This window comes from Pedobacter sp. CG_S7, from assembly GCF_040544395.1.
Classification (GTDB): domain Bacteria; phylum Bacteroidota; class Bacteroidia; order Sphingobacteriales; family Sphingobacteriaceae; genus Pedobacter.
Genome location: NZ_JBEONS010000003.1, coordinates 1 through 57,671, shown reverse-complemented (window position 1 = coordinate 57,671; position 57,671 = coordinate 1). Strand labels below are relative to the sequence as shown.

The 57,671-nt window shown below is 37.6% G+C and carries 58 protein-coding genes (1 of these 58 running past the window's edge); 24 read left to right on the top strand and 34 right to left on the bottom strand.

Features of this window, described 5'->3' with window-relative positions; genetic code table 11:
- From AAKU52_RS03190 to AAKU52_RS03130, 13 genes are all read right to left on the bottom strand, one after another.
- Window positions 1-692 carry the 5' portion of an O-antigen translocase gene (locus AAKU52_RS03190; protein WP_354330154.1) on the bottom strand. 565 nt of this gene lie to the left of the window's left edge, so only the first 692 of its 1,257 coding nucleotides appear in the window; it begins with the start codon at window positions 690-692; the stop codon falls past the left edge of the window.
- Between the two features lie 9 nt (window positions 693-701).
- Window positions 702-1,799, bottom strand: a complete 1,098-nt coding sequence (locus AAKU52_RS03185) for a DegT/DnrJ/EryC1/StrS family aminotransferase (RefSeq protein WP_354330152.1) — start codon at window positions 1,797-1,799, stop codon at window positions 702-704.
- Complete coding sequence (locus AAKU52_RS03180) at window positions 1,796-2,269, bottom strand: acyltransferase (RefSeq protein WP_354330150.1); 474 nt, start codon at window positions 2,267-2,269, stop codon at window positions 1,796-1,798. The genes AAKU52_RS03185 and AAKU52_RS03180 overlap by 4 nt, the downstream gene beginning before the upstream one ends.
- A 7-nt stretch (window positions 2,270-2,276) precedes the next feature.
- Window positions 2,277-3,200 carry a DegT/DnrJ/EryC1/StrS family aminotransferase gene (locus AAKU52_RS03175; RefSeq protein ID WP_354330148.1) on the bottom strand — a complete coding sequence of 308 codons (924 nt, stop codon included), beginning with the start codon at window positions 3,198-3,200 and terminating at the stop codon, window positions 2,277-2,279.
- Window positions 3,201-4,130 (bottom strand): GNAT family N-acetyltransferase, encoded by a 930-nt coding sequence (locus AAKU52_RS03170; protein WP_354330146.1) that lies wholly within the window; start codon window positions 4,128-4,130, stop codon window positions 3,201-3,203.
- The gene (locus AAKU52_RS03165; RefSeq protein ID WP_354330144.1) at window positions 4,117-4,545 is read right to left on the bottom strand and encodes a sugar 3,4-ketoisomerase; all 429 of its coding nucleotides are present in this window, start codon (window positions 4,543-4,545) and stop codon (window positions 4,117-4,119) included. The genes AAKU52_RS03170 and AAKU52_RS03165 overlap by 14 nt, the downstream gene beginning before the upstream one ends.
- Window positions 4,532-4,945, bottom strand: coding sequence for a sugar 3,4-ketoisomerase (locus AAKU52_RS03160; protein WP_354330141.1), 414 nt, complete (start codon window positions 4,943-4,945; stop codon window positions 4,532-4,534). The genes AAKU52_RS03165 and AAKU52_RS03160 overlap by 14 nt, the downstream gene beginning before the upstream one ends.
- 6 nt (window positions 4,946-4,951) lie before the next feature.
- Window positions 4,952-6,052, bottom strand: coding sequence for a Wzz/FepE/Etk N-terminal domain-containing protein (locus AAKU52_RS03155; RefSeq protein WP_354330139.1), 1,101 nt, complete (start codon window positions 6,050-6,052; stop codon window positions 4,952-4,954).
- A gap of 35 nt (window positions 6,053-6,087) precedes the next feature.
- The gene (locus AAKU52_RS03150; RefSeq protein WP_354330137.1) at window positions 6,088-8,622 is read right to left on the bottom strand and encodes an SLBB domain-containing protein; all 2,535 of its coding nucleotides are present in this window, start codon (window positions 8,620-8,622) and stop codon (window positions 6,088-6,090) included.
- A 21-nt stretch (window positions 8,623-8,643) separates the two neighbouring features.
- Window positions 8,644-9,780: a GDP-mannose 4,6-dehydratase gene (gene gmd, locus AAKU52_RS03145; protein WP_354330135.1), complete on the bottom strand. Its 1,137-nt coding sequence runs from the start codon at window positions 9,778-9,780 to the stop codon at window positions 8,644-8,646.
- Window positions 9,781-9,822: 42 nt separating this feature from the next.
- Window positions 9,823-10,680, bottom strand: a complete 858-nt coding sequence (gene rfbD / locus AAKU52_RS03140) for a dTDP-4-dehydrorhamnose reductase (RefSeq protein WP_354330133.1) — start codon at window positions 10,678-10,680, stop codon at window positions 9,823-9,825.
- Entirely contained in the window at window positions 10,681-11,376 is a 696-nt protein-coding gene (locus tag AAKU52_RS03135) for a hypothetical protein (RefSeq protein WP_354330131.1), read from the bottom strand.
- 76 nt (window positions 11,377-11,452) lie between these two features.
- Window positions 11,453-11,857, bottom strand: coding sequence for a hypothetical protein (locus AAKU52_RS03130; protein ID WP_354330129.1), 405 nt, complete (start codon window positions 11,855-11,857; stop codon window positions 11,453-11,455).
- 207 nt (window positions 11,858-12,064) lie between these two features.
- Between AAKU52_RS03130 and AAKU52_RS03125 the strand changes: the two genes are divergently transcribed.
- Window positions 12,065-13,840 carry an aminopeptidase P family N-terminal domain-containing protein gene (locus AAKU52_RS03125; RefSeq protein WP_354330127.1) on the top strand — a complete coding sequence of 592 codons (1,776 nt, stop codon included), beginning with the start codon at window positions 12,065-12,067 and terminating at the stop codon, window positions 13,838-13,840.
- Here AAKU52_RS03125 and AAKU52_RS03120 read toward each other — a convergent pair.
- Both AAKU52_RS03120 and AAKU52_RS03115 read right to left on the bottom strand, forming a co-directional pair.
- A complete protein-coding gene (locus tag AAKU52_RS03120; protein ID WP_354330124.1) occupies window positions 13,837-15,075 on the bottom strand; it encodes an anhydro-N-acetylmuramic acid kinase in 1,239 nt (412 codons plus the stop codon). The two genes, AAKU52_RS03125 and AAKU52_RS03120, sit on opposite strands and share 4 nt — an antisense overlap.
- A 99-nt stretch (window positions 15,076-15,174) precedes the next feature.
- Window positions 15,175-15,711: a DUF6702 family protein gene (locus AAKU52_RS03115; RefSeq protein WP_354330122.1), complete on the bottom strand. Its 537-nt coding sequence runs from the start codon at window positions 15,709-15,711 to the stop codon at window positions 15,175-15,177.
- Window positions 15,712-15,817: 106 nt separating this feature from the next.
- Between AAKU52_RS03115 and AAKU52_RS03110 the strand changes: the two genes are divergently transcribed.
- The gene (locus tag AAKU52_RS03110) at window positions 15,818-18,181 is read left to right on the top strand and encodes a M1 family metallopeptidase (RefSeq protein ID WP_354330120.1); all 2,364 of its coding nucleotides are present in this window, start codon (window positions 15,818-15,820) and stop codon (window positions 18,179-18,181) included.
- A gap of 73 nt (window positions 18,182-18,254) precedes the next feature.
- On the opposite strand, the gene AAKU52_RS03105 is transcribed toward AAKU52_RS03110, so the two are convergent.
- From AAKU52_RS03105 to uvrB, 15 genes are all read right to left on the bottom strand, one after another.
- Entirely contained in the window at window positions 18,255-19,130 is an 876-nt protein-coding gene (locus AAKU52_RS03105; protein ID WP_354330118.1) for an ATP-grasp domain-containing protein, read from the bottom strand.
- Window positions 19,131-19,132: 2 nt separating this feature from the next.
- The gene (rfbA, locus tag AAKU52_RS03100; protein WP_354330116.1) at window positions 19,133-19,993 is read right to left on the bottom strand and encodes a glucose-1-phosphate thymidylyltransferase RfbA; all 861 of its coding nucleotides are present in this window, start codon (window positions 19,991-19,993) and stop codon (window positions 19,133-19,135) included.
- A gap of 58 nt (window positions 19,994-20,051) precedes the next feature.
- Window positions 20,052-20,615, bottom strand: coding sequence for a DUF3109 family protein (locus AAKU52_RS03095; RefSeq protein ID WP_354330114.1), 564 nt, complete (start codon window positions 20,613-20,615; stop codon window positions 20,052-20,054).
- A 4-nt stretch (window positions 20,616-20,619) separates the two neighbouring features.
- Window positions 20,620-21,399 (bottom strand): DUF3108 domain-containing protein, encoded by a 780-nt coding sequence (locus AAKU52_RS03090; RefSeq protein WP_354330389.1) that lies wholly within the window; start codon window positions 21,397-21,399, stop codon window positions 20,620-20,622.
- Window positions 21,400-21,431: 32 nt separating this feature from the next.
- Window positions 21,432-21,947: a DUF2480 family protein gene (locus AAKU52_RS03085; protein ID WP_354330112.1), complete on the bottom strand. Its 516-nt coding sequence runs from the start codon at window positions 21,945-21,947 to the stop codon at window positions 21,432-21,434.
- A gap of 63 nt (window positions 21,948-22,010) precedes the next feature.
- The gene (locus AAKU52_RS03080) at window positions 22,011-24,107 is read right to left on the bottom strand and encodes a peptidylprolyl isomerase (protein WP_354330110.1); all 2,097 of its coding nucleotides are present in this window, start codon (window positions 24,105-24,107) and stop codon (window positions 22,011-22,013) included.
- Between the two features lie 120 nt (window positions 24,108-24,227).
- The gene (locus AAKU52_RS03075) at window positions 24,228-24,803 is read right to left on the bottom strand and encodes an LPS export ABC transporter periplasmic protein LptC (RefSeq protein ID WP_354330108.1); all 576 of its coding nucleotides are present in this window, start codon (window positions 24,801-24,803) and stop codon (window positions 24,228-24,230) included.
- The gene (gene bamG, locus AAKU52_RS03070) at window positions 24,804-26,132 is read right to left on the bottom strand and encodes a BamG family beta-barrel-assembly machinery protein (RefSeq protein WP_354330106.1); all 1,329 of its coding nucleotides are present in this window, start codon (window positions 26,130-26,132) and stop codon (window positions 24,804-24,806) included.
- Window positions 26,116-26,871 (bottom strand): type III pantothenate kinase, encoded by a 756-nt coding sequence (locus AAKU52_RS03065; RefSeq protein WP_354330105.1) that lies wholly within the window; start codon window positions 26,869-26,871, stop codon window positions 26,116-26,118. Before AAKU52_RS03065 ends, bamG begins: the two co-directional genes overlap by 17 nt.
- 92 nt (window positions 26,872-26,963) lie before the next feature.
- A complete protein-coding gene (locus AAKU52_RS03060; protein WP_354330103.1) occupies window positions 26,964-27,875 on the bottom strand; it encodes a DUF6427 family protein in 912 nt (303 codons plus the stop codon).
- 102 nt (window positions 27,876-27,977) lie between these two features.
- Window positions 27,978-28,964, bottom strand: a complete 987-nt coding sequence (locus tag AAKU52_RS03055) for a glycosyltransferase family protein (RefSeq protein ID WP_354330101.1) — start codon at window positions 28,962-28,964, stop codon at window positions 27,978-27,980.
- A gap of 89 nt (window positions 28,965-29,053) precedes the next feature.
- Entirely contained in the window at window positions 29,054-31,537 is a 2,484-nt protein-coding gene (locus tag AAKU52_RS03050) for a putative glycosyltransferase family protein (protein ID WP_354330099.1), read from the bottom strand.
- Between the two features lie 85 nt (window positions 31,538-31,622).
- Complete coding sequence (locus AAKU52_RS03045; RefSeq protein WP_354330097.1) at window positions 31,623-31,874, bottom strand: DUF4834 domain-containing protein; 252 nt, start codon at window positions 31,872-31,874, stop codon at window positions 31,623-31,625.
- A 79-nt stretch (window positions 31,875-31,953) separates the two neighbouring features.
- Window positions 31,954-32,157 (bottom strand): YwbE family protein, encoded by a 204-nt coding sequence (locus AAKU52_RS03040; RefSeq protein ID WP_354330094.1) that lies wholly within the window; start codon window positions 32,155-32,157, stop codon window positions 31,954-31,956.
- An 11-nt stretch (window positions 32,158-32,168) separates the two neighbouring features.
- Window positions 32,169-34,205, bottom strand: a complete 2,037-nt coding sequence (uvrB, locus tag AAKU52_RS03035; RefSeq protein ID WP_354330092.1) for an excinuclease ABC subunit UvrB — start codon at window positions 34,203-34,205, stop codon at window positions 32,169-32,171.
- 123 nt (window positions 34,206-34,328) lie between these two features.
- Between uvrB and AAKU52_RS03030 the strand changes: the two genes are divergently transcribed.
- From AAKU52_RS03030 to AAKU52_RS03000, 7 genes are read left to right on the top strand one after another with little or no spacing between them, the layout of a single operon-like run.
- On the top strand, window positions 34,329-35,456 hold the full coding sequence (locus AAKU52_RS03030; protein WP_354330090.1) for a DUF7033 domain-containing protein: 1,128 nt from the start codon (window positions 34,329-34,331) through the stop codon (window positions 35,454-35,456).
- The gene (upp, locus tag AAKU52_RS03025; RefSeq protein ID WP_354330088.1) at window positions 35,437-36,081 is read left to right on the top strand and encodes a uracil phosphoribosyltransferase; all 645 of its coding nucleotides are present in this window, start codon (window positions 35,437-35,439) and stop codon (window positions 36,079-36,081) included. Before AAKU52_RS03030 ends, upp begins: the two co-directional genes overlap by 20 nt.
- 2 nt (window positions 36,082-36,083) lie before the next feature.
- Window positions 36,084-36,773 (top strand): YjjG family noncanonical pyrimidine nucleotidase, encoded by a 690-nt coding sequence (locus AAKU52_RS03020; RefSeq protein ID WP_354330086.1) that lies wholly within the window; start codon window positions 36,084-36,086, stop codon window positions 36,771-36,773.
- A 22-nt stretch (window positions 36,774-36,795) separates the two neighbouring features.
- Window positions 36,796-37,308, top strand: coding sequence for a DinB family protein (locus tag AAKU52_RS03015; RefSeq protein WP_354330084.1), 513 nt, complete (start codon window positions 36,796-36,798; stop codon window positions 37,306-37,308).
- Between the two features lie 17 nt (window positions 37,309-37,325).
- On the top strand, window positions 37,326-38,645 hold the full coding sequence (locus AAKU52_RS03010) for a flippase (protein ID WP_354330081.1): 1,320 nt from the start codon (window positions 37,326-37,328) through the stop codon (window positions 38,643-38,645).
- A 26-nt stretch (window positions 38,646-38,671) separates the two neighbouring features.
- Window positions 38,672-39,289 (top strand): FkbM family methyltransferase, encoded by a 618-nt coding sequence (locus AAKU52_RS03005; protein WP_354330079.1) that lies wholly within the window; start codon window positions 38,672-38,674, stop codon window positions 39,287-39,289.
- A 19-nt stretch (window positions 39,290-39,308) separates the two neighbouring features.
- The gene (locus AAKU52_RS03000) at window positions 39,309-40,211 is read left to right on the top strand and encodes a glycosyltransferase family protein (protein ID WP_354330077.1); all 903 of its coding nucleotides are present in this window, start codon (window positions 39,309-39,311) and stop codon (window positions 40,209-40,211) included.
- Here AAKU52_RS03000 and AAKU52_RS02995 read toward each other — a convergent pair.
- Entirely contained in the window at window positions 40,208-40,963 is a 756-nt protein-coding gene (locus AAKU52_RS02995) for a class I SAM-dependent methyltransferase (protein ID WP_354330075.1), read from the bottom strand. The two genes, AAKU52_RS03000 and AAKU52_RS02995, sit on opposite strands and share 4 nt — an antisense overlap.
- A 264-nt stretch (window positions 40,964-41,227) precedes the next feature.
- Between AAKU52_RS02995 and AAKU52_RS02990 the strand changes: the two genes are divergently transcribed.
- The 3 genes from AAKU52_RS02990 (at window position 41,228) to AAKU52_RS02980 (ending at window position 44,351) form a co-directional block, all read left to right on the top strand.
- Window positions 41,228-42,499, top strand: coding sequence for a glycosyltransferase (locus tag AAKU52_RS02990; protein WP_354330073.1), 1,272 nt, complete (start codon window positions 41,228-41,230; stop codon window positions 42,497-42,499).
- A 10-nt stretch (window positions 42,500-42,509) separates the two neighbouring features.
- The gene (locus AAKU52_RS02985; RefSeq protein WP_354330071.1) at window positions 42,510-43,259 is read left to right on the top strand and encodes a glycosyltransferase family 2 protein; all 750 of its coding nucleotides are present in this window, start codon (window positions 42,510-42,512) and stop codon (window positions 43,257-43,259) included.
- A 327-nt stretch (window positions 43,260-43,586) separates the two neighbouring features.
- Window positions 43,587-44,351 carry an Eco47II family restriction endonuclease gene (locus AAKU52_RS02980; RefSeq protein WP_354330070.1) on the top strand — a complete coding sequence of 255 codons (765 nt, stop codon included), beginning with the start codon at window positions 43,587-43,589 and terminating at the stop codon, window positions 44,349-44,351.
- On the opposite strand, the gene AAKU52_RS02975 is transcribed toward AAKU52_RS02980, so the two are convergent.
- Window positions 44,352-45,593, bottom strand: coding sequence for a DNA cytosine methyltransferase (locus AAKU52_RS02975; protein ID WP_354330069.1), 1,242 nt, complete (start codon window positions 45,591-45,593; stop codon window positions 44,352-44,354).
- 96 nt (window positions 45,594-45,689) lie between these two features.
- Between AAKU52_RS02975 and AAKU52_RS02970 the strand changes: the two genes are divergently transcribed.
- Together AAKU52_RS02970 and AAKU52_RS02965 are read left to right on the top strand one after the other, a co-directional pair.
- Complete coding sequence (locus AAKU52_RS02970; protein ID WP_354330067.1) at window positions 45,690-45,968, top strand: hypothetical protein; 279 nt, start codon at window positions 45,690-45,692, stop codon at window positions 45,966-45,968.
- 187 nt (window positions 45,969-46,155) lie between these two features.
- A complete protein-coding gene (locus tag AAKU52_RS02965) occupies window positions 46,156-46,713 on the top strand; it encodes a type 1 glutamine amidotransferase domain-containing protein (RefSeq protein ID WP_354330066.1) in 558 nt (185 codons plus the stop codon).
- Window positions 46,714-46,801: 88 nt separating this feature from the next.
- On the opposite strand, the gene AAKU52_RS02960 is transcribed toward AAKU52_RS02965, so the two are convergent.
- Both AAKU52_RS02960 and AAKU52_RS02955 read right to left on the bottom strand, forming a co-directional pair.
- Window positions 46,802-47,518 (bottom strand): 3-ketoacyl-ACP reductase, encoded by a 717-nt coding sequence (locus AAKU52_RS02960; RefSeq protein WP_354330064.1) that lies wholly within the window; start codon window positions 47,516-47,518, stop codon window positions 46,802-46,804.
- Between the two features lie 452 nt (window positions 47,519-47,970).
- Complete coding sequence (locus tag AAKU52_RS02955) at window positions 47,971-48,897, bottom strand: LysR family transcriptional regulator (RefSeq protein ID WP_354330062.1); 927 nt, start codon at window positions 48,895-48,897, stop codon at window positions 47,971-47,973.
- A 33-nt stretch (window positions 48,898-48,930) separates the two neighbouring features.
- On the opposite strand from AAKU52_RS02955, the gene AAKU52_RS02950 reads away from it, so the two are divergent.
- The 10 genes from AAKU52_RS02950 to AAKU52_RS02910 form a co-directional block, all read left to right on the top strand.
- The gene (locus tag AAKU52_RS02950) at window positions 48,931-49,086 is read left to right on the top strand and encodes a hypothetical protein (RefSeq protein WP_354330061.1); all 156 of its coding nucleotides are present in this window, start codon (window positions 48,931-48,933) and stop codon (window positions 49,084-49,086) included.
- A gap of 40 nt (window positions 49,087-49,126) precedes the next feature.
- Window positions 49,127-49,417, top strand: a complete 291-nt coding sequence (locus AAKU52_RS02945) for a hypothetical protein (protein ID WP_354330059.1) — start codon at window positions 49,127-49,129, stop codon at window positions 49,415-49,417.
- Window positions 49,418-49,426: 9 nt separating this feature from the next.
- Complete coding sequence (locus tag AAKU52_RS17515) at window positions 49,427-49,840, top strand: hypothetical protein (protein ID WP_502931012.1); 414 nt, start codon at window positions 49,427-49,429, stop codon at window positions 49,838-49,840.
- Window positions 49,801-50,289: a DUF6671 family protein gene (locus tag AAKU52_RS17510; protein ID WP_502931011.1), complete on the top strand. Its 489-nt coding sequence runs from the start codon at window positions 49,801-49,803 to the stop codon at window positions 50,287-50,289. The genes AAKU52_RS17515 and AAKU52_RS17510 overlap by 40 nt, the downstream gene beginning before the upstream one ends.
- Before the next feature lie 344 nt (window positions 50,290-50,633).
- Window positions 50,634-50,912: a hypothetical protein gene (locus AAKU52_RS02935; protein ID WP_354330058.1), complete on the top strand. Its 279-nt coding sequence runs from the start codon at window positions 50,634-50,636 to the stop codon at window positions 50,910-50,912.
- A 16-nt stretch (window positions 50,913-50,928) separates the two neighbouring features.
- Entirely contained in the window at window positions 50,929-51,849 is a 921-nt protein-coding gene (locus tag AAKU52_RS02930) for an L-threonylcarbamoyladenylate synthase (protein ID WP_354330057.1), read from the top strand.
- Window positions 51,850-53,202, top strand: a complete 1,353-nt coding sequence (locus tag AAKU52_RS02925) for a dihydroorotase (RefSeq protein ID WP_354330055.1) — start codon at window positions 51,850-51,852, stop codon at window positions 53,200-53,202.
- A 144-nt stretch (window positions 53,203-53,346) separates the two neighbouring features.
- Window positions 53,347-54,774, top strand: coding sequence for a proton-conducting transporter transmembrane domain-containing protein (locus AAKU52_RS02920; RefSeq protein WP_354330053.1), 1,428 nt, complete (start codon window positions 53,347-53,349; stop codon window positions 54,772-54,774).
- Window positions 54,771-57,095: a DUF2309 domain-containing protein gene (locus tag AAKU52_RS02915; protein ID WP_354330051.1), complete on the top strand. Its 2,325-nt coding sequence runs from the start codon at window positions 54,771-54,773 to the stop codon at window positions 57,093-57,095. Before AAKU52_RS02920 ends, AAKU52_RS02915 begins: the two co-directional genes overlap by 4 nt.
- A 212-nt stretch (window positions 57,096-57,307) precedes the next feature.
- On the top strand, window positions 57,308-57,671 hold a 364-nt coding region (locus tag AAKU52_RS02910), incomplete at its 3' end, for a group II intron maturase-specific domain-containing protein (RefSeq protein ID WP_354330049.1).

Below are 57,671 nucleotides of genomic sequence, written 5' to 3'. Positions count from 1 at the left end.
GCCGTAAATACTGATACCAACGTCATAATGCTATAACCCCCTAATTTTTTTGCAAGAGAAATATCAAAAGGCCGTTTAAAATATGACCAAGAAAACCAGTTACTTTTTGCCACGAAAAATAGAGTGACAAAAAAAATGACAGACTGGGATAATACAATCGAATATAGTGCTCCTTGAATTTTATAAAAAAAAACGAGTACAACAGTAAACAGAAGCCCAATAACACTACTTGCTGAATTCACTACCGTATACTTTTTTATTTGCTCTTTTCCATTTAAAATGGATATTAATAACGTATTTAGAGAATAAAAAATAATAGTTAAGCCTAATACTGTTATGGCATTCGTATAAATTGGAGACTTCAAAATTAATTCTGAAAGATATTTAGACAGGCCAAGTAAAATCACTCCTATGAATAAGGAACAAGATATAGAAATTCGTAAAGCTGTACTGAAAAGTTTTTTCAATTTATATTCAGAACCCTTAAATTCTGCCGTATATTTAACAACTCCCGTATTTATTGCACCATTGGAAACGGTTAAAATGATTGTCATGAAATTTGTAAACTGACCAATTATAGCAACACCAGCAGGTCCAGTAAACATAGCAACTGCTTTTACCGCAATAAAGCCAGAAGCAATCCGGATAAAAGTTATAATTGCAGCAAAAAAAGTTGTTTTTATCAGTTTCACGTAATTCGATTAATAAAGGTTTATAATGCTGATTATTAAATCAACATCTCCTTTTGTCATCGTTGGCCCCAATGGCAAACTCAATACTTCTTTATGGATTTTTTCGCTTATTACGAAATTCAGATCATTTAATTCCTTATAGGCTTTTTGCTTATGGGGGGGAATAGGATAATGAATAACAGTTTGTATACCATTAAAATTAAGGTATTTTTGCAAAGCCAATCTGTCTTCTGTTCTGACCACAAACAAATGCCAAACATGGCTTTCCTGTTCTTTAATAATTGGCAATACAATCTTATTGTTTTTAATTTCATTAATAAATCTATTTGCAATTGATCTTTTTAAAGCGGTATCTTCATCCAAATGCTTAAGCTTAACATCTAAAAATGCTGCCTGAATTTCATCAAGTCTGCTATTTACACCTTTAAAGAAATTTTCATATTTCAGCGTGGATCCGTAATTTATAAGAGCTCTCAGTGTTGATGCTAATTCTTCATCATTTGTTGTAATTGCACCACCATCTCCTAATGCACCTAAATTTTTTCCAGGATAAAAACTAAATCCTGATGCATCTCCAAAACTACCTGCCATTTTCCCATTAGCAGAAGCACCATGCGCCTGAGCACAGTCCTCAATAACTTTTAAATTATATTTTTTAGCTATTCTTAGAATTACCTCCATTTCTGCAAGCTGGCCATAAAGATGAACTGGTAATATTGCCCTTGTTTTAGTAGTTAGGCTTTTCTCAATTAATAAAGGATCAATATTAAAAGTTTTTAAACAGGGCTCAACCAAAATAGGGATTAAGTTATTAGCAGAGATAGCAAGAATACTTGCTATATAAGTATTAGCAGGCACTAAAATTTCGTCTCCGTCTTTAAAAACACCCATTTCCTTATAGGCTCGAATAATTAAGACTAATGCGTCTAAACCATTAGCTACGCCTATAGCATGCTTAACACCACAATAATTTGCGAAGTTTGATTCAAAATTCTTTAATTCTTCACCCATTATAAACCAACCAGAATCAATAACACGTTCGAAAGCCGCCATTAAATCCTGCTTATATTTTTTATTTATGCTCTGTAAATCTAAAAACTTAATCATTTTATTTTTTTTATAAATCTCGCAGGTGTACCAGCAATTAATGAATAGTCATCAAAATTCTTATTTACGAAACTATTAGCAGCCACCACGCAAAATTTACCTAATTTAACATTTGGCATAATTACTACATTTGCTCCGATCCAGCTGTCATCACCAATAGTGATTTCTCCTTCAATAATGGGATATATTTTTTGCATTTCTGGACTAGCATTTGGGCCTGAATCCACCATAATATTAACATTTTGAGCAATACTTACTCTTTTTCCTATGTTCAATTTCGCTTTATATCCATTAAGAATCGTATTCATTCCAATATAAGTACCATCCCCAATTTCCAATTGATATTCAGCAGAACCAAATATGGAGCATCTTTTCGCAATTTTAACCCCTTTGCCAATTTTCACATTATTGAATGATGTACTGGGGTCAATAAATACATCTTCTCCTAAAATTATATTTGATGTCTTCATAACGATTTTATTTAATATTGAGATAAAAATCGATTAGTATAATAAAATAATCAAGATCTACTTTCGAAAGGCGGTGATGACAAGGAATAAAAAATGAGCTTTCCCCATAAAAAACACTAGATTCAACTCCATTTGCATAAAAGAAATTTTTCAAATCCCCAGTATCAATATGATCCGGCACTTTAAACATAAACACTCCTGGCACAACTCCTTTCGCTAATTCCCCGAACCTAGTTAATAAACCATATTTTTTAAATTCTTTTTCAAGATAGTTGTAATTCGCACGGCGGAGATCAGAGAACTGATCAACAAAACTAAGGTAGGGACTAATTACATTATTGATATATAACAGATCTTCACTTGGCAATTCTTTGTAAAGTTCGAGATTATTTCTAAAAGCCAACATGCCTCCTATTTGGATAGGAAAAAACTTTGGAAAACTATAGATTACAAAATCACCGACATGACCAACAATACTATTTTTAGACTGGGAACTAAATGAATAAGCGCAATCTTCAATTATTGGTATATTGAAATTCCTTAACTCTTCCATACCACCGAAAGGAAAACCAAACTCATGATTAACAAATATAACCTTTGTTGAGGAGGTTACTTCACGATCCCATTTACAGAATTTTTCTATTTCCCTCGTAACACATCCACTTATATAAAAATTCTGACTAGTGGTTAAAATGCTCACTATATCATTTGGATTTAAATTCAGACTCTGCAATGCCATATTTAAAGCAGCTCTGCCATTCGTTGTATATAAAAATTGCAAATCTTTATGCTTATTCTTAAAATAATCACTTGCACAACTAGATGAAGGAAATTCATTGTTCTCCTTTATATCTGTGTTGCAGAAAGGACTAAGCTTATAACAAGGCTTCAAATAAGGATCAGGATTAATAATATTACCTTTATACAGCATTTAAAACTCTTTTAAAAAAGTGAATTTTGGTGTAATTGTACAGCCTATACTTTCTTTGAACTCGCAAAGGCCATAGTTCGGTTGACTTTCTTCAGTTGAAATACCAATATGGACATACTTTTTACCATTATTATAATAATATTCAAAAATCTTATGAGTAATAAAATTCATTGGTTTTAAAAGTCCAAAACCAGGCTTATCCCCCCAAAAAGGAACATACATGATTGAATCTGTTGCATGAAAAACAATTGCTGATGCTATACTCACCCCATCTTGAAGTACAAGAAAAAAATCGGTTTTGATAATTTGAGAAGTCGCAATTAAATTTTCGAGAGTCATATTTAATGGTTTCCCTTTAGATTCTCTATTTTGCTTTATAACATCATAAACTTCATCAAGCCTATCTATGTCACATTTCACAAATTCAAAATCTTGTTTCAAGCTAATTTTCATGTTTTTCTTAGCATTGTGCCAAATATTTTCAGCATAATTTTCTACCTTCTTTAAATTTATATAAAAATCTAAATCAAGATTTGCAACCTTATAATTACCCCTGTAAAAAACGTTAATCACTTTAGACAGAAAAGTTTCATTATAAAATAAAGGTGGAAGTAGAATTTTTATGCCTTTTAGTCCATTCTTAATAACATATTGTTCTAACAAATTGACAGCAGCTTCAATACTTGCAATTTGAACTTCTTGTTTCAAAAATGAAAAGCCCCCGAATGGTGCAGAGAAAGGAGATATTAAATATCCATTATTTATTCCGCCTATAAATCCTAATCGAAATTTAGAATCTTTAAATAAAAAATATTTAACTTCACTACATTTATTCTTATTTAAATCGTTGAAGTCTGCCGTATTAAAAATATGAAAGGGTATACTAAATATTGATCTGTAATCAACAGCATTTGAATCAATTATTTCCATTTTTTAAGTTTAAAAAGCTATTATAATCACGTATATAATCATTTTCAGAATACTTCAATGAGGCTAGAACAAGTAAAACAGACCCTGATGAAAAGTTAACTAAGTCTCGCCATATTCCAGGTTTTATATAAAGACCATAATAAGGCCGATTCAGTGTGATGCTTTTTTTTGTAACACCATCATCGAGTATAACATCAAAACTACCGCTTGCAGCAATAATCAATTGTTCAAGCTCAAAATGTGCATGTGCACCTCGCATCTCACCACCCGGTATATCATACAAATAATAAACTCTTTTAATATTAAATGGGACCTCAACTCCACTATTAATTGCAGTAAGATTACCATCCCGGTTATGAATTTTAGGTAATTCTATTATTTTACAGTCTAATACTGTGTTTTTATTTAAATACATTTAATAGTTTTAAATATGCTTCCTTATCATAAACATAATCAGTTACGTCAAAAGCTGTACTGCTTACCACTAATGCCAATGAATTTGTTGAAAAATTATCCATTTGCCGCCAAATCATATTAGGTATATATAAACCATAATAAGACCTATTCAAATTAATCCTTCTTTCATTAACTCCATCACCGATTATTACATCCAAACTCCCTGAAAGCGCTATGATTAATTCATGCTGGTTTTTAAATGCATGCCCACCTCTTGTAGAACCCCCTGGAACGTCGTATATCCAATATACTCTTTCCATCTTAAATGGGATATGATTGTCTTCTTCGAGAAAGGAAAGATTCCCCCGCTCATCAAATATTTTAGGTAATTCAATAATTTTCGCTAAATCAATTAACATTATGGTTTATTTAGTCACAACTAGTAATATTCTTTTTAGAAACAAGAATATTACACTTAAAAATCCAAAAAGAAACCCACCTAATACTAGGCCTTTTAGATACCCGAATTTTTGTTTATCTAACGGTAAAATAGGCTGATCAATTACTTGAATTAAGGGCGTTTCTTTGCGTAATGCTATTTTTGATAATTCCAGGTTTTTTACTAATTCACTTAAAATAGTTTTATTAATCTCTGCGCTAAACTGATAGCGTTGTACTGGTGCTCTTAAAGACTGCCTAATTGGGTTAAGATTTGGAGTTGCATCCAAAGTTGCAGCAGATGCATTAATTGAGTTATTCATGATTGCCATCACAGAGTCAGTCTTTTGCTGTAGAATGATTATGTTATCCAATGATTTCTTTGTTCTTGTTTGTATATAAAAATCATTTACATTTTTTACAATCTGATCATTAAATGCTTTAGAAAAAAACTCGTCAGTACCTTTTACGTCCGCCCTAATAATATTTAATTTTTTATCCGGCTTGGACACAACCAAATATTTTTTGTTTATTTCAACTACAATTGTTCCTATAAGACTGTCCATTAATCGTTTTGAAGCCAATGTAGGGGTATCTATGTTTTTTCGAACTTGGAACTGGATATTTTTTAAAGGTAATTCTTCATCAAGCCATTTTTCTTTAAGCCCATTGAAATTTATATAATGATCTACCAACAATTCCTTTTCACCTTTAAATATAACCTCGGTTAATAAAGTTTTCTGAATCATTGATCGTGACTTATACAATTCAAGAATATTATCACCCTGAAAAATTCCACCTCCATCTCCACCTAAATCAATACCCGCCATCGATGCTAAACCTCCTAAGCTACCTAATGCACCACTCTTATTTCCCTCTTCTAAAACAAAAGTTGTAGTCGCTGTATAAACAGGTTTCGTAAAATACACGAAAACAAAACCAAGCAAAGCACCAAAAGTAATAAAGGAAATTATTATTAACCATTTAGATAACAGATAATTTATCAATTCTTGCATCTTAAGAATAACACCTTTCAATGAAACTTCTTCTGAATTAGTTGATTCATTTTTTATAATTTCTGGATTCATTTTTTGTATGAAAAATTTCTTAAAAAACCAATGTATTACCTTAGTAAACTAACAATTATAGCTCCTAAAGAAGCCACTGCCGTTCCCACTCCAATCCAACTCTGGGCTGTCATCCGCTCTCTCTCAGCCCTTTTAGGCACTAAAATCTCAGCACCTGGTTTTACTCTAGGATAATTCCTAAAGAATATTAAAAAACTCTTTGATGCTTCTACAGAACCATTCGCATATTTAATAAATGCACCGCTTTTCAAAGCCTGTGACGTATAGCCCCCGGCACCATTTAAATATTGCTTAAACCCTTTACTGGAGGAGTAAACGATGCTATTAGGATTAAGCACCTCACCTGTTACTTTTACGGTCTGCAGTTGTCTCGGAACCCTGATTACATCCCCATCTTCAACAATTAAATCTACCTTAGACAATGGCTTATCCATGATTCTCTTAAGGTCAATACCCACTAAATCTGATTGAACCAACTTAAGTTCAACTACTGCCTGAGCTGTATCTTTTACACCAGCTTCCTGTGCCCTTTTAAGGTTCATGAATTTCTTGGCTTCTTCGTCCTTATTGTTAATAGCGTTCTTATCATTAGGATTTACTTTCTCCGCTCCGGGTCGTTTTAGCGAGGCACCGTCAACATAAGCCAAAGGACTCAAACCTCCAGCTCTTTTGATAAGATCAGAAATTCTTTCGTTTTTCTGAGTAATGGTATAAATACCTGGATATAAAACTTCTCCTTCTAATTTTACTTGTTTTTGTATCTGATAGCCTTCTGAACTACGAATCGATATCACATCGAATGGTTTCAACACAAAATTCTGATCCATTATTTTGAGGCTTTCGTTCACATTCACTGTAAAAACTTCAGCTGTACGTGCAGAAATAGATGTTACGTCACTATTTTTAATTCTTCTCGAAATCTCAATCCGGTTCGGAGTTGCGCCTTCGTTAAAGCCACCAGCCATTTGGATGACATCCTCCAGGCTCATGTTGTCAGCATAATTAAAAGTGCCTGGCGCTCTGACTTCACCTTGAATACTCACTTTATATTCATCGCGCAAATCAAAAAGTGAAGAAATAGTAACCTTATCTTCTCTTTGTAATAGAATATCCTTTTCAGTTCCTGCAATCACCTTTGCCACATCGAAGGATAGTAAAGCTAAAGTATTATCCGCATTTAAACGGTTGATGTAACCCCGGTTTAAGAAGGCATCTTCTGTTAGTCCATCTGCCTTAATGATCAATCCTTTTAAAGTTAGTCCTTTTTCCAATTCAAATGGTCCGGGCCTGAATACTGCACCTTCAATTTCAACACGGTTTTCAAAACGATCAAGAATAGTTTCTACAATATATTTATCCCCATTTAAAGGCCCATAAGTAGCAAATTTCTCTGCCACTACATCAATAATCTTTCGCTCTTTATTAGTGTTTTGCAAAACTTTGATTTTTGCGGTATAAGCCTGATTGCTAAAACCACCGGCAAAACGTAAAACATCATCCAAAGACTCAGAACTTAATACCTCAAATAATGCAGGACGCTTCACTTCTCCAGACATTTCTACCCTGCTTTGATAAACGGGAATATTAATTACATCCTGATCTTGTAAACGTATGTTGTTAACCTGAATGCCTTTCAACAAGAAGTCATAAACGTCAATAGTAGAAACCACCTTATTGTTCCTGATCACTTGAATTTTACGGAATGAACCATTTAAATTTGGCCCTCCAGATGCATTCAAAGCATTGAACACCGTTGAAAGCGACGATAATGTATAAGAACCAGGTTTTACTACCTCCCCTACTAGAGTGATTTTTATACTCCTGATATTACCTAAATTAACAGCAATTTTCGTTCTCCCACTTCTTAAAGCAGGGTAGGTACTTGCCATTTTTGAAGTAATTTTTGAAGTCGCTTGTTCAATGGATAGTCCCCCTACAGCAAGGTTGCCGACATATTGTAAGCGGATTATTCCTTCAGGACTTACTTTTAATTTATAACTAGCTTCATTATCCCCTGATAGGTCTATCAACAACTCATCATCAGGTCCAATCACATAACTTTTAGGTGTCGCCATCCTTAGGTTTGGCTCAAAAGTGATGTTACTATTTTTAAACAATTCAGCACCAAAAACTTTTGGAATCAAGTTGCCAAAAGCGTCTCTAAGCGCTGATTCCCCAGAATTAGCTGAATAGTTTTTGAATTTTTTATTTGTAGTATCAGATTGTTCTGAACCAATATAAACTCTTTCTGAACTTTCATTATCAGAAGTTTGGCTGGCTGGTTTCGGTGTTGAGCCATCTATAGAAGTGCTTCCTTGCTTCCTAACTTTTTCTACACGCAAGCGCAATTTCTCAATCTCATCAGCCTTCATTCCTTGTGCAGCAGCCATCTGTTCCAATTGTACATCATTGTAACCAATAGCTTCTGCCCGTTGCATCAATTGTTTAATCTGTGCATCACTAAGCTCATCAACTTTTACATCAGCATAATTATTCTGTGCAAAAGCAACGGATGTTAGTAAAGTTACGGCAAAAAATAAAAAAGTAGTGAAGGCTTTTTTAAAGCTCATATATCATGATATTAATAGAAATTATTCAAAATTATTTAATGGTGTATAACCACCTTTTTTAAGGTGCTCATCTTTTTTCATAAGTATAAGGTCTGCAAGAACCATGTCTTTAACCAATAAAGGAAGATCATATTTAGGTTCCCAGCCTAATTGCGTTTTTGATTTAGTTGGATCACCCAATAAAAGATCAACTTCTGTTGGTCTAAAATATTTTGGATCCACCTTAATTACTTCCATACCTAAATGAATTGCTGAAGCATTTAAACCCAGTTGTGCGACAATTTCAGGGTCTAAATCAATAATAACACCTTTTTCATTTTCATCTTTACCTATAAATTCGATTGTTATCCCTAACTCAGCGAAACTCATTTTTACAAAGTCGCGAACTGTTGTAGTTATACCTGTAGCTATAACGAAGTCTTCTGCTTTTTCTTGTTGCAAGATTAACCACATGGCTTCAATATAATCTTTTGCATGCCCCCAATCCCTTTGTGCAGAAAGGTTACCCAAATACAAACACTTCTGTAATCCTAAAGCTATCTTACAAGCAGCTCGGGTAATCTTACGTGTCACAAAAGTTTCTCCTCTCAATGGACTTTCATGGTTAAAAAGAATACCATTACAGGCAAACATACCATAAGCCTCCCGGTAATTTACCGTAATCCAATAACCATATATTTTAGCCACGGCATAAGGCGAACGTGGATAAAAAGGTGTCGTTTCACTTTGTGGAACCGCCTGCACCAGTCCATACAATTCTGAGGTAGATGCCTGGTAAATCCTGGTCTTTTTTTCTAGGCCTAAAATCCTAACGGCTTCAAGCAACCTTAATGTACCAATTCCATCAACATTTGCAGTGTATTCTGGCATTTCAAAACTCACTTGTACATGACTCATTGCAGCCAAATTATAAATTTCATCTGGTTGAGTTTCCTGTATTATCCTAATTAAATTCGTCGAATCTGTGAGGTCACCGAAATGCAGTTTAAAATTAATACGCTGCTCATGCTGGTCCTGGTACAAATGGTCGATACGGTCTGTATTAAACATGGAAGTCCTTCTTTTTAATCCATGAACAAAATATCCCTTTTTTAATAAAAATTCTGCAAGATAGGCACCATCCTGACCTGTAACGCCTGTAATTAGGGCAACTTTCATAAAGTATTAATTGATTAATTGGGCAAATATATAGAATTCAACTTACATCCTATTGATGCACCGGTTTAAACTCTCCTTCCAATATGGAATGCTAATATTAAATGTGTTTTTTATTTTAGATTTATCTAGAACTGAATAATGTGGTCGCCTTGCTTTGGTAACAAACGCATTGGAATTTACCGGGAGCACCTCAATGTCAATTTCTGCAAATTCAAAAATAGCTTTTGCAAAATCATACCAGGAAGCTACACCTTCATTACTGTAATGATAAATGCCATAAGCATTTTGATTAGAATTGATTATTAAAGTAATGGTTTGTGCCAGATCCATAGCATAGGTTGGGGTACCAACCTGATCAGAAATAACCTGTAAATGATCCTTAATTTGTGCGAGCTTCAACATGGTTTTACAAAAATTATTTGCTTTTTCTGAATACAGCCAGCTGGTGCGGAGAATATAATATTGATCCAGCACTCTTGGAATAGCCTGCTCTCCCTTTAGTTTGGATAAGCCATAAACATTGATGGGATTTGTGATGCTGTTTTCTGTTAGCGGAATTCCTGAAGCGCCATCAAATACAAAATCTGTAGAAATATGGATCAGCGTGGTCTGGTAAGCAGTACAGGTTTTTGCCAGCCTTTCAACGGCATGTTCATTAATTTCGAAGGCCTGGCCTTCATCTTCTTCAGCCTGGTCTACAGCGGTATAAGCCGCACAATTGACACAAAATGCAGGTTGATATTTTTCAAACAAGCTTTGCATCTGATCCGGTGCAGAAAGATCAAGGTCGGCTGAGGATAAAAACACATACTGATATGGCTGTTCTGTACTGCCGGTAATTTCCTGAAGGCACTGCCCAAGCTGGCCATGGCCTCCTGTAATAATGATATTTCTTTTCATTTAGTTTTTATTGCCAAAGTGAACCTGAATACCTATGGAAACCGGGTTAATTAAATATTCGGTTTTATGAAATTTACTCAGTGTTCTGGTATTGGATACATCCTGAGAAACATTTTCCTGGCGTTCATAAGAATAAAAGAACTCCAGATTGCTTTCTGCGAAAACAGAGATTTGTTTAACGGGATTGAATTTGACCCCAAATACGGGCGATATGGTAAAGCCTTCTTTGGTGGCAATAATTGAATTCTGTGACTGTGGCATATCCATTATTATGCGTTGTGCATTGATGTTTGTAGAGATGCCTTCAAACTTATTTGTCCTATAGCCCAGATCAAAGGCAAAATAAGGTTGGATCACTGCATAATTAAAGTTTTTCTCGAAACCAACCTTAAATGAAAAGTCTTTCATAACACCATCCACCAGTTCACAATTTTCGCAGTTATTGGCAAAGCTCAGGTTCTTTTTAACATAACTTCCGTTAAGCCGGTAACTAAACTGATTGTCATTAAATTTGACCAGGTAACTGTTAAAGTAAGTAGTGATGTATTTATCACTATTGGTCTGGTTCAGAATCTTGGGCATTTGCATGTAATTATAGCCTCTAACACCAATACTATAATTAAAATCACCATTCATTTGGGAAAATGCACAGGTAGAAAGCAAAGAAAAGGTGAATGCAAGGAGCAGTTTTCTCATATAAATTTTATAATGTCAATTTTGCAACAAAAGTATTCAATAAAATACACTTACTTCTAGTATTTATTTTTTACCGCTAATCGCAAAGACTATACCAAACCGGGATTTCCGTTTCTTTCATCTCCTCAATATAATCCATAATTTGAAATAATTTTTCGTGAACAAAATAAAGCAGGTAAACATTTAATGGTTCTGTTAGGTATCCTTCACAATCCCGGCCTTCTGGTTGTTCAGCACCGCATTCATCTAGAAGAAGATAACATTCGGTCCACAGATCACAGATGGAACTAGTGATTAAGACTCCAAATTCTTGGTTTAACAATGCAGGTTCCTCAAAATACATGTCATTAATTAAATTAATAACCCTGCGCTGGGCACAATTGATTTGACATAATGGATCCTTAATTTGACCAACATTATTTTCAATTTGATTCAGCAGTGTTGAAAACACATTCAGGGCATCCTTTATTTTCTTTTCCATTTCTAGCAATGAGGCTTTAAAGCAATGGCTGACCTCACTTTTATTAAAAGTATTAGAAAAAAATAATATTGTTTACGGAATAGGCGTATAAGGCGTTTTTAGCTAAAAAAGACGTTAATACACGTTTATTTCGCATCGTTATAAGCCTTAGACTCCATCTTTATAAATTTCCGTAGCTTTGTTTAGACATCTTTCAACTTTCATAAAATGACATATAAAGAAAAACTAACCGCTATTCGCAAACAAATGCATGCTGATAACGTGCAGGCTTACCTCATCCCTTCTGCTGATCCGCACATGAGTGAATACCTGCCGAAACATTATAACTGTATCCCTTTTACTTCTGGATTTCGTGGTTCTGCAGGAACTTTGGTTATCACTCAAGATTTCGCCGGCTTATGGACTGATTCCAGGTATTTTGAACAGGCAGCCGAACAATTGGATGGTAGTGGTTTCGAATTAGTGAAATTAAAAGTGCAGCACATGCCCGAATACATCCAATGGCTTGGAGAAACTTTACCTCATGGATCGGTTGTGGCCACTGACGAGAAGCTACTCTCTATCTTATCGGGTGATCTTTTAACACAGACTCTTTCTGACAAAGGAATTTCATTAACACATAAAGATTATTTAAACCCAATTTGGCAAGACAGACCGCCCTTACCTACAGATGCCGCTTTTTTAATTGAAGAACAACATATAGGTCAATCAGTAAGCTCCAAATTAAAAGAAATTAGAGCAGCCTTAACCAAATACCAGGCAGATTTTCATTTGGTTTCTTCCCTGGATGACATGGCCTGGTTATTTAACATCAGAGGAAAAGATGTGAACTATAATCCGGTCGTTTTAAGTTTTGCCTTAATTAACCAGGATTATGCAAAGTTATTTATCAACCCGAATAAACTAACGGAAGCAGAAAAAGAAACTTTGTTGAAAAACGGGGTGGAAGTTTTTCCTTATGAAGCTATTGAAAACGCTTTAGCTCATCTTCCTGAAAACAGTTCGATTCTTATTGATCCTAAACGTAACTGCTACGCTTACCTGAAGGTTTTGCCAGCGACTGTAAAGGTGATTAAAGAAACCAATCCTTCTACAGTTTTAAAAGCAGTTAAAAATGAAACAGAACTGGCAAATACCAGGACTGCAATGGTAAAAGACGGTGTTGCGCTTACCCGTTTCTTTAAATGGATTTCAGAAAACATTGGTAAAATTAAAATTACCGAACTTTCTGCTGCTGCAAAATTGCGTAGCTACAGAGCGGAACAAAATGGTTTTGTGGGCGATAGTTTCACTACTATAAGTGCTTATAAAGCGCATGGTGCCCTGCCTCATTATTCTGCTTCTACTGAAAGTGATTCGGAACTTCAACCGGAGAGTTTATTCCTGGTAGATTCCGGAGGTCAGTATTTTTATGGAACCACCGATATTACCCGCACCATTTCTTTAGGAACGAATACCGAAGAGGAGTGCATGGACTATACTTTAGTGTTGAAAGGCATGATTGATGGTTCTAAATTACGCTTCCCAAAAGGAACTTGTGGTTATCAAATTGATGCTATCACCAGGAAACCAATCTGGGAACAGGGTATAAATTATGGTCATGGAACCGGACATGGCGTTGGCTATTTCCTAAATGTGCATGAAGGCCCGCAAGTATTTAACCCCACTAATAACCCTGTTGCTATTGAATTAGGAATGATTACCTCTATTGAGCCAGGCATTTATCGCCCCGGAAAACATGGGATTAGAATTGAGAATTTAGTAAATACCGTTTCCAATACCACTACCGAATTTGGTGAATTCTATGCTTTTGAGGCTTTAACGCTAGCTGCAATCAACACTAGGATCGTTAAGAAAACCCTTTTAGAGCAAAGCCAAATCCAATGGTTAAATGATTATAATGCAATGGTTTTCGAGAAATTAAGCCCCTTTTTAACAACAGAAGAAAACAACTGGCTGAAAAAAGAAACCCAGGCAATTTAAGTCGGTAGACTTATTTTACCCATTAATACAGATGGCAGACCAGGGCGGCTTCCGAAATCAAGCCGCCCTCCTGTTATACATTCATTCGCCAGCAAGGCAAACAACACCGCTTCTTTAGCATCAGGATCTACTTCCAGTTCTTTTGTGTCTTTTAAGGTCTTTTTTAGTTTTTCGCTTATCTTCTGAACCAGCAAAGGGTTATGCATCCCTCCTCCGCTTAAATAAATCTCAAAGTTTGCAGAACTTTGGTTTTTAAGCGCACTTATAGATCGCTCTATCGCTTCGGTAATTCCTATAGCCGTAAACTCGCAAAGCGTCGAAAGAATATCCTCATTGGTAAGAACTTGCACGGCATCTTTTTCAGGATTAACCTGGTGCCCGCTAGCAATTAAGGCTTTGATCAAATAATTTAAATTAAACAACTCAGGTCCGGTGGTCTTAGGAAAGGGTAAGCTAAAGAAAGGTTCTTTCAACAAAGCGGCCAACAGCGCTTCATTTACCTCCCCTGCTGTAGCTAAGGCTGCATTTTCATCGTATTGCATACCTGGGTAATTCATTTGTACAAACTGATCCATCAGCGTATTCCCCGGCCCCACATCGGTAGAGAATACCAAGCCTGGTTTTCTGCCTGATGGCAGGTAAGTGAAGTTGGCAATTCCGCCTATATTCAATAAAATGCGGTTCTCCTTGGGACTGGAAAAAATCAAATAATCGCCATATACTGCCAATGGTGCTCCTTCTCCCCCTGCAGCAACATGCTTTTGCCGAAAATCGCTTACCGTAATTACACCTGTTTTAACCGCCAAATGATCGCCATCGCCAATTTGTAAAGTCGCATTTGGCCAACCACTTAAATGGTGTTTAGAAATAGGTGCGTGAAATATCGTTTGGCCGTGACTGGCAATTAAATCTACTTCGTTGCTTGGGTAACCCCATTCTTTGAGACATTGTAAAATCAAATCTCCATGATAAGTACCAATATATGCATTCAACAAGGTGACTTTCTGTAAATCAACCTGCTCTTTAAAAGAAATCGATTTCAGCTCTTCCTTAAAATCCGCTTCATAAGGAACCGTTTTAAAGTTCAGTAATTCAGTTTTAGTGTCCATACCTGAACCATGAAAACGGCAAAGGGCTATATCCAATCCATCTAACGATGTGCCAGACATTAAGCCTATAATAACCCGGCTTCGGGATGTGGAAAGTTCGTAAAGTTTTTTAAGGTGGTGGTTCATATTTCTATTGGCTATTTTTATCTGGCATTACTACTTTCCTATACATCACTCTAAATTTTTACCTAAAAATACAGAAATTAAATTATTTAAGGCCATAAGTTACAAATCCAAAAGTACTGTATTACTGTTCGGGTAATCCAGTTTAGTGCTTTTACGCTCTCCATTATAATGCATGTGCATGATATTAGTTTGATCGTCAAATAAATCATACATCAGGCTGTTGTTAATGGCTAACTTTTTTAATGCTTTAACTGGTACAGATTCAATATAAACTATAATTGCCTCCCTCTCTTTTTCAAAACCGATATAATTTAAACCTAAAGCTTTTCCGTTACCCTTTAATTGAACATGCAGGGCGATGTATTTCCTTAACAGTGCATCCATTTCCTTGTGTTTTGAAGGGGCAGAAAGGTCAGTAGGGACTTTGAATTGTTTGCTCAAAGCATTCTCTAAATCATCAGTAAATAAACGACAACTGATTTCTATCGTTTCGCCTTTAGTGGTATAATTGAGTTCCATGCTACTCAAGTGTAAAGGATGTCGGCCTGTTGCTACCGGGTTCTTTGCTTTAGGAAAAGACGTAAAGCCCAGCAATACGTAACAAATTAACAGCGATTGGCTTATTATTAGCGTCATAGATTCAATCTTATTTCAGTTTATAAAAAAAACGCCTTAAATTTATAATTGCTTATCTCCTTAAAACGATTCGCAAATTAAATCTAAATACTATAATAAGCTATTAATGAAGAAAATCTTTACTTTTTTAGTCTTTCTTGGTTCTTCCATTGGAATTTCACAGGCGCAAAACATCAGAAATAACCCGGAAAGTAACCACGGTAATAAATTTGAGCAACTTGGGACTATCCTCACCACCCCCAATGAACAAAGAACAGCAAGCGGTGCCCCGGGAGCGAAGTATTGGCAGCAAAGGGCTGACTATGATATCCAATGTACGCTGGACGAAAAAAACCAGTTGCTGACAGGTGCTGAAACGGTAACTTATGTTAACAATTCACCCGATGTGCTAACCTACCTCTGGTTGCAGCTTGATGAAAATCAACACAGCAATATAAATAATGCCAATTACCAGAATAGTACGAAGATGCCCGAAATGGCAACAACGGCAATGGTGGACAACGCGCAGGAAAGTGCGGCCGATAATGGCATGGGGATTAAAATCACTAAGTTGACAGATGCCCAAGGAAAACCATTGAAATATACCATAAATAAAACCATGATGCGTGTTGAAATTCCTACAGCATTGAAATCAGGACAGACTTTCGTTTTCAAAGTAAACTGGAATTATAAAATTGCCGACAGGATGAGCATTGGTGGTCGCGGTGGTTATGAGTTCTTCCCCGAAGATGGCAACCATCTTTTTACCATGGCGCAATGGTACCCCCGCTTGTGTGTATACAGTGATTTCCAGGGTTGGCAGAACCACCAATTTACGGGTCGTGGAGAATTTGCCCTTACTTTCGGAAACTTTAAAGTTCAAATGACCGTTCCTGCTGATCACCTGGTGGGTTCAACTGGTGAATGTATGAACTATGAAAAAGTGCTTACTCCAGTTCAATTGTCAAGATATAATAAATCTAAAACTGCTACCGAACCTATAGAAATTGTTACCCTGGAAGAAGCTAAAAAAGCAGAAACCTTGAAAAGTACAGCTACTAAAACCTGGATCTTTCAAGCAAATAATGTTAGGGATTTTGCATGGACTTCTTCAAGAAAGTTTATTTGGGATGCCATGGCACAGCCTATTGAAGGTAAATCTGTGATGTGCATGAGTTTCTATGGTAAAGAAGCCTATGGTTTATATCGCCCGTTCTCTACAAAAGCAATTGCACATACCATTAAAACTTACTCAGATTTCACTATTCCTTATACCTACCCGGTAGCTCAAAGTATTGAGGCTGCCAATGGCATGGAGTATCCAATGATCTGCTTTAACTTTGGCCGTACAGAAAAGGATGGTACTTATAGCGAATCGACTAAAAATGGCATGATCGGTGTCATCATTCATGAAGTGGGGCATAATTTCTTCCCTATGATTGTAAATAGTGACGAACGCCAGTGGACCTGGATGGATGAAGGATTGAACTCTTTCCTGGAATACCTGACAGAGGAATTATGGGACAATAAATTCCCAGTCAAGAAAGGTCCTGCTTATACCATCATAGATTACATGAAATTGCCGAAAGACCAGTTGGAGCCTGTGATGACGAACTCTGAAAACATCGTTCGCTTCGGTCCGAATGCTTATTCTAAACCTGCCACAGCCTTAAATATTTTAAGGGAAACCATTATGGGCCGCGAGTTGTTTGACTATGCTTTTAAAGAATATGCGAGAAGATGGGCTTTTAAACATCCTACGCCCGCTGATTTCTTCAGAACGATGGAAGATGCCAGTGGTGAAGATTTAGATTGGTTCTGGAGGGGGTGGTTTTACAGTACTGATGCCTGCGATATTTCTCTAGATGCTGTTAAATATGTTAAAGCAGATTTAAATGCCAAACTTCCAGCGGTGAAAAATAGCATGGTGAAAATCGATAAACCGCTGCTGAACACCTTTGAAGATATATCTAAAATTAGAAATAAAGAAGATAAAAACATTACCTTCTTCACTGATAAAGATCCTAAAACTAGGGATTTCTATTGGAAATATGCTCGTGGACAAGAAAAAGTGGATACCACTGCCCGCAAACAAGAAGTGAAGCTTAATGTAGAAAGCCTCAATGCTGCAGACAAAGCAAAGTATGCCAATAAACATTTTTACGAGCTTTCTTTCAGCAATAAAGGTGGCTTAATTATGCCCGTTATTGTGGAATTCACTTATGCCGATGGATCGAAAAAGGTTGACCGTATTCCAGCACAAATCTGGAGGTTGGATGAAAAAAACGCCTCTAAAATGTATGTGGAAGATCAGGAGGTAAAATCAATTAAGTTAGATCCCATGCGTGAAACTGCCGATATTGATGAAAGTAATAACACCTGGGGTGGAAATGTGGAGCCAAGCAAGTTCCAGTTGTTTAAACAAAAAGCTGGTGGCGCCGTAAGAGGCCAATCGGTTGGAATGAACCCAATGCAAGCAGTAAAGAAATAATACTTCAACCAGGAATAAATGCCGAAAACCTAAACAAAAAAAGAGGTGCTGAAGAAATCAGCACCTCTTCCAATTATTTAACCAACTCCAGCAAAGCCTGGTGATAATTATGGTAACTATTTGCTTCGATATTCAGGAACAAGAATGGTTCTATCAATTCTAACTCCATCAACACAAATTTATTATTAATCACCGCACCATCAACGCGGGCATATAAACAATCTTTAGCAAAAAGATCAACATATTGCTGTGTGCTTTCCAGTAAATTATTGGGCGGCACTTGCGAATGAATGGTACCCCCGAAGGAATGCTGTACTCTAAAATCACCTGTTTTAGGTTTCTTTAACAGGGCATGGCTAAACTTTCCATTAAAAAACAAGAACGACCATTCGCCATCTCTTTCAATCTCAGCGAGGAAGGGCTGTACTATAAAATCTTCCTGAGCAAGCAAGGAAACTATTTTAAGGTTTAATTCTGCTACATTTGCTTTTGTAACCTTAAAGGTGTTTTTTGAACCACCACTTACACAAGGTTTAATAATGAACTTGTCAGCCTTGAAATCCTCAAAATAATCATTTAAATCAATCTTTTGATCTTTAGTGATGAAAACACTTTCCGTTACTTTTAACCCTGCTGATTGGATGTCCTGTAAATAATGTTTATCGGCATTCCACTTCACAATGTCGACAGGGTTTAAAAGTCTGATCTTATTAGCTTTTAACATCTCTAACCAATTGTAGAAATCGTCAATAAAATCAAAATAATCCCATGGCGACTTTAAAATGGCAAGATCATAATTTTCCCATTCTACCTGCGGGTCGTTCCAAATCACAGTTTCTATAACTAGCCCTTTTAATTTAAGAAAAGTTAAAAGCTGTTCATCTTCCTCTTCTACAGTTGTGGAAGTATAAGCGCCTTTATCTTGATAGGTTACGTAAGCTATAGTCATATTTATTTGATCATTTTCAATAAATAGGCACCATAGCCACTCTTTACTAGTGGTGTTGCTATTTTTCTCAACTGCTCTTTATCAATAAAGCCCATTCGGTAAGCCACTTCTTCTATGCAGCCAATCTTCAATCCCTGGCGTTCTTCAATAACTTCCACAAATTGACCAGCCTGCATTAAGGAAGAAAAAGTTCCGGTATCTAACCAGGCTGTTCCCCTGCTCAACACGCCTACTTTAAGTTTGCCCTGTTCCAGATAAACTTTGTTTACATCCGTAATCTCAAACTCGCCACGAGGAGAAGGTTTAATATTTTTGGCGATCTCTACCACACTGTTATCGTAGAAATAAAGTCCTGGTACTGCATAATCTGATTTAGGATTTTCTGGCTTCTCTTCTATGGAGATCGCCTGGTTATCTTTATCAAATTCTACTACACCATAACGCTCTGGATCGGCAACCTGGTAGGCAAATACAACACCACCTTCAGGATCTGAACTGCTCTGCAGCAATCTGGACATACCATCACCGTAAAAGATGTTATCGCCTAATACCAAGGCTACTTTATCCTTACCAATAAAATCTTCACCAATTACAAATGCCTGCGCCAAACCATTTGGTACTTCTTGTACCGCGTAACTGAACTTACAGCCCAGGCTACTGCCATCGCCTAACAACTTCTCAAAATTAGGAAGGTCATGTGGTGTAGAAATGATCAGGATTTCATTGATACCGGCAAGCATCAATGTCGACAAAGGGTAATAAATCATCGGCTTATCATAAACCGGCATCATTTGCTTACTCATCACTAGCGTTAAAGGGTGCAACCTAGTGCCACTTCCGCCTGCTAAAATTATTCCTTTCAAATTATAAGAGTTTTATTATTAATTTAGTTGTTAAAGTTGATGAGTGGGTATTCCAAAATTACATTACGGCAACACTTTCTTCGAGCTCTTTATACCATTCTGCGCCATACTTTCTGATCAGTGGTTCTTTCAAAAACAAGTATACCGGAACTTTTAACTCACGGCCAAAGGTACATGCATCACTGCAGATGCTCCATCGGTCGTAATTCAACACATCAAATTCCGGATATTGGGTAATTCTTATAGGGTATAAATGACAGGAAAGAGGTTTTTGCCAATCTATAATCCCTTGTTCATGAGCTTTTTCAATCGCACATTTAGTAATGCCGTTTTCAAAAGTCACATAAGCACATTCTTTATTCCCGTCCACACAAGGGGTAGTTAGATCGCCATCAGCATCCAGTACCGAAGTACCGTATTCTTCAATGGCTGCAATGCCTTTGGGTGCCAGCATGTGCCTAATTTTTGGATAAATCTCTTCCAATATGGCCTTTTCTGCATTTTCTAAAGGGGCACCAGAATCTCCTTCTACACAACAAATCCCTTTACATTTACTTAAATTACACACAAAGTTCTCGCGGATCAAATCTTCATGTACAAGTGTGTTTTGAATTTCTATCATTTTATTATTTTATTTTAGCCAAAGGATATTTCAATCCACTGGCTGATTTGATTTCCATGGTTACTGCACCAACAAGTATTTCAACCTGCGCCTTTACAGGCACTCTGTTGCCATCATCGGTTATCCAAAGGTAAAGTCTGCTGTCCTTCCTAAAGATTCGCCCTGGCTGTATAGAGGGGCTGAATTTCAAACACCTGATATTGCCTAGCTTGGTATTGATTACTTCCTTGCCCATATAGGCTATTTTAAGCTGGCTGATTTCATCACCTAAAAAATAATTCAGGGCAAACTCATCACCTAATTTCATTTTTGAAATGTCTAAGCTCCTCGCAAAATAATAGGCCGATACCAAATCAAAAGTTTGATGTGTTGGGCCGGTGAAAGTACCGCGGTTAGACACAATTTTACGAATACTTTGTGTAAATCTCGCCTTATCTTCTCTTCTATAGCCACCTTCCCTCACGTTCTCCTGGTAAAAATATGGCGTTAGCGTATCTTTATCAATATAAGAATCGTAACGATCCCTGATTTTATAAAAAACATCAAATGTTCCAGACGTATGGGCATCAACGCTAAGTTTGTAGGTTGAATTACCGTCAAACTTCAAATCGGTATTCAGCACTTTAATGGTTGCTTCTGCGGCAGTAATAAAGCCATACTTTAGTTTATATTCAAGAACCTCTCCCGCCTGAAAAACAGGTTCTTTCTTTAAGGGTAACTCCTGAGCGGAAGCGCTAAATCCAAATAAAATGGGGAATACAGCAAATAAAAAGGTAAATCTCATCATGGAGTATTGCAAAAAGCTTTCCAAAGTTATCAATCTTTACGCTTAAAGACAGGAACAGTAGAACAAGGCTCTCCATACATGATGCTTTTTACGACAGGGGTTAATAAGTTGGTGAGCTCCACATAAGCAGAAATAGGTACCGCGATTTCACCGCAACCTTTAATAACCACTCTTTCATTTGCAAAACCAGCAATGTCAATTTTAGCTAGCGCTTTAGTAAACAATACAGCTTCTAATATGTCCAGATTGCCGTAAACGATTTCATTAGCGAAAGGCATCAACCTGTTCGACAATAACATATAGGCCCAGGTAGGCACAATAGCATCTGCAGAGCAAATGATGGCTACATTTTTATCCTGATAATGTGACCAGTCATGGGTTTTGATGAATTCCCGAAAATCTTTCTCCCGTAACATCAAACCATGAAAAAGATTTTCTTTGATATCATAAACCACACGTTCCCCTGTTGAATAGTAATCCTCAAGGTTTAACGTAACCAAGCCACTAGCGGCTACTTTATTTACAAAATTTTCCTGAATATCCATTGCTATAAAATAAAAAAACCGGAAGCAATGTTACTTCCGGTTGCAAAATTACGTAAAATAAGATTAATAGAATTTCACCCTATTGTCTTTTATCTTGCTTTTATCCATTAATGCCTGGAATGCTGCTCCTAAAGAACGCTGAGACACAGCCATTAACATGGTTTCTTTTTGCTTAAAGGTATTGGCTAAAGCAGTTGGGTTGCTGAATCCTTTAATGCTAAAGGCATAGACACCCTGCTCACCAGCTATTGCTTTAGAAATTTTACCTGGAGCAGATCCGAATACAGAACCAATCAGCTTATTTTCTTGACCTACACCGGCAAGTATTGGATTAGCAAAAACGATATTTTCAGCAGCTACAACTGGTTTCCCTGCTTTCTGTGCTACCTGAGCTATCGTTGATGCGCCATTTAATGCGCTGTTCATTTTCTCGGTCAGCATTTTTGCTTTCACCGCCTTGCGAACCAATGGCTCAATTTCTTTCTTAACGGATGCTAATGGCAATAGGCCCTTTGGACTGATGCTTGTTAAACGCGCAACAACAAAAGAATTTTCCATTGTATAAACTTGTTCAAGTATAGCTCCTTTTTCAGCTCCAAAAGCATCTTTAATCAAAGGACGTGGATTATCTAATCCTGGGGCATATCCCTGACTTGCTGAAATTTTATCTGCAATAGCAACAGTATAACCATTTTTCTGTGCTAAAGTATTAAAGTTATCCCCTTTTAATTCATTTAAGAAACTGGTTGCTTTTTTATAAGCAGCATCTCTTGTTCTACCACTTGGCGTAAGGTTTTTCTCAATATAAGCCAGTTTAGCCACTTTTGAAGAACCCATCTGTTTCTCAATTTTTATCAAATGCACACCAAACTGAGACTTTACAACTTTAAGATCTCCAGGCGCACCATTAAATGCAGCGTTCTCAAACTCAGCAACCATTTGTCCGCGGCTAAAAGTGCCTAAATCGCCCCCTTTATCTTTTGATCCGTCCACACTGTACTTAGCAGCTAAAGTTGCAAAACTTGCGCCTCCCTGAACCAGTGTTTTAAGTGAATCAGCCATCTTCATCGCTTTATCAACACCACCAACTTTGGCTGCATCAATTAAAATGTGACTTGCCTTTACAGAATCAGGTGAAAAACGTGTATCTACTACTTTAATTAGTTTATAAGAATTGCCAGTCAATATTGGTCCGTAGAAACTTCCTACAGGCAAATTGAATACTGCCGAATCAACCGATGGATCCAGTTTACCCCTTGTCATATAAGTATATGGTACTTTAACATCAGAATTAATTGCAGAAAACAAGGAATCGTTTTTTGCAGTCCTGAAATCAGTTGCCAGTTTATTGATTTGTGCTTTTATTGCTGCAGTATCTTCTTTTGTTGGATTAATAGAGAAGGAAACGTATTCAAAAGTTCTGGTTTCAGCCGGATTGTCGAAACGTTTTTTGTTTTCGTTATAATAATCTGAATAATCTGAGTCAGACAATTTCAAAGTAGCATCAGCAATAGAAGCATAATCTAAGTTTACATAACTGAAGTTTGCCAGCTTATTTCTATTGATATATTCATCATTAGCTTCTAAAGAAGTTACGTAAACTGAATTTTTGATCATGTTACCGTATTTCTCTTGTAGCGCTTGCTTTTCAATTTCTACTTGTAATAAATCCCATTGTGCTTTAAGCTCAGGGTTTTTACTTTGTTGTTTTAAGCTACTGATAACAGCAGCACGATCAACCTGACCTGTCTGTGGGTTACCAAAGTATTGAACAATTAGTGGACTAGGTTTTTTACCTTGTAAAAGGTCAAACAACTCATCACCTGAAACAGTTAAACCTAAACGGTTATATTCTTTTTTTAAAAGAATTGCAGCTACTTCACCATTCCAAACATTTTCTACAGCCATTGCCTGCATCTGAGGATTTGAACTTCCGCCGTATTGCTGCTTCATTTGCGCTTCGCTCTGTTCTACTTTTTTTCCGAAGTCGTCGATGTCAATCTTTTCACCATCAACAGATCCAACTACTTTTTCAGATTCAGCCCAAAAAGGCTTACCTACGTTAATTGCGTCGCCCAACAAAAATGCAACAATTGCAAAACCGATGGCGCCTATAAGTATAAAGCCAGCACGATTACGCAAAAATGTCATTAAACCCATAATAATTATTTTATATTTTTTTAAGAGGCGCAAGATACAACTTTTGCGAAAAAAAGAAAATTTAAAAAGCCTTTTGAATAAGTATTTATAAATTAACGATATAAGTCGATAAGAATTTACCTATTGTTCGCTTAAATCACCTTTAATATAGGTTTCTGCAAACCCTTGTTCAAATGTTGTTGTACTGAAATCCTGTGGTGCAGAAAAGTTCACAGCATCTACAAAAGAACCATCAGGCCTTTTAACAATTCCCTTTGGTGAAAAAAACATTTTCTTCTTTTGATCCCAAGTAAGTTCTTCAGTCGTAAAAGTCATGCTTTCAGTTACCACTACCACGTTTTTTCTGAAAATAGTCATTTGCTCGGTGTCCTTCATGATCGCATAATCAGAAGAAATACTTCCGGTTTTTACTTGCAAGTCGCCATAAAAGTCAACATTAACCCCTTTGGGCATTTCCTGATACACATTGCCATCTTTTGGGCTCATTTTATCCAGTATCGGCGCATAGCCTTTTGCTTTCACTTTGGCAGAGTCGCTGTAGATAACTTCTACACCGAGCGAACGATCTCTGGTAAAAGTAATCTTACTGGCTGAAATTGCGCCAGCTTTTTTCAAATCATCGTCATTGCAGGAACTAAAAAAGACCTGTGTAAAGCCAAGTATTAGAATACCAAAAAGTATACCCCGGCGATTCATTTAATCAAATTTGAACTTCCGGAACCACTTATCATTAAGCGTAAAGCCTAAATGGAAATTGATGAAATTTTCTTGAACAAGTCCGTTATTTATATTTCCCCTTCTACCAATTTCTGTAGTAAAATTTAATTTATAAAAAGAAAGTCCACTCATGGCACGTGCCAAAGGTAATCCAAAACCAAAAGTTAAAGCCATTTGTTTCACATCCTGGTTGTTAACCTGAACATAGGTCTTGTCAAAATTATAACCAATACGGTAATCGACTCTTTTAAAGTAGCTGCCAATAGAATTGATGTCTGGCGTAATTTGTGCACCTACCGAATAGCCGTAAGTATCTTGTAAACCCAGGTTTTGTGCACCAATACTCGTTTCAGACCATTTACCCGTACGGTAATCTGCACCAATTAACCACTTGTTCTCTTTTTGAATGCTAAAACCAAAGTTATGTACCAATGGCAATTTAAGGTTTGATTCTACTCCATCAATATTCATCAGGGTATCTAATGCTGCATTTTCTTCTCCAACTGAATTTCTGGTATATTGGGTTACAACAGAAGACCTTGTTGAACTTACTGAAGAAGCAGATGCACCTGAATAACCTAGAATAATTGAAGTTTTACTGTTTAATGGGATATCATACTGTATACCGTAAGATAAGTTAAAACCACCAACACTATTTTTTGTTTGCATACGGGAGTTGATCGTATTATTGCTGCTCAAAGTATCTGGAACAATAAGTTCTGTTGAACGAGAATTGATCAGGTTTCCGAAAACGTATTCTGCATTGGCCCCTATTTTTAAATTCTTGCCAAAACGGTAACCATAGCCCAAATAAGCTTTATTCAAACCACCTTCACCACTATAGATGTAATTGGCATCCTGACTTGCAGAATTAGGCCCACTGCTTAAAGTTACTTTATTTACAAACTGGTAACCGAGCTCAGTATAGGGTAAAACCCCGAAACTTAAAGCAGAACGGTTGGTGACCGGAACGCCAATAACCATGTGACTAAGCGTAGAGTTGAAACTTTTCTCTGAGGTTGTGCCGCTTTTCAATGTGGTGAAGCCTCCAGAAACGCCGATATCAATAGTAGTTAAGTTGATGCCGGGATAGGACGCCGGGTTTTGCATATTTACATTGCTGTAGCCGTTGGGCTTATATACACCAGTTGAAATTCCTCCCATTGCCTTAAATTGTGGCAATACGAATCCTTTAACATTTCCAACACCAAACTTCGAATAAGGTGATTGTGTGGTAACCTGCGCCTTTACAGTGATGCCGGTAAGCACTACCATAATGGTGGCGATATAACTAATTTTTTTGTACATATTCAAATGCAATGACTTCATTTAATCCTTTTAATACTAAGTAAGGTTCGTAGATAACCTGGCTGGCAAAGTTACATCCTTTTAATTGATTCTTAAAAAAGGGTGCATCGCCACCGGTGATCAGCACTTTAACTTTATTGTTTTTATTCAATTGGCTGGTTATAAAACCGGCCAATTCATTTACTACCCCTTGCAATACGCCGTTTTGGATAGCTTTATTTGTATCGGTCCCATCGGGAATCGTAGTTTCTTCATTTTCCCATTCCACAAGTGGCAATTTACCAGTGAAATGATGTAAGGCCTGAAACCTCATCTTAATGCCCAGACTAATGCTTCCACCAAAATATTCAGCCTGATTGTTTAGCAGGTCATAAGTGATGCATGTACCTGCATCAATCATAAATACATCCTCTCCGGGGTAAAACCTTTGTGCAGCGATAACCTTCGCCCACCTGTCAAGCCCTAAAGTAGAAAGCGTTTTATAGTTGTTTTTTATCCCCGGATTGATGCGGGTAGAAAATTCTATATATTGGGTACGCGCTTTTAGAAGCGCTATAACCTCCTCATGTGCCTTGTCTACGCTGGATACTGTAGCGCTTTTCACCTCAAACTTTTCCAGTAACTCCGCTATCCTGCGGGAATCAAGTTCTGCTTGCGATTCAAAATGAACCAATGTCCTTGATTTAAAAACAGCTATTTTACTGTTCGTATTGCCAATATCAATAACAAGGCTATGCATTGACTAATCCACCTTGAAGGTCATGTACAAACTTCATGGCACAAAGCTATTAATATCTGGCATGTTTCAAGGGATCAATTTGTTAAAAAAAGTTAAACGAATAAAAAGTATTGTATAGTGAATACTAAAACCAGGAATAAACTTTCATAAAACCAACGCTTTGTGGCATTTGAAAAATAATAAGCCAACAGTACTGAGCCAGGTGGGACACATAATAAAAAGTGATATAGCCTGAAATCTGGCTTCGTATAACAACTGGCTACGGCCACCAGGAACATAAAAAACAGCATTTGAAAGGCTTTTCTGGTGCTGATAAAACTGTGGAAAAAGTTTTCCCTCAATTGTATCATCGCTAAAACCATCATCACTAAAACAGGCACCAATACCAGGTAATCGTTGTAATTAATGGTGAACACCGATGGGAATTTATTGGTTAATGGCAACCATATTCTGTAAAACATGCCAATCTCGTCTTGCCAGTAATAAAATACTGCGACAAAGAAAAAAACCATCCCAAATCCAATCAAGCCAGATAACCATTCGCGCCAATTAAAAGAACGGTACAATAAAAGACTTAACCAAATCATTAACAGCATCATCATAAAAGGGAAGTAAATTAATGTACCCAAGGCAATGATAACCCCAATATCAAACATCAGCATAATAGCATTGGGTGCCTTGCCAATCTTTAAAAACTTATCCATAATCCAGATGATCAGGAAATTACAGATTAAAGGGGGACTTAAAATAAGAAAAGGCATAAACAAGCTTGTTCCAGTGATAAATAACAGCGCTGGCAGGTAACCGGGCTTACTTAACAAACCATGGTTATTGATGACCCGGTTAAATATGATGGCCTGTATATATACCAGAATACTAGCCATAAAAATATTAGCCGAAGGGCTGAAGGAATTGTCGTCTATAGGAATATGAAGGAAAAAATTAGCATAAGGCTCCAAAAACTCAAAATTCAAAACCGGAGGAAGGTCAACAAAAATCGCCATCCGCATAAAAAAAGTATATGCAAATAAAAAAAGTAAGTTGATGGGATTGAGGCTTCTGAACTGATTAATCATGATGGTTTACGAGATTCAAAGTAAAGAAAATTATCTGGCAAATGTATTCACTACATTCGCAATGACCGCAGCAGTTTCATCTGGGAATACAAAATTATGCTCCTGAGGAATGCTGATCCATTCTTTTAAATGGGGCAACCAATTTTTATTGCTCCCCCAAATAACTGGAAATCCCATCTGTTTCAATGCATAAGCATTACATTGTTGCTCATACTGGAAGCGCATCGGCATAACAAGTAGCTTTTTCCCCAGAAAAAGTGCCTCTGCCGGGCCTTCAAATCCACCTCCGGTAAATAAACCCTCGCAGCTGGCCAGGCTTGCGTTGAACTCCTCATTATGAACCGGGGAAACCTGAACATTTTTGGCCGTATATTTTATACAGGTATGCTTTGAAAACACATGCCACTGCACTTCGGGCATTTGTTGCAACAGGGGTACCATTAATTTATCGTCTACCGACGGAAGGTACACGGTATAATGACCGAGGTTGCTTATTATTAAACGTCTTATTTCAGAACGTATAACCGGAGTATATATAAATTCATCATATTTTTGAAAATGAAAACCTACATAATTCGTTGCAGGGGCATAATATTTCATAACCAACTGTGCCCAATCTATGCTTCTGGGCTTGGGTACTTTCTGTGATTGAAAAGCTGCCTGGTGACTCAAACCTACACTTTCTAAACCTTGCAATTTACAAGCCCAGGCTGTAACAGGTTCGAAATCATTTATGATGAGGTTATAGTCTTTCAACGGAACCTGGTTCATATCTTTAATAAAACGCGGCAGGTTCATGGTTTTAAAGGTTTCCCAATGATGCACCCCCCCTTTTTTTCCAAAGATAAAACTAAACCCATGAAATTGGTATTTTAACGGTTGCAGGAGTTTTACGTCAGATTGTGTGCCGCTAATCAGAATATCTACCTCACCATATTGCTGAAGTAAAGGAACAATTTCCCTGGCACGACTGATATGGCCATTGCCGGTACCTTGAATAGCATATAATATCTTCATTTTAATTCTTAATCGTTACAACCGTCACCCCGGGAAAAATCCCGGGATGCAGATCCTGTAATAAATTCAGGAAAACGGTAAATACCGCATTAAGCAGCTTTCTTCTTTTTCCGGTCACGGTAAAAAGCAAAACCCAATGCAGCCACTAACAAAATGGATCCTGCCAAAGAGACCTTCTCTCCGGTATAGTATGATTGAGGTTCAAATTTAAATTCAACGGTATGGTTACCTGCTTCCAATTGTGCAGCACGTAAAACATAATCTGCCCTAAAATATGACTTCTTTACTTTATCAACGTACATGTTCCAACCTTTATCATAATAAACCTCAGAGAATACCGCAATCACATCACTTGGTGTGCTGTAGGAATAAACTAAATGATCAGGGTGATAGCTTTCCAATTTAATTGTCGCTGTAGGACCTCCGGAAGTGATTTTTTTAGTGTCCAACAAAGACTTGTAGCGTTCATCAATAATGGCTTCCTTTTTTGGATCGAAACTACTGATAGCCTTCATTTCTTCGTCCGCATCTTTAGCAAATTTTACGCTTTGTACAAACCACGCATTTCCTGCAGCCGTAGAATTTCTTTGCATTTTATAAGATCCATTTTGCTGATCTTGTGTAATGATGTATTTTGTGTTCAGCATATCCAAAACATCCTGGTTGATGCTTTTAGTAAGCTGGTTGTCAATCAATTCCTGGTAGCGCTTTAATTTCGCGGCATGGTAACCACCTATTGTTTTATGGAACTGCGAAGCACTGGCATCCTGGAAAGTATTAATTGTGAGGTCAAGAACCCTGAAATTAGGATCTTTATCTGCTAAAATAAAAGTATCTACATCGCGAGGCTGGAAATGATTGTTTAAATCTGCTTTGTTTGCGAAGTTATTGTTATTTAAATAGCGGCGATCTACTTGCCACATGTCAATCATGACAGCTAAGCCAAGTAAAACTACAGCCAATTGCAAGTTCATTTTTTTAGTTAGGTAAGCCCAAATCAAGGCAAAACCTACAGCTATGAAAATCAAAGACCTTAATGCATCTGCACGGGCAAGATCTGCACGATCTGAAACAAGTGCATTGGCAATCTTCATTGCTTCACCTCTGTTGTTTTGCAACATTTGCGCCAGCGCATCTACCATTAGTCCATGATTAGCTCCTGTAAAACTGAAGAAGACCGTTGGCATAATCGCTACCAATAAGCAGAAGCCACCAGTGATTCCTGCAGAGATGGTTAGTTTTTTAACCAGCACTTGCTGACCATAAGTTCCTTCAGCAGCTTCTTTTACAGCCAAGATGGCCAACAAAGGAACCATTAAACCTACTACGGCAAGGATGGACTCCACAGCTCTGAATTTATTATATAATGGCAGATAATCAAAGAAAATATCAGATACTAATGGGAAGTTACTTCCGAAAGACAACAACATAAAGAGTATTGTTGTGCCCTGTATCCACCATTTAATGCGACTGCGAACAATCATTAAACCAAAAACAAACAGGAAACAGATAATGGCACCAAAATAATAAGGACCAGAAGTAAAAGGTTTTCCGCCCCAATATTGCTGTAGACCAATTTGTCCGCCCAATTGTTGAATAGCTTGAGTTGGATCGCCACCAGTGAGCGCCGATAAAGCTTTATATACATGGCTTTCAGGCTTAGTTAGCGCATCAATACCACTGGCACCACCATATAAATTAGGAATGAGGAAGGTGAAACTTTCGCCCACACCCTGGCTCCAGCCATAAGCATATTCTTTAGATAAGCCAGAGTTCTCTTCTGCTTTGTCTGTTGTGAGGTTAGATTTGCCACGGTTTGATTCCAGTCCATATTCGTAAGTGGTCCATAGTGTACTTGTGTTGACCATCAATGCCAGCATAGCACCAATACCGAGGAAAGAAAGTGCCCTGCCATAAGCAGAAAAGCGTTTCTCTTTGAAGGCATCATAAGCCTCCACCGCAACATAAATAAATAAGGCGATAAACAGATAATAAGTCATCTGTATATGATTGGAACGAATCTCTAAAGCTAAAAACAACGCGAATAAACTTGCTCCAAGCAAATATTTACCCCGGAGCGCCAAGATAACCGAAGCTAAAATAGGCGCAAAGAAAGCAATGGCCATAGCCTTATTGCTATGCCCTGCGGCAATAATAATGAAATTATAAGAGGTAAAAGCAAAGGCAATGGCTCCTACTGCAGCAAGAAAAGGGTTTACTTTTAAAACGCAAAAAAGCAGGTAGGCACCAATCAAATACAACAAGACCACATCAACAGGGTCTGGCAAAACTGTTTTGATAAAGGAGATCACATGAGTAGCCCCATTCATTGGATATTGCACCCAAATTTGGTAAGCAGGCATGCCGCCAAACATCTGGTTGGTCCAAAGTGGTCCTTTACCATCTTTGGCCTTAAAGTCCATAATTTCTTTTTGCATGGCTTTTGCCTGCAATACATCACTTTGTGCCGGCCCTTTGCCTTGCATAACAGGGCTGAAGTAAGCAAAACAGATAATTACAAAGAATCCGATGATGGCTAAGTGTATGCCATTTGTTTTTAACCAAGTATTCATTAAGGGCTATTTATTTAAAACTAAGCCCAAAAATATAAAAAGGAAAGAAATAAGCGCAGATTAACTAAGAAATTAAATTTTAATATTATTTCAACTCCTCATAATCCACGAAATCACCGAGTTTATCTGCATTTCCTGGTTTCTGTTGTGGCGGCATATAATCGATAGAAATCGACCCCTCCGGTTTCTTTGGCTGTGGGGCAGCCCCACCATTATTGGCTTGCTGTTGCATTTTCCCGAAAATATTTCTCAATATCATTGGAAACACCAACTTCAATATAATTCTGATCAACCAAAGCACAAAGATGGTGATCATAAGAAATTTCAATAAACCCATATCTTAATCTTAATGTTTTACAAATATGACGGAAACCGTCTTTAATTATTACAAATTCAAATATATTATTGCATTTTGGTTACAAATCCTCTTCAACGATAGCTGTAACCCGGCCTACCTGGCCATCTTCTAACCTTACTTTTATGCCGCGAGAGTGAAAAGTTGATGAGGTTAACAAATTTGCGACAATACCTCTAGTTACAGTGCCACTTCTCTGGTCTTTTTTCAATATGATATCTACCTCTAAACCAGGGTAAATGTCTTTTCTATTCTTTCCGTCCATTAAATTGTTTATTATTTATTAAATCGTTCTTCAAAAACCTTTTCCATGGCAAACATTTCATCCCTTAACCTTGCGGCCATTAAAAAATCCATGTCTTTAGCTGCTTTTGCCATATCTTTTCTGGTCTTGTCAATAGATTTTTGCATTTCTACTTTGGTCATGTACTGTACAATTGGATCCGCAGCTAAACTTACCGCATCGACTTCCAAATAAGGCTTTGCTTTGGTCGCGTTTTCAGAGAAATCAAGCATAGAACTTTGCTCCATAATTGCTTCCCTGCTTTTGCCAACGGTTTTTGGCGTAATGCCATGTTCCAGGTTATAGGCCATTTGCCTATCCCTACGACGGTTAGTTTCGTCTATGGTTTTTGCCATCGAGTCCGTTATCCGGTCAGCATACATGATCACACGACCCCTGTCGTTTCGCGCTGCACGACCAATGGTCTGGATCAATGCCCTTTCTGATCTCAAAAACCCTTCTTTATCAGCATCAAGAATAGCCACCAAAGAAACTTCCGGTAAGTCCAACCCTTCCCTTAACAAGTTAATTCCTATCAATACATCAAACACGCCCAGGCGTAAATCCCTTAAAATCTCTACCCGGTCCAGCGTTTTTACTTCAGAGTGAATGTAGCGGCATTTTATATTCAGCCGGTCCATGTATTTAGTCAACTCTTCTGCCATCCGTTTCGTTAAAGTAGTTACCAGAATCCTGTCGCCCATTTTAACGGTTTTATCAATCTCATCCAACAAATCATCCACTTGGTTTATTGCGGGTTTAACTTCAATCACAGGATCTAGTAAACCAGTAGGGCGAATTACCTGCTCTACATACACTCCTTCAGACTTAGCTAACTCATAATCTGCGGGAGTAGCACTTACATAAACAGTTTGCGGTGCCAGGCTTTCAAATTCCTGAAAGTTCAAGGGCCTGTTATCCAGTGCCGAAGGTAAACGAAAACCATATTCAACAAGCGACATTTTACGGGATCGGTCACCGCCATACATTGCTCTGATTTGTGGTACGGTAACATGACTTTCGTCAATCACCATCAAATAATCTTCAGGGAAATAATCAAGTAAACAGAAGGGGCGCATTCCTGGGGAACGCCCATCGAAAAACCGGGAGTAGTTCTCAATGCCAGAACAATAACCCAGTTCCTTCATCATCTCGATATCAAAACTTACCCTTTCTTCCAATCTTTTGGCTTCAAGCGAATGATTGTCGCCCAGCAATTGATTTTTGCGGAGTTCCAATTCTTCCTGAATCCCCCAAATCGAAGAAGTAAACCTATCTTTTGGTGTCACAAATAAATTAGCCGGATAAATGGCCATATCTTCCAATTTCTCCAATGTTTTGCCTGTCACCGGATCAATGACACTCAGTTCTTCTATATCATCACCAAAGAAAGAAACCCGGTAGGCAATATCCAAATAAGCAGGAAAAATATCCACGGTATCGCCTTTAACACGGAAAGTTCCCCTTTTAAAATCATTGATTGTCCGCGCATAAAGAATTTCAACCAGGCTAAGTAAAAAAGTATTCCTGGAAATGCGGGTTCCCACAGCGAAACGAAATACCGAACGGGAGAAATCTTCTGGATTTCCCATACCATAAATACAGGAAATGGAGGAAACAACGATTACATCCCTGCGGCCTGACATCAAAGCAGAGGTTGTACGTAAACGCAACTTTTCAATTTCTTCATTGATGCTTAAGTCTTTCTCAATATACGTATTACTGCTTGGCATGTAAGCTTCGGGCTGGTAATAGTCGTAATAAGAAACGAAATAATTGACAGCATTTTCTGGGAAGAACTGCTTAAATTCTCCGTAAAGCTGTGCGGCCAGCGTTTTATTATGACTTAATATGAGGGTAGGCTTCTGTGTTTGTTCAATCACATTAGCCATGGTAAATGTTTTTCCAGAGCCCGTAACACCAAGCAGCGTTTGATAATGTTCCTGATTGTTTACACCCTCCACCAATTGCTTAATTGCATTTGGCTGATCGCCTGTAGGCTTATAATCTGAGACGAGTTTAAATTTCATCCGTATTTTTTGATATATAATTGTTTTTCAAAGGTGTTGGAGCTATCATAGCATAAATAATACCAAAGATAAGAAATCTGTAGTATTGAAATGTGATGTAATTATCCTATTTTTATGGACATCATGAAGTTATTAGTATATGTACCCTTTCTCACACCCCGAATAAAGTACATTTTTTACTTTATCTTTCGTGATATTCTAAAAACGGACATTGGTTTTAGCTCCAACCTGGAGGAGTTTAAAAGTGCTACACGACCCAAAATAAGCTATTCCAATCTGCCCGTTGGAGAGGAACTACATTTTAGAAATGCTGACTTGCTGCTTTCCCATGAAATTGTAAGGACCACCTTTAAGACTACTGCTTTTGGCGATACGATAGTACCATTTGCGGTGGGCGGTAGTGCCTTGCCGTTTGATGTTTTTGCAGCATCCTTTTATTTTGTTAGCCGTTATGAAGAGTACCTTAATTTTATTCCCGATGAAGAAGGGCACTATCCGGCAGAGCTGAGTTTGCAAAGCCGTTTGAAACTACTGCAAATACCTGTTGTGGATGCTTGGGCTTTAATATTAAAGAACCTGCTTTTGAAGAAATATCCAAAACTTTTTTTTGGTAAAAAAAAGTTCGAGTTTATACCCCTCACTTGTATGAATCCGGGAACCGCAAACTCCTATGGATTTGTGCAGTCTGCCCGTAGCATCTTCAAGAAAACAAGGACCTTATTTTCGAAGTCGCAGCAACCTAATGATGAAATAACAGAAATACAAAAATTCATACTAGACCTGCACGATAAATATCAGGTGAATGGTCTATTTTTCAACCCATCTTCCCAGGAAGCGCATGGCGAAATTGATGGACAGGTAGATTTACCCAATAGTTACCTCCAACTCATAAAAGCAGGCATCACCAAGGATTTCCGCATGGGCTATGCAAATGCCGCAGGCTTTAGAGCCGGAACCTGCAGTTCTTTTTTCTGGTATGACCTGCAGCTGGAAAAAAGCACACAACTGCTGGTTCATCCAATTGCTATCAATGATTTTAGTTTAAACGCAGACAAACTTTTGCGGGCAGACTTTGTACTTGAAAAATGGAAAAACATGGTGGATACGGTAAAACTTTTAAATGGCCAATTTTATATTGTTTGGCATAAAGAAACGTTATTAAGCACCGGAAAAGGTAAATCTGCTAGAAAGCTATACGACAAAATGTTAAGTAATTTTTTATCTTTACCAAATGATATTCGACCTGAGTAAAACTGATTCTATCGCAAATATTTTTATAGCTGAACTCAGAGATGAATACATTCAAAAGGATGCCATGCGTTTTCGCAAAAACCTCGAAAGATTAGGGGAGTTTTTCGCTTTTGAAATCAGCAAAACGCTTGCCTACAAGACTACTGAAACAAAAACCCCATTAGGAATTGCAAAGAGCAAAGAACTGGCTACACAACCTGTTTTAGCGACTATTCTTCGCGCCGGTTTACCTATGCATAAAGGCTTATTGAATATTTTCGACAAAGCCGATTCTGCTTTTATCACTGCTTTTCGTAAATCTGACAATATAGGGAGTTTTTTAATACAGATAGATTACGTTTCCAGTCCGGATTTAACTGAAAAGATAGTCATCATGGCCGATCCTATGATGGCAACGGGGCTTAGTATGGTGCTTTGTTGCAAAGAATTGATGAATCGCTTTTCCATTAAAGAATTACACATTGTTTCTGCCATTGCCAGCACCGTAGGCATCAGCCATGTACAGGCAAACCTCCCTAAGGCTAAATTATGGATTGGCGCTATTGATGAAGAAATGACCAGCAAATCTTACATTGTTCCCGGTTTGGGAGATGCAGGTGATTTGGCTTATGGTAATAAATTATAAACATGACAAAACATATTTTTTTCGACCTTGACCATACGATTTGGGATTTTGACCGAAACGCCGAAGAAACCCTGATGGAACTTTTCGAAAAACATAACCTTCCGGCATTAGGATTAGCTTCTCCACAAAATTTTATCCAGACCTATACAGAAAACAACCAATTGTTGTGGGCAGAATACCACCTGGGCAAAATAACCAAAGAGGCCCTGCGCGCTCAACGTTTTAGCAAAACATTTCTACAATTAGGTGTAAAACCAGAACTTGTACCACATCAATTTGAAGATGACTATGTTAGGATCAGTCCGACGAAAACAAATCTCTTTGAAGGCTCTGAAAAAGTTTTAAGTTATCTACAGGAAAGCTACTCCCTGCACATCATTTCAAATGGATTTAAGGAGACTACCCTAACTAAGATGGACCTTTCAGGATTAAACCCTTATTTTAAAAACGTCATCATATCTGAAGATGTTGGTGTAAACAAACCAGATAAGGCGGTTTTCGAGTATGCTTTACAGAAAGCAGGTGCAAAAAAAGAAGAAAGCATTATGGTGGGCGATAGCATAGAAGCAGACATTAGGGGCGCCCAGAACTTCGGGATGCGGGCTATTTTCTTTAATCCTTTAAACCGTGAAAAACCGCAAGATGTATTGTGGCAGATTACACATTTGGAAGAATTATTACTTCATTTCTAAAACAAAAAGCTAAATTCATAGCATGCTAAACGCAAAAGTATTTTCCTCTATTCATAACATTACCGAGGCTTACCGCACTCAACTGAACACCATTAATGATGAACAGTTTCAATTGCCCCCTACAGCAGGCGGCTGGTCTTATAGTGAAGTTTATTCACATATTTTTGATGCCAGCATCCTATCCCTTCAATCTTTAGAAAAATGCCTGGATGGCATAGGCAAAGATCATCCAACAGCTTTTGTAGTCAAAGTGATTTTATATTTTGGCACATTCCCACCTGGAGTAAAATACAAAGTCCCTAAAATACTAGCGGCAAGGGTGAAAATGATACCCAAAGCTGAAGCAGCAGAATTGATACAAAAGTTTACCCAGCAATTGGAAGTGGATTATAAGAAAATGACCAGAGCCCGACGAGATATTAAGACAGCACATCCAAAATTAGGTTATTTAAATGCGGCACAATGGCTGCGTTTTATTGAGATCCATTTAAATCATCACCTCAAGCAATTGAAACGAATTGAGAAAAGCTTTTAATTTTACATCTTTGCCTGATGAAGATTCCGGGAATTAAAGGTTTTGACGAGGCGGCATTCCAGAAATATTTCAAAAACACCAGCTGGCTAATGTTTGGCAAAATGCTGAGTATGGTGGTTGGTTTTATGATTGCCCGCTATTTAGGACCCGCTTCTTTTGGAGATTTAAGTTTCGCTGATGCCTTAACAGCCATTGTTGCGGCTGTAGGTACTTTAGGCCTCGACAGTTTCATCATCAGGGAAATCATAAAGGAGCCCCATAAAAAGAACGAAATCCTCGGCACCTCCCTGGCAATGCGCATGGGTGTTAATTTAGTGCTCATTCCGATCAGTATTGGGCTATATGTAATTTTTCACCAATTCTCTGAAAAACCGGGAGCCCCACTCACAATGATCGTTGCCCTACTTTCTTTAGCAACATTTTTCAAGTCTTTTAATGTCATCGACTCCTATTTCCAGTCGCAGGTACAAGCTAAATACGTCGTTAAAATTCAAAACATCTCGGTTATCTTGTCTGCTGTAGTAAAACTATTGCTGTTATGGTTCAATATGCCTTTAATTTACTTTGCTGCGGCGATAACTTTTGATGCGTTAATGCTGGCCGTTGGATTGATATGGATGTATCACAAAAGAGGTTTTTATATGCGCCTGTGGACTTTCAATTTCTCCAGGGCAAAGTCTTTATTGAAACTGTCTTTCCCACTGATTCTTTCTGCAGTAATGGTTTCCATTTACATGAAAATAGACCAGGTGATGCTAAAAAGCGTTGGCAGTGCAGAAGTGGGGATTTATAGTGCTGCAGCTAAAATTAGCGAGGCTTGGTATTTTATTCCACTTGCCATTGTAACCTCTGTTTTCCCCGCTATTATCAATGCCCGGCAAACTGATCTGGAAAGATACCAGAAGCGCCTAAAGAATCTTTATGACCTATTAATTTTCATGAGTCTGCCGGTGGCGATAGTTATCAGCTTTTTTGGCAACGAAATTATCCATTTAATTTATGACAACCGTTTTGAAGGTGCTGGCACGATGTTAAGCATTCATATTTGGTCTGGCATTTTTGTTTTTCTAGGGGTGGCCAGTTCTCAATATTTGCTGGCAGAAGGTTATACCAAAATTTCTTTTCAAAGAACAGCTTTTGGTGCAGTTATTAACATTTTATTGAACCTATGGCTTATCCCTCTTTATGGCGGTGTGGGTGCTTCTATCGCAACTTTAATTGCTTGTATAGTTTCTACATTTTATATTTTATTTATAGCTAAAACCAGACAGCAGGGCATAATGATGTTAAAATCCTTATTTTTGATCTCTGCATTACAAAAAATCAAATCACATTGAGCAAACTTAAAGCATTAGCAACCCTTATGGCAAAGCCAAATCGGCTAAACGCCCTCTTATCTTATGGCCATAAAGGCTATCTGGCCAATATTGGATGGTTCAAAGCATTTGATAAGCAGCAAGCTGTAGATGCCAATGGTGATCCCCTACCTTGGGTGACTTACAGTTTTATCGATTTTATCAAAGAAAGGCTGAACAAGGAGCAGCGTATATTTGAATATGGATCAGGCAGTTCTACGCTTTTTTATGCCAAACGCGTTGCCAGAGTGGTATCTGTTGAGCATGATGAAAACTGGTTTAATAAAATTGTAAACACCAAACCTCAAAATGCAGACATGATTTTCACTAAATTGAAAAGAGGTGGTGAATACAGCAAAAAAGCAGTACTGCTAGGCGAGAAATTTGACATCATTATTGTTGATGGCAGAGATCGGGTAAATTGCTGTAAAGAAAGTATCCTTGCCCTTAGTCCGACAGGGGTAATGGTATTAGATGATTCAGAGCGCCCGGAATATAATGAAGCCCGTCTTTTTTTAAAAGAAAATGGCTTTAAGGAATTGTTGTTTAGCGGTATCTCCCCCGGGCTTTTTTATTTAAAAGCAACTTCGGTATTTTACAAAACGGAAAACTGTTTAGGTATCTAAATTTCTTTAATTACATTTCATGCAGAATTTTGCGCCAATAGCCTTGTTTGTGTATAACCGCCCGCAGCATACAGCACGTACAATCAAGTTTCTGATGCAGAATACGCTTGCTACAGAAAGTCGTTTATTCATCTTTTCTGATGCTGCAAAAACAGAAGCCGATGAAGCTAAAGTTGAAGCAGTAAGAGATTTGCTAAAAACGGTTGAAGGCTTTAAATCGGTAGAAATTATCGAACGTGAAACCAATATGGGCCTGGCCGACTCTATTATCAATGGCGTAAGCAGACTGGTTGAAACTTATAAACAAGTTATTGTTTTTGAAGATGACCTGATTACTTCGCCACACACCCTCACTTATTTTAATGAAGCACTATACCTTTACAAAGACAAAGAAAAGGTAATGCATATTGGCGCATATATGTATCCATTAAGAGCTAATCAACTGCCGGAGACCTTCTTTTATCGTGCTGCCACAAGTTGGGGCTGGGCAACATGGGAAAGCGCATGGCAACATTTTGAGCCTAATATTGACAAGTTGCTGTCACAGTTTAACAAACAACAAAGGCATGCTTTCTCTATTGAAAATACAATGAATTTCTGGAAACAAATGCGCGACTTTAAAAAGGGGGTAAATAACTCTTGGGCCATTCGTTGGTATGCTTCCATATTTCTAAAAGGTGGCTTAACCTTAAATCCTTCACAGTCGTTAGTAAACAACATTGGTCACGATGGCACAGGTATCCATTCTGGCATAAACGACATCTATAATGTCATTATTAATCCAAAACCAATCAAACAATTCCCTGTAGAGATTAAGGAAAATGTAGCGGCTTACCATGCCATTAAACATTTCCTGGCCTATAGAAAAGGAAATTTATGGGAGCGCCTGAAGCGTTTTATCAATGAAAAGAGGAAGCTTTAATTTGCCTTTTTTATGGCTTCGACAATGATGTATGGCGACAATTGTTTGGAGTTAAAAGGGAAGACTTTAGTAAACAATTTACCAGCGAGCCATAAACTTTTCTTTAAAGCACGTACAGCTTTAGGCTTTTCTTGTTCATTTTCTAGCCACAGGCTGAAATTGCCAAAATACCGTGACTGCTGAACTTCCAAACCTGCTTTTTCACAAATATTTGCCAAAAGCGCAGGATCCATACAGTCGATATTATGCTTGTCATAATTAGCCTTATCGTACTTTTTCTGAAACCAGCCATTTAAAGCTTTAAAGTTGGGTAAGGTAATAAACAAAGTACCTCCGGGTTTTACAAACGCAATGTGCCGGTTAATGATGTCTGCCGTATCGTGAAAATGTTCAATTAAGCCGCACGACAAAACCAGATCGTATTGTATTTCCAGTGCATATTTAAAAAGGTCAGTCTCCACAATATGGATATCACTTTCCTGCAGGCCATTGACTTCCAACAGTTTGTTTGTGATTGGCCGATGGACAAAATAATCTAACAGCGTAACATCCAATTTGAAATACTTCTTTAAAAAAACAGCATAATAGCCAGGGAAACCACCAAGTTCAATGGCTGTCTGCACTTTATTTTTTACAATAATTTGCTGTAGCTGTTGGTGAAACAAATAATTAGCCGGAATATTGACAGACAAGCCTGTTTTACTTTCCCAATAATTTACCCAAAAAGCTCTGTCGGTTAACTGGTTATCCATTTGCTGTTATTTTATTTTCAATAATTACTATTCGGCACATTTATGTATTTACTGCCAGCCATTTTCATCCGTTTGCACCTACAGTTAATTAAAAATGAAGGATTGCAAATTTCAAAAAATAGTGGGTCAACAGGTATTGCAAAGCACAACAGTGTAATTAATTACAAATTCAAACTGCAGCTTGCGAAAATACACAAAGAGTTTTTAATAAAGATTAGCAATATTATGTAATTTTGAACAATTGGAAGTCATTTGGAGAAAGAATTGAGAATCATACATTTAAACACATACGAAGGTAATGGAGGTGCAGGCAGAGCGTGTATGCGTTTAAACGATGCCCTAAATGCTCATGGTGCAAAATCTGAAGTGATGGTTTACTATCAGTTTAAAGAAAGCAGCAAAACGAAGACCTTCACTAAAACGCGCTTTCAGAAAGCGATAGCGATTTTCAATATCCTTGCAGAACGATATTTGGTTAAAGCTTTTGTAAAAAGGCTAAAAACCCCTTTCTCCCTTCAATGGTTTGGGCGTTCGATATACAAACATCCAGACCTAAAAAATGCCGACATTATACACTTGCATTGGATTAACCATGGTTTTCTCTCCCCAAAAAGCCTTGCAGCGCTAGATGAGCTCGACAAACCAATTGTGTGGACTTTCCACGACAGCAACGCTTTTACAGGTGGTTGTCATGTCCGTTATGCTTGCGAAAACTTCCACCAACAATGTGGATTTTGTCCGCTTTTAAAAGCCAGCGGCAAAGATGATATATCCCATAAAACCTGGTTAAGAAAAATGAAGGCCTATGCACACTTAAATTTTCATATTATAGCCCCAAGTAATTGGATGGCAAGCTCTATCAAGATCAGCAGCTTATTGGGAGCACGGGATGTGAGGGTAATCCCCAATACTATTGAAACCCATATCTTTAAGCCTTATGTAAAAGCAGAAGCAAAAAAGATCCTGAAAATAGCACCAGAAAAATTTGTGCTGATGAGTGGCTTCATGCCTTCAACAAACGACAAACACAAAGGCACGGCTTATTTAATCGAGGCTTTAGTGAAGTTTAGCAAAAGACCTGGTGTGGTTAAAGAAAATGTGGAACTGGTTATTTTCGGAAATAAAGATCAGGCGGAGATGCCTGAATTTCCCTTTAAAACGACTTTTCTAGGCAACATCAATAATGATGAGCATTTAGCCAAATGCTATTCCGCAGCAGATGCCTTTATTACGGCTTCCTTAGAAGACAATTTACCCAACACCGTAATGGAAAGCCTAGCTTGCGCCACGCCTGTTATAGCCTTTAAAACAGGTGGTATTCCAGACATGGTAAAGCATTTGCAAAACGGTTATCTTGCAGCTTATAAATCTGCAGTAGAATTGGCCAACGGCATGGAATGGCTTTACCGGCTGCAAGACAAGGAGGCTATACAAAAAGAAGCCCGCAGAACGATATTAACAGCGTTTTCTCCAGAGGTTATTGCAAAAGAACACCTCAATTTATATAAGTCGCTTCTGGAAGTTCATCCCCGTTAATTTTCTATTCATGAAACCGAAATTAAGCGTTATTACCATAGTCTATAATAATGTCAAAGATATTGAGCGGACCATGCTTTCTGTGCTCCGACAATCTTACCCTACAATAGAATACATCCTAATTGATGGTGCTAGTACAGACGGAACCATGGAAGTGATTAACAAATACCGGGCGAAATTGGCTAAGGTAATTTCAGAACAGGACAAAGGTATTTATGATGCCATGAACAAAGGGCTGCAACACGCTACCGGCGATTATGTGTTATTCATGAATTCTGGCGATGAGATTTACGATCATGATACAGTAGCCGCGGTTTTTAAGACCTCAGAGGGTGCCGATATTTATTACGGCGAAACAGAAATGTATAATGAGAGCTGGGAAAGTTTAGGGCAAAGGCGCCATGCAGCACCAGCTACCTTTAACTGGAAAAGCTTCAAATACGGTATGAATATTAGTCACCAGGCTATTTATATCAAAAGAACCCTTACTGCGCCTTATGATTTACAGTATAAATACAGCGCTGATATCGACTGGATTATTAAAGTGGCCAGAAAGTCTTCAAAAATTGTGAATACCCATCGTTATGTAGCGAAATACCTTGTTGGTGGCGTTTCAAAGAAAAAACATTTAGCGAGTTTGAAAGAACGCTTCCGGATTTTCACTCAATATTATGGTTTAATCCCTAATGTATTGAACCATTTTGTCATTGCACTAAAGCTTAGTAAATATTTCTTAAAACACAGAAGGACCAACGATTAGGGTGAAAATGACAAGGAGGTAAGCGTAGTTTACTTTTGTTACCTTTTTAAAAATATTAGTAACATTTAAACTTCTATTTTTGTTACACTCACCCTTTAAGCGTTGTTTCAAACTGAATATGCTGAATTTCTAGTTGTTGAAGGAGGGACATGATTGAGTAAATACTGGATTCTTCTTTTCTCTGTCATAAATAGTAAGCTTACAATTAATTAGCTGTAAATCAGTAAGTAAACATCCTGATTTACCACAAATGACCAAAATAATCATAAAAAATATTATAACAACCTGAAGTTTAACATTAACTTCGGCAAACTTAAATCAGATTTGATGTCCAACAATTACCTCAATTACATTACCGACAAACATTTATTAAAATGCATCGCTAACCTCCATAATTCTTACCTAAAAGCTAAAGGGAACCTCAGTAAAAAATCCCTATATAAAAACAAAATTGATACGATTAAACTAACTTTCGACAGTAAATTCAATGATATTGATGAAAAAAGTCTAATTGAAACTGAGATTTTAAGGCAAATAGATAAATCAATTAATAATTCATTAGGTACTTTTCATGAAGAAATATTAGGGGGTGTTAACGGATATGAACGTGGTAACTTAAGCGGTTTCGATGTAAAGGCAGCTGACAATACTATGTTCGCAGATATAAAAAATAAACATAATACAATGAACAGCAGTGCTGCTGAGAGTCTTTTTCAAAAATTAGCAACTTACGCAGACACATATAAACAAGCTACTTGCTATTGGGTTCAAATTTTAGCAAAAAATAGCTTTAACACCAAATGGGCTGGAATAATTAATGGAAAAGAATATAGCCATAGTAGAGTACATAAAATATCTGGCGACAAGTTTTATGCACTAATAACCCTCCAAGATGATGCGCTATTACAGCTTTACAAAGTACTTCCTAGGGCAATAGACGATTACCTAAAAACGCTGAATGCATCTAAAGAAGCTTTAGTAAATTCTGCTTTGTCCGAAATTAAAGAAGAAATTTCAAAATCCAACAGAACAATCTTAGATCAAATTACTTTTGAAAATTTCAGCTATTACCGAGGCTTTGATAAATTGTAATTAAGCAATAGTTTCTTTTTGCGAATTAGCTTTATTTAAAAAAGCAATTATAGACAGACCTATTTCTTTGGCCATATTAACTGGAACTGCATTCCCTATTTGTTTATATTGGGCAGATATTGGTCCCGCAAAACTCCATTCATCTGGAAATGTTTGTATCCTTGCATATTCTCTTACAGTAAATGGCCTTGTTTCATCCGGATGACAGCGTTCTGTTTGCTTTTGTGCTGGACTACAAGTAAGAGTCAAAGACGGTTCGTCCCAACTAATCCTTCTCGCCATTCCAGTTTTTCCACCTCCTAAATAAAAGCTTTTTTGCATGTACTCCTTTTGAAGTTCTAAATTTAAATTCCGCCAATAACCACCTGGGGGAATCAAATCTAATATCCTTTTTTTAGAATCCGGATATTTTGTTCCAACTGAAATTGGTACATCGCAAGTAAATAATTCACCTTTTTTTAAAGCATCCCTAAGATTGTAAACTTTTTTATTTGGTTTTGGATATTCAAAACTAATATCAAGATCTTTTCTTATACCAACTAAGATTAACCTTTCTCTTTTCTGTGGCACATTATGATAAATGGCCTTAAGGACCTTTGGATCTAAAACTTTATAGCCAATCTCGTCAAGTATTGCAATCATAGAAGCCAAAGTTCGACCGGAATCATGATTTAAAAGACCTTTTACATTCTCGCCAATACAGATTTTTGGTTTTATTTCATTAACCGTCCGGGCAAATTCATAAAACAAAGTGCCCCGGGCATCCTGGAAACCACACCTTTTACCTGCATAACTAAATGCCTGACAAGGAAAGCCACCAGTAACAACATCGACTTTATTTTCAAATTGTTTAAAACTAATTTCCCGGATATCACCTTCTATAACATTCCAATTTGGCCTGTTTAATCTTAAAGTTTCTGCTGCCCAATGATCAATTTCATTTAAAGCAACACATTTCATACCTGCCTTTTCTAACCCAATAGCCAAACCTCCAGCTCCGGCAAATAACTCTAAAACGGTATAGTTGCCATCTAATTTTAAATTTCCCTCATTTATATCAGGTTCCAAATCTTTTTCCACACCAAAAATATCCAATTGGTTCTTTTTATAATATCTATAGTTGCTCATGGGCTCACGGAAAGCGACAAGCTTTCCGGTATTATCCCATCTGCGTATTGTTTCTTTACTTTTTCCTAATAAATTAGCAACTTCATCTAATGTTAATTTCTCTTCAATAACCATATTACACAACCTTACACATGGTTACTAATATACGTATACCATAATGACATTTATAATACTAATATATTTAGTTTTAAACATTTTATGTATCTATCTATGAATAAAGGCTATAAAATTAAGACGATCAAAGTCCCTCGGTTTAAAGAGGCCAATGGCTTTTATACAACCCCACAAAATAGCAAAGCAATGTCTAAAATTAGAGGTAAAAATACTAAGCCTGAAATAATACTAAGAAAAGCATTCTGGGCAAAAAATTTTAGATATAGAATTCATGTTAAAAACCTTCCAGGCAAACCTGATATAGACGGTGAATTTTGGCATGGTTACAAGTGGGAAGAAAAAAAGCTCAAAATAAAAACGAACATTGGTTTTTAAATCCCAAAGATTGAAAGAAATATTCCACGTTATGCGATTTTGGGAAAATGAGATCAAAAAAGATCCAGATGGCTGTATTCAGAAAACACTTACTTACATAGATTCTACTTCCCACATAAAACAATCCATTTTTTGAATTGTTTTATGTGGGAGACTTTAAATAATCCTACCCTTTAAAAATTAAACCATGGCAAAATTAAGCAATAAAAACATCGCCGTATTAGCAGAAAGCGGCTTTGAGGAAAGCGAACTAACCGCACCCGTTCAAAGATTAAAGGAAGAAGGCGCTACTGTTCATATCATTTCTTCGAAAACTGGCAAAATCCAGGCAATGAAAAACGACCATGACTGGACTATAGAAATTAGCGTCGACAAGTTAATTACAGAAGTTAATGCCACAGATTACCAAGGCTTATTGATACCAGGCGGTGTTTTAAATCCAGATTCTTTAAGGAAAAACAAGGATGCAATAAATTTCGTAAAAGCATTTTTTGAGGCCGGAAAACCTGTTGCATCTATCTGTCATGGCCCACAAGTTCTCATTACAGCAGAAGTGGTTACAGGTCGTAAGTTAACTTCGACAAAAACCATTAAAGTTGATTTGGTAAATGCAGGTGCAAATTGGGTAGATGAAGCGGTGGTGGTTGACCAAGGGTTGGTTACCAGTCGCAGCCCGGCAGACCTTCCTGTTTTTTGTGATAAAATGGTGGAGGAATTTTCGGTAAATAAAAAAACGACAATATAATAAGAACAGGCCGGTCTTGGAATGCCCCCATAAAGTGTCTAACTTTTTGAGGGCATTCCAACATAAAAACGGCCTGTTTAAATAGTTATTATGGATTTGTTGACCAAAGCGAAGCTTCTTTAACAAACACCCTTCGGTTTAATTTCAATTGCGAAACAATCAGTTCTGCAAAATCTTCTGCCTGCATTACCCGATCCGGGTTGCCATCTGTTAGTTTCAAGTCTTTAGCCATATCTGTGGCAACGGTGCTTGGTGTTAAAGTAGTTACCCTAATGTTATGCTTGCGCACTTCCTGCATTAAAGATTCCGACATCCCGATCAAGGCAAATTTCGAAGCACTGTAAGCACTGGTTAAGGCGTTTCCGCTTTTCCCTGCTGTGGAAGAAATATTTACAATATCTCCCATTTTACTTTCAATCATGGCTGGTAAAACTGCTCTGGTAACATAGTAAGGGCCAAATAAATTAACCTTCACAATTTGTTCCCAGCGTGCAGGCTCCAATTCCATAAAAGAACCAAAACTACTGATTCCAGCATTGTTGATTAAGATGTCAATAGAACCTAATTCTGCTTTTACTTTCGCTACAGCAGCATTTACAGCTGCTATATCAGCAACATCAGCGGTAGCCACAACAGTTTTTACCTGATAGGCTTTCAGCTCTTCAGCCACGATTTGCAAGTCGGCCGCCGTTCTGGCTACTAAACCCACATTTACACCTTCCTGAGCCAATGCAATTGCCAAAGCACGACCTATTCCTTTACCTGCACCAGTAATCAGTGCATTTTTTCCTTGTAATGATTCCATCGTATAAAGTATTTTATACCTTCAAATTTAGGAAAGATTATAATCAATTGAGGCTTTTGAGGTGAAGTTGACACTTGTTTAACTAGTAAAGTTAACGTTTGCATGAATGCAACTTCGCCCCTGAAGCGCACCTCCTTCGGAGCTGGTAGGGACCTTGTTGCGGAAATGCGCAAGGAAGGCGGCAGGAGGCCCCTACCAGCGCCAGCTCAGGTAGTTTATAAAGTTAATTGAAGAAACTATATGAGGTAACGGTTAACTGGCAGGCAGTTTATTGGAGCTCTGCAACAGTCACCACCGTTTTTTGATAATTTAAGTAAATTAAAATACGGAAATTGAAAGATGCAACGGAATTACGCTCCGTAATTTTTAATTGCTGGTAATAACCGGACTGATGATGTTCTGGTTTGCAATATTTGAACTAATTTATAACCATGATTGTATTCCAGCAGATATTAGGAGAACTCCTTTAACCAGCTAAAATTCTTTTCAAGAACCTCTTCTTTATGTTGTTTAACGTAGTTGAGATACGCTTGTGCAACGGGAGATAGCTTTTTGTTTTTTAACCAAATCAATCTCCAGGTGGATTCTACTGGGAGGCCTGAAACAGGAATGATTTGCAATTCCTTATTCAACAACTCGGTATGAGCACCTATTAGGGGCATTACAGAGTAACCCAAACCGGCAATAACAGCTTGTTTCACGGCTTCATTGGAAGTTAGTTCCATTTTCTTTCTAACTTTAACCTTGCTTTTTTCAAAAAAGCTTTCCATCACAAAGCGCGTTCCAGAGCCGGATTCCCGATAGATTAAGGGAATATCATTCAAAATGGACTTTGGATAAGTCGTTTTATGGAACTTTTCATCGAGATTTCCGATCAGGTACAGTCGATTTTCTAAAAGCACTTCTTCTTCAACATTCATTTTATCTGGGAGTACCGAAACCAACGCGAAATCTACCTCATTATTTCCCAGGCTTTCCAAGACTTTTGATTTGTTGGTCACGTCCATAGTTAACTCAACGTTGTGGTTTATCTTAAGGAAGTCCGAGAGAAAATAAGGCATAATATATTTTCCTGTAGACACTATGGTGAGCCTTAAGCGCCCGGATAAAATGCCTTTATAATGAGAGGTTTTATAGTTGATGGCGTTTACCTCGTCAATTATCCGCTGAGCCATCGCTGCTATCTCATGTCCGAAGTCAGTAATGTAAACCTGTTTTCCAACAACTTCTGTAAGGGGGATGTCGAACTGGTCCTGGAAGTTTTTGAACTGAATGGAAACTGCGGGTTGAGTTAAAAAAAGCTTGTTGGCCGCTTTGGTTATGCTTTTCATCTCTACAATCTTGAGAAATACCTGTAACTGATGAAGGGTGTAGTTCATAAAAAATGCTTATGGTTTGCATAGCAAATATAAATGATAATATATGAATTATCTGCTATAAGTTTGTATGGCTTTAACGAAGATGAAATTATGAAAAAAATTACAGTTGCTAAAGGCGACGGCATCGGGCTCGAGAATCTTTATTATATCGATGGAAAAGCAGGATTTTCTCTTGGACAAGGGCAGTAGCAGCAAAATATCTTTTAATAACGAAAGTAAATTTTAAAATATGATAGACAGTAACAAAACATTCACGCTTATTGAAGGGAAATTCGATCCTACGGCCGCAACAACCCTAATATCAACGTTATTCGGTACAAAGATCGAATACCATAATCGAAATATTCTCAGGGCACAAGAGTGGGACGGATCTCAGCTTCCACACGAAGTTGACAGGGTAAATGAGCTAAGTAATTCCCGTGAGGCATTTCAAGAAAAAATGAAGGAAGCGCTGAAACAGGGATGTCAGGTCGAAATAAGCAGCGTCATTTCAGTCAGGTTTATCAAGGAAGGAATTTAGTTTTTAGCGATGAAAATCCATAATTTTTATTCAGTTAAGGAAGTTTTACTTGCCACCATGCATGGTAAAGAGCAGGCAATCGCTCCTTGGTTTAAAACGGAACTAAATATTAATTTAAAAGTTGCCGATAACTTGAATACGGATCAGTTCGGTACTTTCAGCGGCGAGATTGAACGCTTACCTAGTCCTGAGGAAACAGCAAGGTTGAAAATTGAAGAAGTGTTCAGACAAAATCCTAAATGTAGAGCGGCTATTTCCAGTGAAGGGTCTTTTTTTCCTAATCCAGAGTTCATGTTAGCTACGTTAAATGAGGAGCTATTGCTTTTCGTAGACCGGGAGACTGGTGTAGAAGTGATGGAAAATATTATTCTACGCACACGAATATGGCAAAGTCGGAGGTTTCTTCTTTTGCAGAGGTATTAGAATTTGCAGGACGAGCGGGCTTTCCCGCACACGGACTAATTCTAAAAGTAGATCAGGGAACAGGTATCGAAGAGGCTTGGAAAGGGATCACCTCCATAAAAGTATTGGAACAGGCTTTTTATCAATTTATGTTAAAATCACAATCAGGGATTGTATCAATAGAAACTGATATGAGGGCCTGCTTTAATCCAATACGAATGGAAAAAATTGGCATTGCTGCACGAGGTCTGGCATTGCGTCTAAAAACCGTCTGCCCGGCCTGTAACTATCCCGGGTTCGGAATTACTGAATTCAGAAAAGGTTTGCCCTGCGAAGCCTGTAACACTCCTACACGACTGATTGTTAGCCATTTATATCAATGTAAAAGTTGCGAATATAGCAAGGAAGAAAAGTTTCCGGATGGTAAAACAGCTGCGTATGCCGGTTATTGTTACAACTGTAATCCATAAACTAAACTTAATGAACAAAAAATAGAAGTATTCACTTTGAAAGGTTCCTCTTTGGTATGGCTTGGAATTAAAGAGGAACTTCGCTGAAGACCATAGATTGATACGGTTGAAGCGCTCACACTATTACAGCAGCGTCAAATACAACTGTAGCAGGTACGGTTAGAGCTGCAAAATTCTTTATACGCAGTAAGTTCTTTTTTATGGCTACCAGATATTCGGCCCGTTGAACTACAGAAATTAAGTATAGTCTCTCAGCAAGCAGCCGTCATATTGCCACTAAATTGTCGAATTGATTGGCAATCCACTTATCGCTTCCCTAAACAATAACAAGTAAGTATAAAAATATGAAGAAAATTGAAATACAAATCTATTCAGGTCTGATATCAATGTTGATATTTTTGGTGATTTCTGTCTATACAAATAATCATGCTAGTAATCATTTTTTTGCTGCACTAGCCATAATTGCAGGAGTCTATAACTATCGCCTTTTATCTAAAAAAGATAGAATTTCAAAAGAAACCCATGCCAATTTAAGACCAGTTGGTAGGATTTTGCACCGTCGGAAAAACAGGATTAGAGTGGCCAGAAAAACATTAAGTTATGGAAATGTCTGCGAATATTAAAAAAGCGAAAGACGCTTTGATAAAAAATAAATTAATTGCCATTCCCACAGAAACAGTATATGGATTGGCAGGTAATGCTTTTAGCGAAACTGCAATAAAAAAAATATTCGCTTTAAAAAAGAGACCTGAGTATAATCCCTTTATTGTTCATATTAAATCCTTCACTTATTTAAATGAAATTGCAAAAGATATTCCGCCTGATGCATTAAAATTAGCAGAATATTTTTGGCCAGGTCCGCTAACTTTAGTATTAAAAAAGCGGGATTGTATACCTGATAGTGTAACCGCAGGTAGTGATACCGTTGCGGTAAGAGTTCCTAATCATTTATTAACGCTCGAATTATTAGCACAACTTGATTTTCCTTTGGTGGCACCAAGTGCAAATCCATTCGGCTCAATAAGTCCTACTTCTGCACAACATGTTCAGAATTATTTTAATACAGAAATTGAAGTTATTATGGACGGTGGTTGCTGTGAAAGAGGAATAGAATCCACCATCATCGGATTTGAAGACAATCAACCTATTTTATATCGGCACGGTGCCTTGTCAATAGAAGAAATTGAAAAAGTAATCGGTCCAGTAGCCCTCCAGACTAATAGCGAAAGCAAGCCTAATGCGCCTGGCATGCTTTCTCGTCATTATGCCCCTATTACAGCTCTCTTTGTAACTACCAATATAAACCAAACGGTCAAATTATTTAGAGGCCAAAAAATTGGCCTTCTTGTGTTTAAAGATAGTCTCATCAATGATGGCATACTCGATAAAGAAATATTGTCAGCAAGTGGAGATTTTTTGGAGGCTGCAAGCAACTTATTTGGTGCAATGCATCGTCTAGATAAACTAAATTTGGACGTAATTATTGCTGAGAAATTTCCAGATAAGGATTTGGGTAAAACAATTAATGACCGGCTTGAAAGGGCATCAAAAAGAAAATAGATGAAAACGGTTATTCGAAATGCAGCGTTGGTAAATGAAGGAAAAGTTGTAGTTAGTGATATCCTCTTGTCCAACGAAAGAATTGAAAAGATCCAGTCTATTGTAACCCTGCCTGGCAAATCTTTATACAATGAAATTATAGCTGACGGACTTTATATCTTACCAGGCATTATTGATGATCAGGTACATTTCCGGGAACCGGGGCTAACGCATAAAGGAACTATTTTCTCTGAATCCAAAGCAGCAGTGGCAGGCGGGATTACGTCATATATGGATATGCCGAATACAATGCCCAATGCACTTACACAGCAATTGTTAGAAGAAAAATATGCCATAGCATCCGAAAGTTCATTTGCTAATTATTCATTTTTTATGGGTATAAATAAGGATAATCTGGAGGAGGCTTTGAAAACTGACAACGAAAAGGTTTGTGGAATAACAGATGACGGTCTTTACTTCAATAATGAAGAAGGAATATTGGCCAATTACCCAGAATTCCTAGAGAAACTTTTTTCGAGAACTAACTCATTGGTTGCGCTACACAGTGAGAATGACACCATAATCCGACAGAATACCGAAAAGTACCGAAAAATCTACCAGGAGAATATTCCTTTTAAATTTCATCCACTAATAAGAAACGAAGAGGCATGCCTTAGCGCAACTAAGCGTGTGCTGGAAATAGCCAAAAAATGGAATAACCGCCTTCACTTACTTCATATCTCCACGGCTGCAGAGGCAAATCTATTTGATAATCAGTTGCCTGTTGGCGAAAAACGCATTACAGCTGAGGCTTGTATCCACCATTTATGGTTTTCAGACAGAGATTATGATATGATGGGAGCGAAAATAAAATGGAACCCTTCTGTCAAATCTGAGAACGATAAAAACGGACTTTTATCTGCCTTATTAGCGGGTAGGCTGGATATTATAGCTACCGATCACGCACCTCATACCCTACAAGAAAAAGAAGGAAATTATTTCACCGCGCTGTCAGGCGGCCCATTGGTCCAACATGCGTTACCCACCGTCCTCGAACTTTATCACCAAGGTAAGGTAAGTCTAGAAACCATCGTCGAGAAAATGTGTCACAATGTCGCAAATATTTATAGGATTAAAGAACGTGGATTTATCAGAGAAGGGTATTACGCAGATTTGGTACTGGTTGATAACGATAGACCCTGGGTAGTAAATTCTAATAATATACTTTACAAATGCAAATGGTCACCGTTTGAAAACCAGTGTTTTAAAAGCCAGGTTGTAAAAACATTTGTTAATGGAGTATTGGTATATGACCAGGGATTATTTAATGAAACCAGAAAAGGGAAGAGACTCCTCTTTTCAAAAATTAGGTAGCTACACCTATTGATTTAAATTTTATTTAAAGAATTATATCATTAATATAATTTATGTATATCATAGAATATATATATATAAATATATGGTAAAAACTGCTGAAGTTTGCAGTCGATATAACATTAATATAAATTAAATCAGTTAATGAAAACAAGCGAAAATCATTTATCGAAATTTATAAATTGCTGTCTATGGATTGTGTTTCTTGCGAACATCAGTTATTTGATATTAAAATCTAACCAGATTAATTGGAATGTTTCTGGAATTTTCCACATCAGCGGTTTTACCATATTGATATGGAGCGTCGTAAGCTTTCTCACTGCGCTAATCAATAGTTATAGTCAAACCTATCTTCATGGGTTTAAATTTCACGCCCGTTTTACTCAGTTAACCCTGGGTTTTACAATTTCAGTCATGTTATTCGTAGCGAGCGAAAATATCGGACTATTCATTCTATCCTGGTTCTCGATGGGTTATTTTATGGCTAAACTGATTGGAACAGATAAGGATTGGGCGGAAGCTCAAGAGGCATCGAAGTTTACGCTCAAATATTTTGCTGCAGGAACATTTTGTTTAGCGCTAGGCATCTTAATATTGGCCTACAACTGTAAATGTTTCAGCCTAAGCGAAATAATGGCAGGTCTAGGAACTTTGTCTCCATCAGTATTGTTAGTCTCTGCTTGCCTAATCATACTTGCAGCGATTGTACAGTCGGCGATTTATCCTTTTCACCGTTGGTTACTCTCTGCGATGACGGCCCCAACTCCTGCATCAGCCTTAATGCACGCTGGCTTTGTCAACGCTGCCGGTATCCTGCTCACATTGTTCTCGACGCTTTTTTTCGCAACGGGAACGCTTACCATTCTGTTTATTATTGGTGGGATTACAGCCATAATTGCTCAGTTTACTAAGCTGCTACAGGTAACCGTTAAGCAGAAACTGGCTTGCTCTACAATTGCTCAAATGGGATTTATGATCATGCAGTGTGGACTGGGATTCTTCAACGCAGCCGTAGTCCACTTGATTCTACACGGCTTTTATAAAGCCTATTTATTCCTTTCCTCTGGTGAAAGTGTTGAAGCCTCTGCTCCAGAAAAGCCAGCTTTTTTACAGATAAAGCCATTACAGGCAATAACCGTAGTCGTGATGGGACTATTGGGAGCGCTACTTTTTACCACTCTTACCGGTAAAGGAACTTCAGTTAACAGTAGCATTTTTTTAACCCTCATCGTGGCAATTACTGTTGGTCAGGCCACATATAATATTGTGAAACAGAAGAGTATGACCACCTTTCAAAAGTTGTTTTTACCTATAGTATTGTTCTTTTCCGGTATAGTTAGTTACGCCTTAATATACAATGGTGTAACCAAAGTGATGAAAGGAATGCCTAATGTGGAAGTGCCATCTTCACTTTCTTTCCTAGAAATTTCCTTCGGTATAGTCTTCCTCCTTAGCTTTTTTATCATGAAGCTGGGTGTCTATCGAAAAGTACCATTTGTATATGTAATGCTTTTAAACGTATCTCAACCATTTAAAAAAACCGTCTTAATGTTTAATAAAAAATCTATATGATCATTCAAAATTTTACTACTAAAATTGAAGAGGCTTCCGCTATAGTAGGCAAAACCTGGCCGTTGTATGCCTTTGTAACCTCCAATCCGTTATCTGGTATTGAGGGAGTGTCTTTCGAAGATGCCACCCAACAGGCAAATAAGTTTATGGGTTGTTCGGCCTTACCCAAAGCATATCTATTTCGCCAGGCATGGGATTCCGATAAAATTGATAAAAGCATAGTTCAAGATCTTTTGAATAAAGCCGATTTCTGCCAAAAGCCTGAATTTTATCTGGCAGAAATGGAGGCTGCAAAAACGTTTACTACTGAAAATGCCAACCACCAACTAGACCGGATTGTTGCGAAATGGCTTGGCGTTTTTCTAGATGAGGGAATGGCAGAATGGGAGATGCCCGGCAGATCAAAAGGGTTTTATAGAGCCTGGAGAGAATTAGCGAAGTATGATCAGGAGATTGAAAATACCTCGACCGGACAACTACCGGCAACGGCTGCTGAGATGCTGACCATACTCATGAGTGAATTTAATGAGCAGGAACAGGTGGATGTTTTTAAGCAGCATATTGCCGCACTTCCCGGTTGGACAGGATATATAAAGTATCGACTGGCTGAAAATTCAGCCTGGCAGCAAAAATATCCGATCAATTTAGAAGAATACCTCGCTGTTCGTTTATGGCTTGCGAAACAGCTTTATGGTAAAGTTGTTAGTAGAAATCCTGCTTCCGAACTTAGATCTAAGTTTACTGAAGTACAGCATATCTGGCTTAGAGCATGGGAAAAAACATTCCAAATTGAGCTAGGATCCAGGTTGCAGTCCAATTTAGTCGATGCAGGAGTACAATCTAGAAATGAGCCAGATTCTCTTGTCCAAATGGTATTTTGCATTGATACCAGATCAGAGTTGATAAGAAGACATATAGAGAAGAAAAACAAATATGAAACCTTTGGCTACGCAGGTTTTTTTGGAATAGCTACAGATTATACCGAGGTAAGTACTGGATTAGTACGTAAGTCATGTCCGCCCATCGTTGCCTCTGCATACACCATTTCAGAAACCGCTCAGACTGGTAAGGAAAAGGAATTCAGCGATTTTCTACAAAAAACTAACTTCTCAAAATTCTCGACATTCCTGTCTAGTCGTATGAAGAATATGCTCCCGTCTGCATTCGGTTATGTGGAAGGTGCAGGTCTCCTCTACGGTTTTAAAATGTTTGGGAGAACTCTTTTTCCAGCGGAATATCATCAAATTTCTGGTAGTTATAAAGTTGCGCACGAACAGATTTGCGAAACCGAAATTAATCCAAACGACTCCGCTCCTAATCAAGTTGCAGGGATTTCGATAAAAGAGAAAGTTGCTATTGTGAAATCAGCCTTTGACCTTCTTGGATGGCATAAGTTTGCACCACTAGTTGTTTTTGCTGGCCATGCAAGTCACTCTGCAAATAACCCCTTTGGTTCAAGCTTGGATTGTGGGGCCTGTGCGGCAAGTCCCGGTCGTCACAATGCGAGAATGCTGGCCAAACTGGCCAACTTACCGGAAGTTAACATTGCCCTACGCAAAGATTTCAATATCAACATCCCCGACAATACTTTCTTTATTGGTGCAGAACACAATACGACCACTGATGAGATCATCCTTTTTGACGCTGAAGCTCCAGTTTCACATCTCAAAGCCATAAAAGCGTTGAAAAGCGACTTAGCAGCCGTACAGCAGGCTGCGATCTCAGAAAGGCTAGAGCTAAAAAGTCATGGCGTCAAGAACGCCATCAAAAAGGCCTCAAACTGGGCAGAAACAAGACCCGAGTGGGGCTTAGCAAAGAATGCCGGTTTTATAATTGCACCACGTAGTATCACTAAACATATTGATTTAGAGAGCAGATGTTTTCTACATTCCTACGACTGGAAATTAGATGCGGAAGGAAAATTTCTGGAAAGCATTATGCAAGGCCCAATGGTGGTCACACAATGGATAAACAACCATTACTACTTTTCGACGGTTGACAATGACAGGTTCGGTGGCGGGTCCAAAATCACACACAATGTAACCGGTAAATTTGGTGTCGTTCAGGGAAATGGAGGGGATTTGAAAAGAGGTCTTCCACTCCAATCAGTTAATCGTGCAGATGAAGAAATGTTTCATCAACCCCTGAGATTGTCAGTTTTCATTGAGGCCCCTTTAAAAAGAGTATCGGAAATTTTGGAACGAAATAGTCAGTTGAAATCCTTACTGGATAACAATTGGATTTACCTTATGATCATAGATCCAATGGAAAACAATCAAATGAGTATTTATCAAAACAATGGAAGCTGGTCTTTGAGATAATGTGCCAAACATGAAAGACCTTCATTGAGACTAATTTTATTGATTATCTTATATGAAAAAATCGCTTAAATATGCACGAATCCGCTCTCCGCTCATTTTCAGGATAATCACTTTCCTTCAACAAAAGCTTTATAAATTATAATTTCATTAACAGGAAGTTTGTCTTTGCCATTCATGATCAAGGTTAAAACAAGTTTGGTTTTAGGAACCAATTGTCACTCATCGGAATCCTCAACCCAATTATCAAAGGATGGGCAAACTACCACCGGTCAATTGTAGCTAAATCCACGTTCGATAAAGTTGACCATGAAATCTGGTTAAAACTTTGGAGTTGGGCAAAAAGAAGGCATCCTAAAAAAGGAAGTAGATGGACTCTTAGGAAATACTTTACTACAAAGAAACTTAGGAGTTATCGTTTTAGTGTTAATGATAAGAGTAAAAAGGCCATTGTGGAACGTTCCTTAATTAAAAGCTCAGATACATCTATCATTCGCCACATTAAGATCAGAGGTGAGGCAAACGTATTTTCTAAACAGTATGATGAATACTTTGAAGTAAGACGCTCTGCAAAACTAA

Coding starts and splice junctions, on each gene's coding strand:
- AAKU52_RS03075 (WP_354330108.1), bottom strand. CDS start 24,803: ATGAATCGCCGGGGTATACTTTTTGGTATTCTAATACTTGGCTTTACA.
- AAKU52_RS03010 (WP_354330081.1), top strand. CDS start 37,326: ATGAAGATTCCGGGAATTAAAGGTTTTGACGAGGCGGCATTCCAGAAA.
- AAKU52_RS03105 (WP_354330118.1), bottom strand. CDS start 19,130: ATGACTATAGCTTACGTAACCTATCAAGATAAAGGCGCTTATACTTCC.
- AAKU52_RS03110 (WP_354330120.1), top strand. CDS start 15,818: ATGAAGAAAATCTTTACTTTTTTAGTCTTTCTTGGTTCTTCCATTGGA.
- AAKU52_RS03170 (WP_354330146.1), bottom strand. CDS start 4,130: ATGGAAATAATTGATTCAAATGCTGTTGATTACAGATCAATATTTAGT.
- rfbD (WP_354330133.1), bottom strand. CDS start 10,680: ATGAAAAGAAATATCATTATTACAGGAGGCCATGGCCAGCTTGGGCAG.
- AAKU52_RS02965 (WP_354330066.1), top strand. CDS start 46,156: ATGGCAAAATTAAGCAATAAAAACATCGCCGTATTAGCAGAAAGCGGC.
- AAKU52_RS03000 (WP_354330077.1), top strand. CDS start 39,309: ATGCAGAATTTTGCGCCAATAGCCTTGTTTGTGTATAACCGCCCGCAG.
- AAKU52_RS03185 (WP_354330152.1), bottom strand. CDS start 1,799: ATGATTAAGTTTTTAGATTTACAGAGCATAAATAAAAAATATAAGCAG.
- gmd (WP_354330135.1), bottom strand. CDS start 9,780: ATGAAAGTTGCCCTAATTACAGGCGTTACAGGTCAGGATGGTGCCTAT.
- AAKU52_RS02915 (WP_354330051.1), top strand. CDS start 54,771: ATGATCATTCAAAATTTTACTACTAAAATTGAAGAGGCTTCCGCTATA.
- AAKU52_RS03080 (WP_354330110.1), bottom strand. CDS start 24,107: ATGGGTTTAATGACATTTTTGCGTAATCGTGCTGGCTTTATACTTATA.
- AAKU52_RS03095 (WP_354330114.1), bottom strand. CDS start 20,615: ATGATAGAAATTCAAAACACACTTGTACATGAAGATTTGATCCGCGAG.
- AAKU52_RS02960 (WP_354330064.1), bottom strand. CDS start 47,518: ATGGAATCATTACAAGGAAAAAATGCACTGATTACTGGTGCAGGTAAA.
- AAKU52_RS03040 (WP_354330094.1), bottom strand. CDS start 32,157: ATGGACGGAAAGAATAGAAAAGACATTTACCCTGGTTTAGAGGTAGAT.
- AAKU52_RS02935 (WP_354330058.1), top strand. CDS start 50,634: ATGAAGAAAATTGAAATACAAATCTATTCAGGTCTGATATCAATGTTG.
- AAKU52_RS02920 (WP_354330053.1), top strand. CDS start 53,347: ATGAAAACAAGCGAAAATCATTTATCGAAATTTATAAATTGCTGTCTA.
- AAKU52_RS03050 (WP_354330099.1), bottom strand. CDS start 31,537: ATGAATACTTGGTTAAAAACAAATGGCATACACTTAGCCATCATCGGA.
- AAKU52_RS17510 (WP_502931011.1), top strand. CDS start 49,801: ATGGCAAAGTCGGAGGTTTCTTCTTTTGCAGAGGTATTAGAATTTGCA.
- AAKU52_RS03090 (WP_354330389.1), bottom strand. CDS start 21,399: ATGAGATTTACCTTTTTATTTGCTGTATTCCCCATTTTATTTGGATTT.
- AAKU52_RS03085 (WP_354330112.1), bottom strand. CDS start 21,947: ATGGATATTCAGGAAAATTTTGTAAATAAAGTAGCCGCTAGTGGCTTG.
- AAKU52_RS02955 (WP_354330062.1), bottom strand. CDS start 48,897: ATGAACTACACCCTTCATCAGTTACAGGTATTTCTCAAGATTGTAGAG.
- AAKU52_RS02925 (WP_354330055.1), top strand. CDS start 51,850: ATGAAAACGGTTATTCGAAATGCAGCGTTGGTAAATGAAGGAAAAGTT.
- AAKU52_RS02985 (WP_354330071.1), top strand. CDS start 42,510: ATGAAACCGAAATTAAGCGTTATTACCATAGTCTATAATAATGTCAAA.
- AAKU52_RS03055 (WP_354330101.1), bottom strand. CDS start 28,964: ATGAAGATATTATATGCTATTCAAGGTACCGGCAATGGCCATATCAGT.
- AAKU52_RS02975 (WP_354330069.1), bottom strand. CDS start 45,593: ATGGTTATTGAAGAGAAATTAACATTAGATGAAGTTGCTAATTTATTA.
- AAKU52_RS03045 (WP_354330097.1), bottom strand. CDS start 31,874: ATGGGTTTATTGAAATTTCTTATGATCACCATCTTTGTGCTTTGGTTG.
- AAKU52_RS02945 (WP_354330059.1), top strand. CDS start 49,127: ATGATAGACAGTAACAAAACATTCACGCTTATTGAAGGGAAATTCGAT.
- uvrB (WP_354330092.1), bottom strand. CDS start 34,205: ATGAAATTTAAACTCGTCTCAGATTATAAGCCTACAGGCGATCAGCCA.
- AAKU52_RS03155 (WP_354330139.1), bottom strand. CDS start 6,052: ATGAATCCAGAAATTATAAAAAATGAATCAACTAATTCAGAAGAAGTT.
- AAKU52_RS03130 (WP_354330129.1), bottom strand. CDS start 11,857: ATGGAAAAGAAAATAAAGGATGCCCTGAATGTGTTTTCAACACTGCTG.
- AAKU52_RS03005 (WP_354330079.1), top strand. CDS start 38,672: ATGGCAAAGCCAAATCGGCTAAACGCCCTCTTATCTTATGGCCATAAA.
- AAKU52_RS02980 (WP_354330070.1), top strand. CDS start 43,587: ATGTCCAACAATTACCTCAATTACATTACCGACAAACATTTATTAAAA.
- AAKU52_RS02995 (WP_354330075.1), bottom strand. CDS start 40,963: ATGGATAACCAGTTAACCGACAGAGCTTTTTGGGTAAATTATTGGGAA.
- AAKU52_RS02950 (WP_354330061.1), top strand. CDS start 48,931: ATGATAATATATGAATTATCTGCTATAAGTTTGTATGGCTTTAACGAA.
- AAKU52_RS03160 (WP_354330141.1), bottom strand. CDS start 4,945: ATGTTAATTGATTTAGCGAAAATTATTGAATTACCTAAAATATTTGAT.
- AAKU52_RS03015 (WP_354330084.1), top strand. CDS start 36,796: ATGCTAAACGCAAAAGTATTTTCCTCTATTCATAACATTACCGAGGCT.
- AAKU52_RS03060 (WP_354330103.1), bottom strand. CDS start 27,875: ATGGCGATTTTTGTTGACCTTCCTCCGGTTTTGAATTTTGAGTTTTTG.
- AAKU52_RS02970 (WP_354330067.1), top strand. CDS start 45,690: ATGAATAAAGGCTATAAAATTAAGACGATCAAAGTCCCTCGGTTTAAA.
- AAKU52_RS03135 (WP_354330131.1), bottom strand. CDS start 11,376: ATGAGAAAACTGCTCCTTGCATTCACCTTTTCTTTGCTTTCTACCTGT.
- AAKU52_RS03175 (WP_354330148.1), bottom strand. CDS start 3,200: ATGCTGTATAAAGGTAATATTATTAATCCTGATCCTTATTTGAAGCCT.
- upp (WP_354330088.1), top strand. CDS start 35,437: ATGATATTCGACCTGAGTAAAACTGATTCTATCGCAAATATTTTTATA.
- AAKU52_RS03180 (WP_354330150.1), bottom strand. CDS start 2,269: ATGAAGACATCAAATATAATTTTAGGAGAAGATGTATTTATTGACCCC.
- AAKU52_RS17515 (WP_502931012.1), top strand. CDS start 49,427: ATGAAAATCCATAATTTTTATTCAGTTAAGGAAGTTTTACTTGCCACC.
- AAKU52_RS03165 (WP_354330144.1), bottom strand. CDS start 4,545: ATGTATTTAAATAAAAACACAGTATTAGACTGTAAAATAATAGAATTA.
- AAKU52_RS03115 (WP_354330122.1), bottom strand. CDS start 15,711: ATGACGCTAATAATAAGCCAATCGCTGTTAATTTGTTACGTATTGCTG.
- bamG (WP_354330106.1), bottom strand. CDS start 26,132: ATGTACAAAAAAATTAGTTATATCGCCACCATTATGGTAGTGCTTACC.
- AAKU52_RS03125 (WP_354330127.1), top strand. CDS start 12,065: ATGACATATAAAGAAAAACTAACCGCTATTCGCAAACAAATGCATGCT.
- AAKU52_RS03150 (WP_354330137.1), bottom strand. CDS start 8,622: ATGAGCTTTAAAAAAGCCTTCACTACTTTTTTATTTTTTGCCGTAACT.
- AAKU52_RS03065 (WP_354330105.1), bottom strand. CDS start 26,871: ATGCATAGCCTTGTTATTGATATTGGCAATACGAACAGTAAAATAGCT.
- AAKU52_RS03120 (WP_354330124.1), bottom strand. CDS start 15,075: ATGAACCACCACCTTAAAAAACTTTACGAACTTTCCACATCCCGAAGC.
- AAKU52_RS03030 (WP_354330090.1), top strand. CDS start 34,329: ATGAAGTTATTAGTATATGTACCCTTTCTCACACCCCGAATAAAGTAC.
- AAKU52_RS03020 (WP_354330086.1), top strand. CDS start 36,084: ATGACAAAACATATTTTTTTCGACCTTGACCATACGATTTGGGATTTT.